Origin of the sequence: Microbacterium sp. UMB0228, from assembly GCF_002871415.1 — a bacterium.
Classification (GTDB): domain Bacteria; phylum Actinomycetota; class Actinomycetes; order Actinomycetales; family Microbacteriaceae; genus Microbacterium.
The window spans coordinates 120,063-175,421 of the sequence record NZ_PNFU01000005.1 but is presented as its reverse complement, the minus strand read 5'-3'; the positions used below and the strand labels follow the sequence as shown (position 1 = coordinate 175,421).

Annotated in this window: 56 protein-coding genes and 1 riboswitch (2 of these 57 running past the window's edge); of the genes, 29 read left to right on the top strand and 27 right to left on the bottom strand. The window is 71.0% G+C overall.

Going from position 1 to position 55,359, the window contains the following annotated elements; translation table 11 throughout:
• Positions 1-2,343, top strand: partial view of an ABC transporter transmembrane domain-containing protein gene (locus tag CJ226_RS13070; RefSeq protein ID WP_257996653.1) — the 3' portion only. 42 nt of this gene lie to the left of the window's left edge; the window shows 2,343 of its 2,385 coding nt (coding positions 43-2,385); its start codon lies off the left edge, out of view; it ends in the stop codon at positions 2,341-2,343.
• Between the two features lie 51 nt (positions 2,344-2,394).
• Here CJ226_RS13070 and CJ226_RS13065 read toward each other — a convergent pair whose 3' ends face one another.
• Positions 2,395-3,885 (bottom strand): D-alanyl-D-alanine carboxypeptidase family protein, encoded by a 1,491-nt coding sequence (locus CJ226_RS13065; RefSeq protein ID WP_102209438.1) that lies wholly within the window; start codon positions 3,883-3,885, stop codon positions 2,395-2,397.
• Between the two features lie 77 nt (positions 3,886-3,962).
• Positions 3,963-4,072, top strand: a riboswitch (TPP riboswitch).
• On the opposite strand from CJ226_RS13065, the gene CJ226_RS13060 reads away from it, so the two are divergent.
• From CJ226_RS13060 to CJ226_RS13040, 5 genes are all read left to right on the top strand, one after another.
• Positions 4,065-4,706 carry an ECF transporter S component gene (locus CJ226_RS13060; RefSeq protein WP_062637114.1) on the top strand — a complete coding sequence of 214 codons (642 nt, stop codon included), beginning with the start codon at positions 4,065-4,067 and terminating at the stop codon, positions 4,704-4,706. (Overlaps the previous riboswitch by 8 nt.)
• Complete coding sequence (locus tag CJ226_RS13055) at positions 4,706-6,160, top strand: ABC transporter ATP-binding protein (RefSeq protein WP_180964599.1); 1,455 nt, start codon at positions 4,706-4,708, stop codon at positions 6,158-6,160. The genes CJ226_RS13060 and CJ226_RS13055 overlap by 1 nt, the downstream gene beginning before the upstream one ends.
• Complete coding sequence (locus CJ226_RS13050) at positions 6,157-6,948, top strand: energy-coupling factor transporter transmembrane protein EcfT (RefSeq protein WP_102209437.1); 792 nt, start codon at positions 6,157-6,159, stop codon at positions 6,946-6,948. Before CJ226_RS13055 ends, CJ226_RS13050 begins: the two co-directional genes overlap by 4 nt.
• A gap of 100 nt (positions 6,949-7,048) precedes the next feature.
• A complete protein-coding gene (locus CJ226_RS13045; RefSeq protein WP_062637110.1) occupies positions 7,049-8,419 on the top strand; it encodes a glutamate decarboxylase in 1,371 nt (456 codons plus the stop codon).
• A gap of 9 nt (positions 8,420-8,428) precedes the next feature.
• Positions 8,429-9,901, top strand: a complete 1,473-nt coding sequence (locus CJ226_RS13040) for an amino acid permease (protein WP_082802978.1) — start codon at positions 8,429-8,431, stop codon at positions 9,899-9,901.
• A 7-nt stretch (positions 9,902-9,908) separates the two neighbouring features.
• Here CJ226_RS13040 and CJ226_RS13035 read toward each other — a convergent pair whose 3' ends face one another.
• Positions 9,909-10,634: an aminoglycoside 3'-phosphotransferase gene (locus CJ226_RS13035; protein ID WP_102209436.1), complete on the bottom strand. Its 726-nt coding sequence runs from the start codon at positions 10,632-10,634 to the stop codon at positions 9,909-9,911.
• 133 nt (positions 10,635-10,767) lie between these two features.
• On the opposite strand from CJ226_RS13035, the gene CJ226_RS13030 reads away from it, so the two are divergent.
• On the top strand, positions 10,768-11,526 hold the full coding sequence (locus tag CJ226_RS13030) for an SDR family NAD(P)-dependent oxidoreductase (RefSeq protein ID WP_102209435.1): 759 nt from the start codon (positions 10,768-10,770) through the stop codon (positions 11,524-11,526).
• A gap of 79 nt (positions 11,527-11,605) precedes the next feature.
• A complete protein-coding gene (locus CJ226_RS13025; RefSeq protein ID WP_025104853.1) occupies positions 11,606-12,439 on the top strand; it encodes an NAD(P)-dependent oxidoreductase in 834 nt (277 codons plus the stop codon).
• Between the two features lie 79 nt (positions 12,440-12,518).
• On the opposite strand, the gene CJ226_RS13020 is transcribed toward CJ226_RS13025, so the two are convergent.
• The 3 genes from CJ226_RS13020 to CJ226_RS13010 are packed head-to-tail and all read right to left on the bottom strand — an operon-like array spanning position 12,519 to position 14,642.
• Entirely contained in the window at positions 12,519-13,268 is a 750-nt protein-coding gene (locus CJ226_RS13020) for a sulfite exporter TauE/SafE family protein (RefSeq protein WP_102209434.1), read from the bottom strand.
• On the bottom strand, positions 13,265-13,966 hold the full coding sequence (locus CJ226_RS13015) for an ankyrin repeat domain-containing protein (protein WP_102209433.1): 702 nt from the start codon (positions 13,964-13,966) through the stop codon (positions 13,265-13,267). Before CJ226_RS13015 ends, CJ226_RS13020 begins: the two co-directional genes overlap by 4 nt.
• Before the next feature lie 37 nt (positions 13,967-14,003).
• On the bottom strand, positions 14,004-14,642 hold the full coding sequence (locus CJ226_RS13010) for a bifunctional 4-hydroxy-2-oxoglutarate aldolase/2-dehydro-3-deoxy-phosphogluconate aldolase (protein ID WP_102209432.1): 639 nt from the start codon (positions 14,640-14,642) through the stop codon (positions 14,004-14,006).
• Between the two features lie 131 nt (positions 14,643-14,773).
• Between CJ226_RS13010 and rlmN the strand changes: the two genes are divergently transcribed.
• Positions 14,774-16,063 carry a 23S rRNA (adenine(2503)-C(2))-methyltransferase RlmN gene (rlmN, locus tag CJ226_RS13005; protein WP_240743037.1) on the top strand — a complete coding sequence of 430 codons (1,290 nt, stop codon included), beginning with the start codon at positions 14,774-14,776 and terminating at the stop codon, positions 16,061-16,063.
• Between the two features lie 122 nt (positions 16,064-16,185).
• On the top strand, positions 16,186-17,676 hold the full coding sequence (locus CJ226_RS13000) for a DUF4407 domain-containing protein (RefSeq protein WP_102209431.1): 1,491 nt from the start codon (positions 16,186-16,188) through the stop codon (positions 17,674-17,676).
• Here the strand turns inward: CJ226_RS13000 and CJ226_RS12995 are convergent.
• Positions 17,664-17,978, bottom strand: coding sequence for a hypothetical protein (locus CJ226_RS12995; RefSeq protein ID WP_102209430.1), 315 nt, complete (start codon positions 17,976-17,978; stop codon positions 17,664-17,666). The two genes, CJ226_RS13000 and CJ226_RS12995, sit on opposite strands and share 13 nt — an antisense overlap.
• 19 nt (positions 17,979-17,997) lie before the next feature.
• On the opposite strand from CJ226_RS12995, the gene CJ226_RS12990 reads away from it, so the two are divergent.
• The 3 genes from CJ226_RS12990 to CJ226_RS12980 are packed head-to-tail and all read left to right on the top strand — an operon-like array spanning position 17,998 to position 21,064.
• A complete protein-coding gene (locus tag CJ226_RS12990) occupies positions 17,998-19,491 on the top strand; it encodes a PLP-dependent aminotransferase family protein (RefSeq protein WP_180964598.1) in 1,494 nt (497 codons plus the stop codon).
• Positions 19,492-19,500: 9 nt separating this feature from the next.
• Positions 19,501-19,998 (top strand): hypothetical protein, encoded by a 498-nt coding sequence (locus CJ226_RS12985; protein ID WP_102209429.1) that lies wholly within the window; start codon positions 19,501-19,503, stop codon positions 19,996-19,998.
• Between the two features lie 52 nt (positions 19,999-20,050).
• The gene (locus CJ226_RS12980; protein WP_102209428.1) at positions 20,051-21,064 is read left to right on the top strand and encodes an aldo/keto reductase family protein; all 1,014 of its coding nucleotides are present in this window, start codon (positions 20,051-20,053) and stop codon (positions 21,062-21,064) included.
• Positions 21,065-21,130: 66 nt separating this feature from the next.
• On the opposite strand, the gene CJ226_RS12975 is transcribed toward CJ226_RS12980, so the two are convergent.
• The 4 genes from CJ226_RS12975 to CJ226_RS12960 are packed head-to-tail and all read right to left on the bottom strand — an operon-like array spanning position 21,131 to position 25,608.
• The gene (locus CJ226_RS12975; RefSeq protein WP_219719923.1) at positions 21,131-22,051 is read right to left on the bottom strand and encodes a carbohydrate ABC transporter permease; all 921 of its coding nucleotides are present in this window, start codon (positions 22,049-22,051) and stop codon (positions 21,131-21,133) included.
• Positions 22,048-22,995: a carbohydrate ABC transporter permease gene (locus CJ226_RS12970; protein ID WP_025105358.1), complete on the bottom strand. Its 948-nt coding sequence runs from the start codon at positions 22,993-22,995 to the stop codon at positions 22,048-22,050. Before CJ226_RS12970 ends, CJ226_RS12975 begins: the two co-directional genes overlap by 4 nt.
• Positions 22,996-22,998: 3 nt before the next feature.
• Entirely contained in the window at positions 22,999-24,312 is a 1,314-nt protein-coding gene (locus CJ226_RS12965) for a sugar ABC transporter substrate-binding protein (protein WP_102209427.1), read from the bottom strand.
• A gap of 60 nt (positions 24,313-24,372) precedes the next feature.
• Positions 24,373-25,608 carry an aminotransferase class V-fold PLP-dependent enzyme gene (locus tag CJ226_RS12960; protein WP_102209426.1) on the bottom strand — a complete coding sequence of 412 codons (1,236 nt, stop codon included), beginning with the start codon at positions 25,606-25,608 and terminating at the stop codon, positions 24,373-24,375.
• Positions 25,609-25,774: 166 nt separating this feature from the next.
• Between CJ226_RS12960 and CJ226_RS12955 the strand changes: the two genes are divergently transcribed.
• On the top strand, positions 25,775-26,452 hold the full coding sequence (locus CJ226_RS12955) for a FadR/GntR family transcriptional regulator (RefSeq protein ID WP_102209425.1): 678 nt from the start codon (positions 25,775-25,777) through the stop codon (positions 26,450-26,452).
• A gap of 104 nt (positions 26,453-26,556) precedes the next feature.
• Here CJ226_RS12955 and CJ226_RS12950 read toward each other — a convergent pair whose 3' ends face one another.
• Genes CJ226_RS12950 through CJ226_RS12930 form a run of 5 tightly spaced genes read right to left on the bottom strand, consistent with a single transcriptional unit; the run spans position 26,557 to position 30,370 of the window.
• On the bottom strand, positions 26,557-27,072 hold the full coding sequence (locus CJ226_RS12950; RefSeq protein WP_102209424.1) for a glycine cleavage system protein R: 516 nt from the start codon (positions 27,070-27,072) through the stop codon (positions 26,557-26,559).
• Between the two features lie 21 nt (positions 27,073-27,093).
• Entirely contained in the window at positions 27,094-28,152 is a 1,059-nt protein-coding gene (locus CJ226_RS12945) for a PLP-dependent cysteine synthase family protein (protein ID WP_102209423.1), read from the bottom strand.
• A gap of 24 nt (positions 28,153-28,176) precedes the next feature.
• Positions 28,177-28,989, bottom strand: a complete 813-nt coding sequence (locus CJ226_RS12940; protein ID WP_102209422.1) for a GntR family transcriptional regulator — start codon at positions 28,987-28,989, stop codon at positions 28,177-28,179.
• Positions 28,989-29,393 (bottom strand): D-ribose pyranase, encoded by a 405-nt coding sequence (rbsD, locus tag CJ226_RS12935; RefSeq protein WP_102209421.1) that lies wholly within the window; start codon positions 29,391-29,393, stop codon positions 28,989-28,991. Before rbsD ends, CJ226_RS12940 begins: the two co-directional genes overlap by 1 nt.
• Positions 29,394-29,407: 14 nt before the next feature.
• Complete coding sequence (locus CJ226_RS12930; RefSeq protein ID WP_062637075.1) at positions 29,408-30,370, bottom strand: ribokinase; 963 nt, start codon at positions 30,368-30,370, stop codon at positions 29,408-29,410.
• Between the two features lie 118 nt (positions 30,371-30,488).
• Here CJ226_RS12930 and CJ226_RS12925 point away from each other — a divergent pair, with 118 nt between their 5' ends.
• Positions 30,489-31,151 carry a transaldolase family protein gene (locus tag CJ226_RS12925; protein WP_085605542.1) on the top strand — a complete coding sequence of 221 codons (663 nt, stop codon included), beginning with the start codon at positions 30,489-30,491 and terminating at the stop codon, positions 31,149-31,151.
• Between the two features lie 4 nt (positions 31,152-31,155).
• On the opposite strand, the gene CJ226_RS12920 is transcribed toward CJ226_RS12925, so the two are convergent.
• Positions 31,156-31,833: a FadR/GntR family transcriptional regulator gene (locus CJ226_RS12920; RefSeq protein WP_025105368.1), complete on the bottom strand. Its 678-nt coding sequence runs from the start codon at positions 31,831-31,833 to the stop codon at positions 31,156-31,158.
• Between the two features lie 47 nt (positions 31,834-31,880).
• On the opposite strand from CJ226_RS12920, the gene CJ226_RS12915 reads away from it, so the two are divergent.
• Entirely contained in the window at positions 31,881-32,780 is a 900-nt protein-coding gene (locus CJ226_RS12915; protein ID WP_082802977.1) for an amidohydrolase, read from the top strand.
• A gap of 424 nt (positions 32,781-33,204) precedes the next feature.
• Here CJ226_RS12915 and CJ226_RS12910 read toward each other — a convergent pair whose 3' ends face one another.
• Together CJ226_RS12910 and CJ226_RS12905 are read right to left on the bottom strand one after the other, a co-directional pair.
• Complete coding sequence (locus CJ226_RS12910; protein ID WP_219719921.1) at positions 33,205-33,933, bottom strand: SDR family NAD(P)-dependent oxidoreductase; 729 nt, start codon at positions 33,931-33,933, stop codon at positions 33,205-33,207.
• A 65-nt stretch (positions 33,934-33,998) separates the two neighbouring features.
• Positions 33,999-34,859, bottom strand: coding sequence for a fumarylacetoacetate hydrolase family protein (locus CJ226_RS12905; RefSeq protein WP_102209419.1), 861 nt, complete (start codon positions 34,857-34,859; stop codon positions 33,999-34,001).
• Between the two features lie 123 nt (positions 34,860-34,982).
• Here CJ226_RS12905 and CJ226_RS12900 point away from each other — a divergent pair, with 123 nt between their 5' ends.
• Genes CJ226_RS12900 through CJ226_RS12890 form a run of 3 tightly spaced genes read left to right on the top strand, consistent with a single transcriptional unit; the run spans position 34,983 to position 37,678 of the window.
• On the top strand, positions 34,983-36,278 hold the full coding sequence (locus tag CJ226_RS12900; RefSeq protein ID WP_102209517.1) for an L-fuconate dehydratase: 1,296 nt from the start codon (positions 34,983-34,985) through the stop codon (positions 36,276-36,278).
• The gene (locus CJ226_RS12895) at positions 36,265-37,233 is read left to right on the top strand and encodes an aldo/keto reductase (protein WP_102209418.1); all 969 of its coding nucleotides are present in this window, start codon (positions 36,265-36,267) and stop codon (positions 37,231-37,233) included. Before CJ226_RS12900 ends, CJ226_RS12895 begins: the two co-directional genes overlap by 14 nt.
• A gap of 25 nt (positions 37,234-37,258) precedes the next feature.
• Positions 37,259-37,678: an RbsD/FucU family protein gene (locus CJ226_RS12890; protein WP_102209417.1), complete on the top strand. Its 420-nt coding sequence runs from the start codon at positions 37,259-37,261 to the stop codon at positions 37,676-37,678.
• Positions 37,679-37,687: 9 nt separating this feature from the next.
• Here the strand turns inward: CJ226_RS12890 and CJ226_RS12885 are convergent, their stop codons facing one another.
• Positions 37,688-38,689, bottom strand: coding sequence for a LacI family DNA-binding transcriptional regulator (locus CJ226_RS12885; RefSeq protein WP_102209416.1), 1,002 nt, complete (start codon positions 38,687-38,689; stop codon positions 37,688-37,690).
• Between the two features lie 186 nt (positions 38,690-38,875).
• Between CJ226_RS12885 and CJ226_RS12880 the strand changes: the two genes are divergently transcribed.
• From CJ226_RS12880 to CJ226_RS18130, 9 genes are all read left to right on the top strand, one after another.
• Positions 38,876-39,745, top strand: coding sequence for a sugar phosphate isomerase/epimerase (locus CJ226_RS12880; protein WP_102209415.1), 870 nt, complete (start codon positions 38,876-38,878; stop codon positions 39,743-39,745).
• Between the two features lie 177 nt (positions 39,746-39,922).
• Positions 39,923-41,425, top strand: coding sequence for a sugar ABC transporter ATP-binding protein (locus CJ226_RS12875; RefSeq protein WP_102209414.1), 1,503 nt, complete (start codon positions 39,923-39,925; stop codon positions 41,423-41,425).
• Positions 41,425-42,459 (top strand): ABC transporter permease, encoded by a 1,035-nt coding sequence (locus CJ226_RS12870; protein ID WP_025105378.1) that lies wholly within the window; start codon positions 41,425-41,427, stop codon positions 42,457-42,459. The genes CJ226_RS12875 and CJ226_RS12870 overlap by 1 nt, the downstream gene beginning before the upstream one ends.
• A 134-nt stretch (positions 42,460-42,593) precedes the next feature.
• On the top strand, positions 42,594-43,595 hold the full coding sequence (locus CJ226_RS12865; RefSeq protein WP_025105379.1) for an ABC transporter substrate-binding protein: 1,002 nt from the start codon (positions 42,594-42,596) through the stop codon (positions 43,593-43,595).
• A 229-nt stretch (positions 43,596-43,824) separates the two neighbouring features.
• Positions 43,825-44,118, top strand: a complete 294-nt coding sequence (locus CJ226_RS12860; protein ID WP_102209413.1) for a type VII secretion target — start codon at positions 43,825-43,827, stop codon at positions 44,116-44,118.
• Positions 44,118-44,453, top strand: a complete 336-nt coding sequence (locus CJ226_RS18670) for a putative T7SS-secreted protein (protein WP_102209412.1) — start codon at positions 44,118-44,120, stop codon at positions 44,451-44,453. The genes CJ226_RS12860 and CJ226_RS18670 overlap by 1 nt, the downstream gene beginning before the upstream one ends.
• An 11-nt stretch (positions 44,454-44,464) precedes the next feature.
• A complete protein-coding gene (locus CJ226_RS18140) occupies positions 44,465-44,629 on the top strand; it encodes a hypothetical protein (protein WP_180964597.1) in 165 nt (54 codons plus the stop codon).
• On the top strand, positions 44,619-45,092 hold the full coding sequence (locus CJ226_RS18135; RefSeq protein ID WP_180964596.1) for a hypothetical protein: 474 nt from the start codon (positions 44,619-44,621) through the stop codon (positions 45,090-45,092). The genes CJ226_RS18140 and CJ226_RS18135 overlap by 11 nt, the downstream gene beginning before the upstream one ends.
• Positions 45,093-45,213: 121 nt before the next feature.
• Positions 45,214-45,498 carry a WXG100 family type VII secretion target gene (locus CJ226_RS18130; protein WP_180964595.1) on the top strand — a complete coding sequence of 95 codons (285 nt, stop codon included), beginning with the start codon at positions 45,214-45,216 and terminating at the stop codon, positions 45,496-45,498.
• A gap of 111 nt (positions 45,499-45,609) precedes the next feature.
• Here the strand turns inward: CJ226_RS18130 and CJ226_RS12840 are convergent, their stop codons facing one another.
• From CJ226_RS12840 to CJ226_RS12815, 6 genes are all read right to left on the bottom strand, one after another.
• Positions 45,610-46,578 carry a phosphotriesterase gene (locus CJ226_RS12840; RefSeq protein ID WP_102209409.1) on the bottom strand — a complete coding sequence of 323 codons (969 nt, stop codon included), beginning with the start codon at positions 46,576-46,578 and terminating at the stop codon, positions 45,610-45,612.
• Positions 46,578-47,528, bottom strand: coding sequence for a shikimate dehydrogenase (locus CJ226_RS12835; protein WP_102209408.1), 951 nt, complete (start codon positions 47,526-47,528; stop codon positions 46,578-46,580). Before CJ226_RS12835 ends, CJ226_RS12840 begins: the two co-directional genes overlap by 1 nt.
• Positions 47,525-48,496: a phosphoglycerate dehydrogenase gene (locus tag CJ226_RS12830; RefSeq protein ID WP_102209407.1), complete on the bottom strand. Its 972-nt coding sequence runs from the start codon at positions 48,494-48,496 to the stop codon at positions 47,525-47,527. The genes CJ226_RS12835 and CJ226_RS12830 overlap by 4 nt, the downstream gene beginning before the upstream one ends.
• A complete protein-coding gene (xylB, locus tag CJ226_RS12825; RefSeq protein WP_102209406.1) occupies positions 48,496-49,986 on the bottom strand; it encodes a xylulokinase in 1,491 nt (496 codons plus the stop codon). Before xylB ends, CJ226_RS12830 begins: the two co-directional genes overlap by 1 nt.
• 9 nt (positions 49,987-49,995) lie before the next feature.
• Complete coding sequence (locus CJ226_RS12820) at positions 49,996-50,571, bottom strand: glucose-6-phosphate isomerase family protein (protein WP_025105385.1); 576 nt, start codon at positions 50,569-50,571, stop codon at positions 49,996-49,998.
• Between the two features lie 123 nt (positions 50,572-50,694).
• Entirely contained in the window at positions 50,695-51,669 is a 975-nt protein-coding gene (locus CJ226_RS12815) for an acetylxylan esterase (protein ID WP_102209405.1), read from the bottom strand.
• A gap of 80 nt (positions 51,670-51,749) precedes the next feature.
• Here CJ226_RS12815 and CJ226_RS12810 point away from each other — a divergent pair, with 80 nt between their 5' ends.
• The gene (locus CJ226_RS12810; RefSeq protein ID WP_102209404.1) at positions 51,750-52,559 is read left to right on the top strand and encodes a DeoR/GlpR family DNA-binding transcription regulator; all 810 of its coding nucleotides are present in this window, start codon (positions 51,750-51,752) and stop codon (positions 52,557-52,559) included.
• Between the two features lie 11 nt (positions 52,560-52,570).
• On the opposite strand, the gene CJ226_RS12805 is transcribed toward CJ226_RS12810, so the two are convergent.
• Entirely contained in the window at positions 52,571-53,458 is an 888-nt protein-coding gene (locus tag CJ226_RS12805; protein ID WP_025105388.1) for a LacI family DNA-binding transcriptional regulator, read from the bottom strand.
• 68 nt (positions 53,459-53,526) lie between these two features.
• On the bottom strand, positions 53,527-55,359 hold the 3' portion of the coding sequence (locus tag CJ226_RS12800) for an FAD-dependent oxidoreductase (RefSeq protein ID WP_102209403.1). 429 nt of this gene lie beyond the right edge of the window; 1,833 of the gene's 2,262 nt are visible here — the last part of the coding sequence; the start codon falls outside the window, past its right edge; the stop codon is at positions 53,527-53,529.

Below are 55,359 nucleotides of genomic sequence, written 5' to 3'. Positions count from 1 at the left end.
CCTTCGACGGGCTCAGGGACCCAGGGCCCTTCGACACGCTCAGGGACCCAGGGCCCTTCGACGAGCTCAGGGACCCAGGGCCCTTCGACGAGCTCAGGGACCCAGGGTCGGCGCCGTCGCGGACGGGGCAAGGCGCCGGCGCCCACGGTCGAGCGGGAGCTCACCGCCGAGGAGCAGTACGAGGCGGAGCTCGCCGAGCAGGCGCGGCAGAACTCCGGCGACTGGGACAGCGTCGCGCCGGGCAAGGCCGACAACTTCGGCCCGAGTTTCGCGCGGATGATCGGGCTGCTCAAGCCCTCCGCAGTGTGGTTCGTCTTCGTGTCGATCCTCGGTGCGATCGGGGTCGTGCTGACCGTCGCCGCCCCGAAGGTGCTCGCCGAGGCGACGAACATCGTCTATCGCGGCTTCATCTCGATCCAGCTCGGTCAGCCCACCGGCGACTTCCCCGGGTTCCCGGCCGGGACCCCGCAGGACGTCGTCGTCGACGCGCTGCGGGACGCCGGGCAGAACGACTTCGCCAACCAGGTGGGCGCGCTCGGCGACTTCCGGGTCGGCGACGGCATCGACTTCGACGCGCTGCGCTGGGTGATCGCCGCTGTTCTCGCGATCTACGTCGTGGCCGCGTTCCTCAGCTGGCTGCAGGGATACGTCATCAACGTCATCATGGTGCGCACCATGTGGCGGCTGCGCGAGGCCGTCGAGGCGAAGATCAACCGGCTCCCGCTGGCGTACTTCGACAAGGTGCAGCGCGGCGAGCTGATCTCGCGGGTGACGAACGACATCGACAACATCACCCAGACCATGCAGCAGTCGCTGTCGGGAGCACTGACCGCCGTGCTGACGGTGATCGGCGTGCTCGTGATGATGTTCTCGATCTCGTGGCAGCTCGCCCTCGTCGCCCTCGTGGCGCTTCCGCTCATGGGCGTGATCTTCGGCGTCATCGGACCGCGGTCGCAGAAGGCCTTCGGCACGCAGTGGCGCAAGGTCGGCCGGCTCAACGCCCGGGTCGAGGAGGCCTTCTCCGGCCACGCGCTGGTCAAGGTGTTCGGCCGCGAGCAGGACGCGCTGGACAAGTTCAAGGCCGAGAACGAGGAGCTCTTCCAGGCGAGCTTCAAGGCGCAGTTCCTCTCGGGCATCATCATGCCCGCGATGACCTTCGTCGGCAGCCTCACCTACGTCGGCATCGCGGTGCTCGGCGGGCTCATGGTCGCGAGCGGGCAGCTGCGGCTCGGCGACGTGCAGGCGTTCATCCAGTACTCGCAGCAGTTCACGCAGCCGCTGTCCGAGCTGGGCGGCATGGCGGCGGTCGTGCAGTCCGGCACCGCCTCGGCGGAGCGGGTGTTCGACCTGCTCGACGCCGATGAGCAGGAGGCCGACGACCCTGACGCTCCTGCTCTCCGCGAAGGGGAGGGGGTGATCGAGTTCGAGAACGTGTCCTTCTCCTACTCGCCGGAGCGTCCGCTCATCACCGATCTGTCGTTCCGGGTCGAGCCGGGGCAGACCGTCGCGATCGTCGGGCCCACGGGTGCCGGCAAGACGACGCTCGTGAACCTCATCATGCGGTTCTACGAACTCAGCGGCGGACGGATCACGCTGGACGGTCAGGACATCTCGACCATCACGCGCGACGACCTCCGGTCCCGCACCGGCATGGTGCTCCAGGACCCCTGGCTGTTCGCCGGGAGCATCCGCGAGAACATCCGCTACGGACGCTCGACCGCGACGGACGAGGAGGTGCTGGCCGCCGCGCGGGCGACCTACGTCGACCGCTTCGTGCACGCGCTTCCGGACGGGTACGACACCGTGCTCGACGAGGACGCGTCGAACGTCTCGGCCGGTGAGCGGCAGCTCATCACGATCGCCCGGGCGTTCGTGGCGCAGCCGTCGATCCTCATCCTGGACGAGGCCACCTCGGCGGTCGACACCCGCACCGAGCTGCTGCTGCAGAACGCCATGGCCGCTCTCCGGCAGGGACGCACCTCGTTCGTCATCGCGCACCGGCTGTCGACCATCCGCGACGCGGACCTCATCCTCGTGATGGAGCACGGCGACATCGTCGAGAAGGGCACGCACGACGAGCTCATCGCCGCGCAGGGCGCGTACTGGCGGCTGTACCAGTCGCAGTTCGAGCAGGCGGCGACCGACCTCGACGCGGAAGCGGCCCTGACCGGGTCGTCTCCGGTCGTGGTGACGGGAGAGGCCGACGCCGAGGCTCGCGCAGAGGAGCAGGCGGCCGATGCCGTGGCGGGTGCCGCCGTCGGCGCCCAGCTTCCCGGGGCGGAGGCGGCCGCCGCGCAGGCGCTCCTCGACGACGGGGCGGACGGCGCGACGCCTCGTCCCTGACCGCAGAGCCACGACGCCCCCGCTCCGGACCTGGAGCGGGGGCGTCAGTCGTCAGGAGCGGTCCGCGTCGATGCCGAACAGCTCGAGGGGATGGGTGAGGCGCCACCACGGGCTCGGGCCGTCCACGTCTTCGGCGAGGACGAGTGCGGTCTCGGTGGTGTCGACGGGGCCGGCCGTGGTGAGGGTGCCGACGTCGCCGTCCGCCTCGCGCTGCTCGCCGAGATCGAACACAGCCGTCGCGGTCGCGCTCGCCCCGTTCCACAGCACCACATCCGCGTCCGCACCGGTCACGACGTCGACCTCCTCGCCCCAGGCGGTGCGGACACGTCCGACCACCGTCCCCGCCGGAACGGCCGGGCCCTGCGCCTGCAGCGCCGCCTCGGTCTGCGCGAACAGCGCGCGCGTGAGGGCGAGGCGCGCCTCGTCGTCCTCCTGGTTCAGTGCCGCGGCGTAGAGGCGGACCGTCGAATCCCCCACGGAGACGTCCTTGGCCGTCAGCAGGTTCCAGCCGACGAGCGTGCCGGTCTTGATGCCGACGACCCCGGGGTCCGCGAGCATGCCGTTCGTGTTCTCCACCGTTCCCGCCCCCGGCAGCTCGACCGACCGGGTGCCCACGATCTCCGCGAACACGGGGTTCTGCATCGCCAGCTCGCCGAGAGCCACGAGCGCCTCCGGGGTGGCGACGTTGCGCGCGTCGAATCCGGACGGCGTGACCACGGTGATGCCGGAGAGCCCGCGCTCACCGAGCCAGACCTCGGCGGCGGCCGCGAACTCGCGGTTGGATCCCCAGATCTCGGAGGCGAGTCGATCGATGTAGTTGTTGGCCGAGCCGAGCAGCGTGCCCTGCAGGAGCTGATACTCGGTGAGCACTCCGCCCACGGGCACATCCAGTGCGGACTGGTTGGAGATCCGGTAGTCCCAGTAGCGGATGCTGTCGGCGTAGGTGAAGGAGAACTCGGGGCCCTGCTCTCCGGGCGCGAGCGGCAGGCGGTCGAGCACCATGAGCGCGCTGACGACCTTGGTGATGCTCGCGATGCTGACCGGGGCGGTCGTGGACGCGGCCGTCGTCATCCCCGCGATGCCCACGGCGCCGTCGCCCACCTCCGGCCACGCGAGGGCAGCGGTGGGGGCGGCCACCGGGGTGACCTCCACGGCCTGGACGGTGGGGGCGACCTCGTGCAACGGCCAGAGCAGCGTGCTTCCGGCGTAGGAGGCGATGAGACCGGCGAGGACCCCGAGCGGGACGAGCAGCCCGGGGCCGGCGATCGCCGGACGCAGCGTCGCGTCGCGCAGCAGACCGGGGGCGGCCTCGGCGTCCGGGGTGGCGTCGAACTCCGGCGTCGAGGAGCCGGCCTCGACCACGCCCGTGTCGACCCAGGTCAGCGCGGTCGCCGGTGTCGAGGCGTCGGCCCACGCGACGGTCTCCGTCGTGTTCGCGGGCACCGGGTCGACGGTCTGCGAGGACGCGGGGGCGGAGTCTTCGGGCCGCGCGTCGACGCCGACGCCGCCGGACGCCTCTTCAGGGGGATCGGAAGCGGTCACTCGCTTACGGTACCGAATGCCGCCAGGAATCCGCCGTGCACGGCTCGGGACGCGCGGGCGGAAGACGCTAGGATCGACAGCACAACCACGGGAGTCCGGCGAGCCGGGCTGAGAGGGAGCGAATCGCGCTTCGACCGTCGAACCTGATCTGGGTCATGCCAGCGCAGGGAGGAGTTCACATGAGTACGTCCACGTCCGCATCCTCTTCCACGAAGACGACCGGCGCTCCGGCGCGCAGCTATCTGCGGTGGCGCATCGTCGACATCGTCGTCGCCAGCGTGCTCGGCGTCGCCGCCGGCCTGATCTTCCTGGCCTGGAACGTCGGGTACCTCGGCCCCAAGGCCCTGCTCGAGCCGCTGCTCCCCGGGCTCCAGGGGCTCCTGGACGGACCGTGGCTGTTCGCCGGAGTGCTCGGCGGCCTCATCATCCGCAAGGCCGGTGCGGCGATCTACGTCGAACTGCTGGCCGCCGTCGTCTCGGCGCTCATCGGCAACCAGTGGGGTGGCTTCCTCACGCTCGAAGCGGGCCTCGTGCAGGGTCTCGGCGCCGAGCTCGTCTTCCTGCTGTTCTTCTACCGTCGCTGGTCGCTGCCCGTCGCGATCCTCGCCGGTGCCGGCGCTGCGCTCGCGGGAGGCATCAACAACCTCATCCTCTGGTACGCCGGCTCCGGTCCCGCGTTCACCGTGATCTACCTCGTGAGCACCGTGCTCTCCGGCGCCGTCATCGCCGGTGCCCTGTCGTGGGTGCTCGCCCGCGGCATCGCCGCGACGGGAGCACTGGACCGCTTCGGGTCCGGGCGCGAGGCGCGCGTGCGCGTCTGATGGCGGCGCAGGTCGCTCCCGCGGTCGTCGAGGCGCGCGGCTGGGGCTGGCGGCATGCGAGCCGCCGGGCGTGGGCGCTGCGCGACATCTCGTTCCGCATCGAGCCCGGCGAGCGGGTTCTCGTGCTCGGGGCCTCCGGGGCGGGCAAGTCGACCCTGCTGCACGGCCTCGCGGGCGTGCTCGGCGGCGAGGAGGAGGGCGAGAGCGCGGGGGAGCTCCTCGTCGACGACGCTCCGGCGGTGGCGACTCGCGGGCGCGCCGGTCTCGTCCTCCAGGACCCCGATTCCCAGGTGATCCTCGCCCGCGCGGGCGACGACGTCGCGTTCGGGTGCGAGAACCTCGGCGTGCCGCGTGCGGAGATCTGGCCGCGTGTCGAGGCGGCGCTCGCTGCCGTCGGCCTCGACGTGCCGCTCGATCATCCCACCAAGGCGCTGTCGGGCGGCCAGAAGCAACGTCTCGCCCTCGCCGGCATGCTCGCGATGCGCCCCGGTCTCGTCCTCCTCGACGAGCCGACGGCGAACCTCGATCCGGACGGGGTGCGCGAGGTCAGGGAGGCGGTGGAGCGGATGCTCGCCGCGCACCCCGCCACCCTCGTGGTCGTGGAGCATCGGCTCGAGGTGTGGTTGCCGCTCCTCACCCGGGTCATCGTGCTCGGTGCCGGCGGGGTGGTCGCGGACGGCCCTCCCGCCGCGGTGCTCGGTGCGCAGGGGGAACGCCTGGCCGCGGACGGCGTCTGGGTGCCCGGCCATCCTCCCGTCGAGCCCCCGGCACCGCGGGCGGTGCCCGGCGAGGTGCTGCTGTCGGCCCGTGCACTCGCCGTGGCGAGGGTGAAGGGGCGTCCGGTGGCCCGCGGCATCGACCTCGACGTGCGGGCGGGCGAGGCCCTCGCGATCACCGGGCCGAACGGCGCGGGCAAGTCCACGCTGGGTCTGACCCTCGCGGGCCTGCTCCCGCCCGCGGAGGGGGCCGTGACCGCGGCGCCGATGCTCGCGCAGGGTGCCGATCCCGCGCCGATCCGCTGGGCGTCCCGCGACCTCCTGACCCGGATCGGCATGGTCTTCCAGGAGCCGGAGCACCAGCTCCTCGCCACCACCGTGCGGGACGAGCTCGCCATCGGCCCGCGCGCGCTGGGCGTCCCCGAGGACGAGGTCGAGGCGCGCGTCGACGAACTGCTCGCCCGCCTGCGCCTGTCCGCGCTGGGAGCCGCGAACCCGTACACGCTCTCGGGTGGGGAGAAGCGCCGTCTCACCGTCGCGGCCGCGATCGCGACGCGACCCCGGGTGCTGATCCTCGACGAGCCGACGTTCGGACAGGACGCCCGCACCTGGGCCGAGCTCGTCGCGATGCTCGCCACCCTGCGGGATGAGGGCTCCGCGATCGTCACCGTCACGCACGACCTCGACGTGGCGCGCGCCCTGCACGCCACCCGCTTCGCCCTGGGGGCGCCGGCATGACGGATCTCGCCGACACCCGCGCCCGCGCCGGCGTCGTGGCCCGGATCAACCCGGTCGCGAAGCTCGGCGTGAGCGCGCTCATCGCCGTGCCGTTGATCCTCACGCTGGATCCGGTGTCGGCGGGGATCGCCCTGGTGCTCGAAGGGGTGCTGTTCCTGTTCGCCGGCATCGGGTGGCGGGAGTTCTGGGTGCGCACCTGGCCGGTCTGGCTCGCGGCGCCGCTGACAGGGCTCACCATCGCCTTGTACGGCGAGACGAGCGGCACGGTCTACGTCGACTGGTTCGTGCTGCGCATCAGCGAGGGGTCGCTCGCGCTCGCCGTCGCCACGATGCTTCGGGTGCTCGCGATCGCCCTGCCCTCGGTGGTGCTCTTCATCACGGTCGATCCGACCGATCTCGCCGACGGCCTCGGGCAGATCCTGCGCCTGCCCGCCCGATTCGTGCTCGGCGCGCTCGCCGGACTGCGCATGGTGGGGCTGTTCCTCGATGACTGGCGGGCTCTGGAACTGGCGCGTCGAGCCCGCGGCGTGGCCGACCGCGGCCGCATCCGACGCTTCCTCGGCATGGCCTTCGCCCTGCTCGTCCTGTCGATCCGCCGCGGCGCGAAGCTCGCGACCGCGATGGAGGCGCGGGGCTTCGGCGCCCCGGGTCGTCGCACCTGGGCGCGCGAGTCCCGCTTCGGCGCCCCCGAGTGGGCCCTCCTCGCCGTCGGGGCCGCGATCTCCGGGATCGCGATCGCCGCGGCGGTCGCCACCGGCGCCTGGAACTTCATCCTCGGACCGTCCTGACCTCACCCCTTTCGGACGAGGGCCCGTAGAGGTGGCTCGGCGGCCGGTCTAGCGTCCGCAGGAGACAGTGCCAATCGACACCGACCGAAAGGGACGTCCCATGAGCATCTCCTCCGCCGACGACCAGCCGCTCTTCACGCGGCCGGGTGAGGCCACCGTCGCACCGCGACACGTCATCCCGGATTCCGAGTCGCTTCCCGCGACGGCGAAGCAGATCGTCGAGGACGAGACCATCCTCGACGGCAACGCGCGCCTCAACCTCGCCACCTTCGTCAGCACCTGGATGGACGACGAGGCGAAGCAGGTCTACATGGCCTCCTTCGACAAGAACATGATCGACAAGGACGAGTATCCGCAGACCGCCGCCATCGAGGACAACTGCTGGCACATGCTCGCGAACCTGTGGAAGGCGCCGGACGCCGCTCGCAGCATCGGCACGTCGACCATCGGCTCCTCCGAGGCGTGCATGCTCGGCGGTCTCGCGTTCAAGCGTCGCTGGCAGCAGGCCCGCCGTGCCGCCGGCAAGGACGCCTCCACGCCGAACCTCGTGATGTCGAGCGCGGTGCAGGTGTGCTGGGAGAAGTTCTGCAACTACTTCGACGTGGAACCGCGCTACGTGCCCATCAGTGAGGAACACAAGACGCTCGACGGCCACGACCTCGAGAAGTACGTGGACGAGAACACGATCGGGGTGGTCGCCATCATGGGCGTCACCTACACCGGCATGTACGAGCCGGTGGCCGAGATCGCCGCGGCGCTCGACGCGATCCAGGAGAAGACGGGTCTCGACATCCCGATCCACGTGGACGGCGCCTCGGGCGCGATGATCGCCCCGTTCCTCCAGCCCGACCTGGTCTGGGACTTCCGGCTGGAGCGCGTGCATTCCATCAGCACCTCGGGTCACAAGTACGGTCTCGTCTACCCGGGTCTCGGATGGGTGGTCTGGCGCGACGCGCAATGGCTGCCGGAGGACCTGGTGTTCAAGGTGAGCTATCTCGGCGGGGAGATGCCGACCTTCGCCCTGAACTTCTCCCGCCCTGGCGCTCAGGTGCTGCTGCAGTACTACCTGTTCCTCCGCCTCGGGTTCGAGGGCTACCGGGCCGTGCAGCAGGCCTCGCAGGACGTGGCGAAGTTCCTCTCCGCGGGCATCGCGAAGCTCGATGCGTTCGAGCTGTGGAACGACGGCAGCGACATCCCCGTCTTCGCCTGGCGCCTGAAGGACGGGCACACCGACAAGTGGACGCTGTACCACCTCCAGGACCGCCTCCGGATGCGCGGCTGGCTCGTGCCCGCCTATCCCATGCCCGCGGACCTCGAAGACCTCACGGTGCAGCGGATCGTCGTGCGCAACGGGCTCAGCATGGACCTGGCCGCCGAACTGCTCGACGCCATCACCGCCGAGGTGGCCCACCTCGACGCGCTCACGGCTCCCATGCCGTCCGACCACCCCGACTCGGCGTTCCACCACTAGGGGGCCGACATGTCCGCCTCGCAGTCCGGTGCCGCCGGCGCCGCCTCCACGCCGCGTGTCTCCCGTCCCGCCGTCGCCGTCCTCGGCGTCGGGCAGCTCGCCCTCCTCACCCTCGTGGTCGTGGCGAGCCTGCGCTCGCTGCCGGCGATGGCGATCTACGGCCTGGGCAGCGTCACGCTCTACATCATCCCGGCGATCCTCTTCCTCATCCCCACGGCTCTCGTCGCGGCCGAACTCGCGACGGGGTGGAAGGGCGGCGTGTACGTCTGGGTGCGCGAGGCCCTCGGCAACCGCTGGGGGTTCACCGCGGTGTGGCTGCAGTGGATCCAGAACGTGGTCTGGTTCCCGACGCAGCTCGCGTTCGTGGCCGGCGCCCTCGCCTTCGTCTTCCTCGACCCCTCGCTGTCCAGCTCCGGGTTCTTCACCGCGGTCGTCATCATCGTCTTCTACTGGGGGTCCACCCTGGTCACCCTCCGCGGCGGCGACCTCTTCGCGAAGCTCGGCTCGTGGGGCGGCATCATCGGCACGCTGTTCCCGGCGGTGCTGCTCATCGTGTTCGGTGCGGTGTGGGTGTTCAGCGGAGAGAAGAGCCAGGTGCCGCTGGATGCCTCGGCGATGATCCCGCCGTTCACGGGGCTGGCCTCCATCGTGCTGATCGTGTCGAACGTGCTCGCCTACGCCGGTATGGAGGTGAATGCGGTCCACGTGAACCAGATGAAGGATCCCGGCAAGGGCTACCCGCGCTCCGTGTTCCTCGCCGCCGGCCTCATCCTGCTCGTCTTCATCCTGCCCACCATCGCGATCGCGGTCGCGGTGCCGGAGAAGGAACTCGGGCTGACGAACGGCATCATGCTCGCGTTCGGGGAGTACTTCGACCACTGGGACATGGGGTGGGCGACGGCCGTCGTGTCCGCGCTCATCGCCGCCGGGGCCCTCGCCTCGGTCGTAACCTGGGTCGCCGGTCCGTCCAAGGGTGTGCTGGCGGCGGCGGAGACAGGGCTGCTCCCGCCGCTGCTGCAGAAGCGCAACAAGGCCGGGGTCCAGTCGGGCATCCTGATGCTCCAGGGCACGATCGTCACGATCCTCGCGGCGATCTTCATCATCGTGCCGAACGTCAGTGCAGCCTTCGTCGCCCTCATCGACATGGCCGCCGCGCTGTACCTCATCATGTACATGCTCATGTTCGCCTCGGCGATGGTGCTGCGGCGGAAGGCGCCCGACGTTCGCCGGGCCTATCGCGTGAAGGCCCTGCCGTTCGTCGCCGGGGTCGGTTTCGCCGCCTGCCTCGCCGCGTTCGTGCTCGCCTTCATCCCGCCTCAGGGGTTCACCGCCTTCCCGGCCGCCGCGTACCCGTGGATCGTCGGTCTGGTGATCGTCGTGCTCGGCGCGCCGCCGCTGCTGTTCTACGCGCTGCGCAAACCGTCGTGGGACCGGCGCCCGGCCGACGGGAGCCTCCTCAGCGACGCGCATCCCGAGGCGTGAGCGCGGCTCAGGTCTCGTTCCAGAGCCGTCGGTAGTACTCCAGTCTCGGGGGATCGGGGTCGACACCGTAGGCCGCGATGAGCGTGTCCTCCCACCCGGGACCGAAGTTCCACAGCGTGCTCATGGCGGCCACGGCGATGTCGGCCCACCGGTCGGCGACGCCGAGCGCGGCGAGGTCGACGTGGGCCACCGGACGGCCGTCGTCGTCGAGCAGGGTGTTGGGGAGGCACGCGTCGCCGTGGCAGACCACGAGCCGGTCGATCGACGGGGGCTCGTGCAGGTCCGTCGGCACCGTCGTGCCGCGGGCGGCGGCGTTCGCGATGCGCTCCGCCGGGCTCCACGTCCACGGGCACTCCGCGACGGGGAGGGCGTCGTGCAGCAGGCGCAGGCCGATCCCGACCGCGCGCACGGCGACCTCCGGAGAGGCGGCCCACCGCGGATCCACGGCACTGCTGCCGGACAGGGCCGCCGTCACGAGCCACTCGTGCGCCTCGTCCTCGCCCTGGGAGAGCACCTCCGGCACCGTGGTCCAGGTGCGGGCCCAGCGCATCCGCTCGGCCTCGTCGCGCATGTTCGCCTCGGGATCGTGGGGACCCCATTTGATGTAGCGGCCGTCGTCGGCGCGGAAGGTCAGGCCGCCGATCGCGTTGCGCCACGCGGGGGTCAGCGCGGCCCCGGCGGCGAGTTCGCGGACCCGGGCGGGGACCTCGACGGAGGCGGCGGGGATGCTCACCTCTCCATCCTGGCGGAACCTCGGTGTCGTAGGCTCGGGTCGACGCGGCGGGCCTGCGGTGACACCAAGAACCGCATAGGCTGGGACTGCGTTCCATGCATGTCGCACGACGACGTTCGAAGGAGAACATCAGATGCAGATCAGCGGACAGGGTGCCCTCGTCACCGGCGGCGCCTCCGGACTCGGGCTGGCCACCGCCCGTCGGCTCACGGCCGCAGGCGCGCACGTCACGATCATCGACCTCGCCTCGTCGAAGGGGGAGGGGATCGCCGCAGAGCTCGGCGGTCCCTTCGTGCCCGCCGATGTGACGAGCGTCGACGAGGTCAAGGCCGCCGTCGCCGCGGCACAGGCCGCCGCGCCGCTGCGGGTGGTCGTGAACTGCGCCGGCATCGCCCCGCCTGCCAAGGTGCTCGACCGGGACGGCACGCCCGCCGTCCTCGCCGACTTCGAGCGCATCGTGCGCATCAACCTCGTCGGCACGTTCAACGTGATCTCCCAGGCCGCCGCCGTCATCGCCGCGAACGAGCTGCACGACGAGGAACGGGGGGTCATCGTCAACACCGCGAGCGTCGCCGCGTTCGACGGACAGATCGGGCAGCCGGCGTACTCGGCGTCCAAGGGCGGCGTGCACGCCATGACCCTCCCGATCGCCCGCGAGCTCGCCCGTCACGCCATCCGCGTGTGCACGATCGCCCCCGGCATCATGGAGACCCCGATGCTCATGGGCCTGCCGCAGGAGGCGCAGGACTCGCTCGGACAGCAGGTGCCGTTCCCCGCTCGCCTCGGACGCCCCGACGAGTACGCCGCCCTCGTGCAGCAGATCGTCGAGAACGGCTACCTCAACGGCGAGACCATCCGCCTCGACGGCGCCATCCGCATGGCCCCGCGGTGACCCCTCCCCGGTTCGAATCGCCTGAATGACCCGATTCGACCCGGAAATCCAGCCAATCAAGCGATTCGAAACGAGAACCATGAGCACACTCGCCGGAAAGACCATCCTCATGTCGGGCGGTAGCCGCGGGATCGGCCTCGCAATCGCCCTGCGCGCGGCCGCGGACGGCGCGAACATCGCGATGCTCGCCAAGACCGACTCCCCACACCCGAAGCTCGAGGGCACCGTGCACAGCGCGGCCGAGCAGATCCGCGCCGCCGGCGGCCAGGCCCTGCCGATCGTGGGTGACGTGCGGGACGACGACCACATCACCGAAGCCGTCATGAAGACGCAGGGCGAGTTCGGCGGGATCGACATCGTCCTCAACAACGCCAGCGTCATCGACCTCTCCCGGTCGCTCGACCTCTCCGCGAAGAAGTACGACCTCATGCAGGACGTGAACGTCCGCGGCACCTTCATGCTCTCCCGGGCCGCGGTGCCCATCCTCAAGGACGCCGAGAACCCGCACATCCTCTCGCTCTCGCCGCCCCTGAACCCCACCCCGAAGTGGCTCGGTGCGCACACCGGGTACACGCTGGCGAAGTACGGGATGACGATGGTCACGCTCGGACTCGCGGCGGAGTTCGCGGCCGACGGCATCGCCGCCAACACGCTGTGGCCGCGCACGACGATCGCGACGGCCGCGGTGCAGAACCTCCTCGGCGGCGACAAGGTGATGGCCGCGAGTCGGACCGCCGACATCTACGCCGACGCCGCCTACGCCGTGCTCACCCAGCCGGCGCGCACCTACACGGGACAGTCGCTGATCGTGGAGGACGTGCTCGAGGCGAACGGCGTCACCGACTTCTCGGGCTACGCCGCGGTGCCGGGGACTCCGGACAGCGCGCTGTTCCCGGACATCTTCCTGGACTGACGCGCTTCGACAGGCTCAGCGACCCAGCTCTGTGGCCCTGAGCCTGTCGAAGCGTTGGGTCCCTGAGCCTGTCGAAGGGCTAGAGCAGCAGATACACGGCGCCGAGGACCGTCAGCACGATCACGATGCGGTCGAAGAGCCGCTGGTCCAGGCGCCGCGCCACCCGCAGCCCGAGCAGTGCACCGAGCACCACGAGCGGCGCGAGGATCGCATCGGTGAGCAGCACGGGCCCGGTGAACAGTCCGATCCCGGCGAGGAACGGCACCTTGATCACGTTGATGATCGCGAAGAACCAGGCGGAGGTGCCGAGAAAGACCTGGACGGGCGTCCGCGTGGCGAGGAAGTACATCGACATGACCGGCCCGCCCGCGTTCGCCACCATGGTCGTGAAACCGCCGAGCGTGCCGTAGACGCCGGCCAGCAGCGCGCCGCCCCGGGCCGCGGCCTCCTGCTCCGCCCGCGCCGGCCGCCACCGCCGCCACAGCGTCACGGCGATCATGAGCAGCAGGATCACGCCGATGGCGCGGCGGACGACCCCGTCTCCGGTCAGGGCGAGGAAGGCGAAGCCGAGGAGGAGTCCGGCCACGACCGCCGGTGCGAGGCGCAGCAGCGTCGGCCAATGCGCGTGCCGTCGGTAGGCGAGCAGTGCGAACACGTCGCCCACCATCAGCAGCAGGAGCGTCGCGGCCGTGGAGGTGCGTGCGGGGAGGACCGCGGCGAACAGGGCGATCGCGAGGATGCTGCCGCCCGGAAGAGCGGTCTTCGAGATCCCGATGACGACCGCGGCCACGCCCAGCGCGGCCCAGGCCCAGGGATCGAGCGCTGTCACCGCCGGATCTCGGCGGCGATGGCGTCGTACCCGCGGTCGGTCGCGAGGTCCAGCGGCAGCACGCCGTTGCCGTCGCGGATGGTCGCATCGGCGCCGCCGTCGAGGAGAGCGCGCACCACCTCGACGTAGCGGGCGGACCCGTCGCCGAGCACGATCGCCTCGTGCAGGGCGGTCCAGCCGAGGTTGTTGATGTGATCCGGATCGACCCCCGCCTCCAGCAGGATCTCGACCGTCGGCAGCAGGCCGCGCTCGGACGCGGGGATCAGCGCGGTGCCGCCGAAGCGGTTCGTGCTGCGGAGGTCGGCGCCGTGCGCCAGGGTCATCCGCAGGATCTCGTCATGCCCGCGGGCGCCGGCGTAGAGGTAGGCGGAGTCCTGGATGTCGTCCTTCGCGTTCACGTCGGCGCCGGCCTCGATCAGGAGCCGTGCCGCGTCGACGTGGTTCGCCTTGGTGGCCGCGATCAGGGGAGTCATGCCGCCGTCGCCACGGGCTTCGATGTCGGCGCCCGCGTCGAGCGCGCGGCGGACGGCGTCAGCGTCGCCCGCGGCGGCCGCGGCGAGCAGGTCGGACGTGGCGTCGGTCATGGGAGCCTCCGGAGTCGGTGCCGTGTGGGGCGACGAGGGTGCAGCCGTGCAGGCCGAGGCGAGGAGCAGCGCCCCCGCGAGCACGACGACCGCCTCACTCCGTCGCATCCGCATGCATCCGGTATACCAAATGCTCCCGAAGGGAGGCGGCTCAGCTCCGCGTGGCAGCGAGGGCGGCGGCGAAGCGCGCGGCCCGCTGCTCGATGTCCGCCCAGTCGGCATTCGCGATCGCGGCGCTGTTCGCGAGGTCGCCACCGGCCCCCACGGCGACCGCGCCCGCCGCGAACCAGTCGGCGAGGTTGTCGGGCTTCACGCCGCCCGTGGGCATCAGCGGGGCGTCCGGGAAGGGCCCGCGCAGCGCACCGAGGTAAGAGGGGCCGCCGAGGGAGGCGGGGAAGATCTTCACGACGTCGACGCCGAGCTCGAGGGCGCCCATGACCTCGGTCGGGGTCATCGCGCCGGTCATCACGACGCGGCCGGTGTCGAGCATGGCGCGCGTGAGGTCGGGGAGGGTGCCAGGGCTGACGAGGAACGCGGCACCCGCGTCGGCGGCCTGGGTCGCCTGTTCCGCCGTCGTGACGGTGCCGGCGCCGATGTACGCGGCGTCACCGTGACGGGTGATGAGCTCGCGGATCACGGCCGGCGCGTCGGGGGTCGAGAAGGTCACCTCGATGCCGGAGACCCCGCCGCGGATGATCGCCTCGGACGCCTCCAGGGCCAGCTCCGGCGACGGGGCGCGGAGGACGGCGAGGATACCGGTGGTGCGGGCACGGGTGAGGCGGTCGGACATGGCGCTCCTTGATCGAGGGGATGCGCCCATTCTCGCGTACGAGAAATTGTCATTACAAGCGGTGGGAGGGCCGCTCGACGGCAGCCCCCGCGCCCAGCCGCCTTCCACCCGCATCCCGGTACCCTGGAGGGATGGCCGAGAACCCCCGCACACCCGAGACGCGCCCCGCGACTGCGCCCGCGTCGTCCCGTTCGGGGGCGATCCGCGAGACCCGCGCCCCGCAGGTGCGCCCCGCGACCGAGGGGTGGACCCAGAAGAAGGACGCCGAGGGGCGCCCCCTGCTGCAGTTCGCGAGCCCGAAGCGCGGCAAGCCGCCGGTCCACCTCGCCGACCTCACCCCGGCCGAGCGCATCGAGAAGGTGAAGGAGCTCGGACTCCCCGGCTTCCGCGCCAAGCAGCTCGCCACGCACTACTTCCGCCACTACACGTCCGACCCCGCGGAGATGACGGACCTCCCCGCCGGCATCCGCGACGAGCTCGTCGCCGGCATGCTCCCGCCCCTCATGACCGAGGTGCGGCGGCTGGAGACCGACCGCGGTGACACCATCAAGTTCCTCTGGCGTCTGCACGACGGCGCGCTCGTCGAGTCGGTCCTCATGCGCTACCCCGGCCGCATCACGCTGTGCGTGTCGAGCCAGGCCGGCTGCGGCATGAACTGCCCATTCTGTGCCACGGGCCAGGCGGGGCTGACGCGCAACATGTCCACCGCCGAGATCATCGAGCAGATCGTCCGGGCCAACCGGGCCATCGCGAACGGCGAGCTGGGCGGCAAGAAGCGCGACGACCACAGCATGGAGCGCGTCTCCAACATCGTCTTCATGGGCATGGGGGAGCCGCTCGCGAACTACAAGCGCGTCATGGATGCGGTGCGCACCATGGTCGCCCCGCAGCCCGACGGTCTCGGCATGAGCGCCCGCGGCATCACCGTGTCGACCGTGGGGCTCGTGCCCGCGATCAGGAAGCTCGCCGACGAGAACATCCCCGTCACGTTCGCCCTGTCGCTGCACGCCCCCGACGACCACCTGCGCGACGAGCTCATCCCCGTGAACTCGCGGTGGAAGGTCGACGAGGCGCTCGACGCGGCCTACGACTACTACGCCAAGACCGGGCGCCGCGTGTCCATCGAGTACGCCCTCATCAAGGACATGAACGACCACGCCTGGCGGGCCGACCTGCTGGCGGAGAAGCTCAACCAACGCGGTCGCGGGTGGGTGCACGTGAACCCGATCCCGCTGAATCCGACGCCGGGCTCGATCTGGACCTCGTCGGAGAAGGACGTCACGGACGAGTTCGTGCGACGGCTGAACGACGCCGGCATCCCGACGACCCTCCGCGACACTCGCGGCAAGGAGATCGACGGCGCCTGCGGACAGCTCGTCGCGACGACCGAGGATGAGGCTGCCGCCGCCGCGATGGCCTGACCCCGGTTCGAATCGCTCACCTGGCTCCACATCCGGCCCGGATGCCGCCATTCGCGCGACTCGAAGGCCCGTCCAAGGGATCTTCCACGGTATGCACAGGCGGAGTTTCGTAGATTATCGGGATGCCCTATTCCGCCCACCGCCCGGGTCGTTTCGACTCGCAGGGTCGGATCATCCTCGACGGCGACCCGAACGCCGAGACGGATGACCTCGACTTCCTCCGCGAGTACGAGCCGACCGGCGACACGTCCGCGCAGTCCGACGTCGCGTCCGACGACCCGACGCCCGAGCCGGTGACGGCGCCCGACGCCCCGGTCGACGCGGAGCCCGTCCCCGACCGGAAGGCGCGTCCGCCGCGCGTCCGGAAGTCGCGTCGTCGTCGCACCGCCGCCGAGCGCCTCCGTGCTCTCGCGATTCTTGGCGGGGCGGAGGGCGAGATCCTCGACCGCGTCCCCGGCGAGACCCCGCGTTTCGTGCAGATGTTCTTCGTGCTCGCCGGCACCGCCCTCGTCAGCGCGATCTCCATGCTCTTCGCTCTCACGACGGGAGTGCGCGCGGCGGTCTGGCTCGCCATCCCGCTCGCGATCGTGTGGGCGCTCATCATCTTCAACCTCGACCGCTTCCTCACCTCGACCATGACGTCGACCCGCAACGTCTGGAAGCTCATCGGCCTCGCGATCCCCCGCGTCATCATGGCCGCGATCATTGGTTTCGTCGTCGCGGAGCCGCTCGTTCTGCAGATCTTCCACAACGACATCTCGCGCGAGGTCGCCGCGACCAACATCGTCCAGGCCCAGGCCGACCAGGAGGCGCTCGAGACCGGCCCGGAGAAGAAGGCGCTGGATGCGGCATCCGAGCGTGTCGCGGCGCTCGAGAACCAGGCGGCGACGGGCATCGTCGCCGGGACCGAGTCGTCGTCGGCGACCGAGTCCGCCGCCCAGTCCACGGTCGACGACCTGACGGACAAGCTCACGGAGCAGCAGGCCGTGATCGACCAGGCGCGGATTCTGTACCAGTGCGAGCTCACGGGCGAGGGTGCGGGAACCGTCCCCGGCTGCACTGGCGTGAACGGCGAGGGCGCGAGCTCTCAGGCCGCCCAGGCCCAGCTCGCCGAGGCCCAGCAGACCTACGACGCGCTCGCGGCCCAGCTCCGGACCGCGAACGAGGAGCTCGCCGCTGCCGGAAGCGCCGCCAAGGAGAACACCACGGCCTCGGAGTCGCAGAACCGTCAGCAGGCGAAGGACGAACTCCCCGCCGCGCGCGACACGTACGAGCAGGCGCTCGCGGCCTACAACGCCCGCGCGGACTCCGTGGCGCAGGGCAACGCCGGGGCGGTGGGGCTGCTGAGCCAGATCAGCGGCCTCAACCGCCTGAGCGAGAAGGAGCCCGCGATCCTCTGGGCGCACATCCTCATCGCGGCGCTGTTCTTCATGATCGAGCTGCTGCCGGTGCTGGTGAAGGTGCTCACGAGCTACGGCGACCCGAGCCTCTATGAGAAGGCGCTGGCCATCCGCAAGCAGGTCGCCCTGGACAGGGTCACGGCGGAGGGCTTCCGTGACCGCGCCGACATCGTCACCACTCCCGTCTCCGGCGCCGGGGCTCAGGCCACCTGACTCGTTTCGAATCGCTCACTGTGCTCCATCTCGGCCGGATTCGGGACAAAGTGGGCGATTCGAAGGCGGGAGAGATTCCCGGCCCGAGACGCCAGCGCGAGAGAACGGATCAAGGCGACCGTGGACGGGGAGCTCGGCCACGGGGTGCCGGTCACGGCGGCCTCGATGCGGGAGAGCGGCTCACGGAGGGCCGGGTCGTGCGTGCGGGCGTCGTCCTGGAGCCATGCGAGAAGCTCGCCGATGGTCCAATCCCGCTGAATTGGACCGAGATCGAGCCCGAAGCTGGTCGTGAGAACTGTCATTGGTCCAGAATCGGCTCTCATGGACACCCTCGACAGGGCCAATGCGACGCCGGTGGCCCACGGATCGGCCCCCGGCCCCCTCGTGCAGGGCGGTGAGGTCGCCGCGGGCGCTCTCGCCGCACGCCTCGGCCGCTGGGCCCACGGCGACGGCACCCTCTCCACCCGCCTCGCCGCGGCGATCGCCGCCCTGATCAGCGGTGGTGAGCTGCGTCCCGCGGACCGCCTGCCTGCCGAACGCGCCCTCTCCGCGGCGGTCGCGGTCTCGCGGGGCACGGTCGTGTCGGCCTATGCGTCCCTCGCCGAGCAGGGCCTCGTCGAGCGCCGGCAGGGGAGCGGGACCACAGTCGCGGGGGCGAGGACGACCCCCGCGGCGGACCGCCGTCCCGGCCGCGGCGAGGCCCTGTTCTCGGCTCTCCCCAACGCGATCGATCTGCTCCGCACGGTGCCGCAGATCCCGGACCTCGGTGTGCAGCTCATCCGCGACCACCAGCCGCGGCTCGACCTCGCCCTGCTCCCGGAGACCGACCCCGCGGGGCTCCCCGCGCTCCGCGAACTCATCGCCGGCATGTACCGCGCCGAGGGGACGCCGACCACGCCCGAGCAGATCCTCGTGACCCACGGCGCGCAGCAGGCCATCAGCCTCGTCGTCAACGCGCTCGTGGAACCCGGCGACGTCGTGCTCGCGGAGGAGATCACCTGGCCGGGCGTGACCGACTCCGTGGGGCTGCGCGGCGGCACCGTGCACGGCGTGCCGATGGGCGCGGACGGCCTCGACGTCGACGCGCTGGAGCAGGCGATGGCCCGGCTGCGTCCCGTGCTCGTCGCGCTCAACCCGCACCACCAGAACCCGACGGGGACGCGACTGCCCGCGGCGGCGCGCCACCGGGTGGCCGAGCTCGCCGCGCAGTACGGGGTCCCCGTGATCGAGGACCGCGTCGTCGCCGGCATCTCGTTCGACGGGGTCGTGCCGCCCACGCTCGCCTCGGAGCGGCCGGATGCCCCGGTGCTCGTCGTCGAATCCGTGTCGAAGTGGGCCTGGGCCGGGCTGCGGATCGGGTGGCTGCGGGCCGACCCGGTGCTGGTCCGGCGGCTCCGCGGCGCCCGGCAGCTCGCCGACCAGTCCACGAGCGTGCCCGGCCAGCTCCTCGCACTCGACCTCATCGCGCACGCGACGGCGCTCCGCCGCGCCACCAGCCGCGTGCACCAGCAGCGGCTCCTCCTGCTGCAGGAGCTGATGGCCGCGCACCTCCCCGACTGGACCTCCGACGCCCCTCGGGGCGGACTCGCGCTGTGGGCGGCGCTGCCTCAGGGCTCCGCATCGGCTCTCGCGCGCGTCGCCGCGGCGCATGGCGTCTCGATCGCGGGCACCGGGGCCTTCGCGGTCTCAGCCGCCGCGCCGGACGACCACGTGCGCCTGCCGTTCACCGCGCCGGACGACGTGCTCACCGAAGGGGTGCGACGGCTGGGCGACGCCTGGCGTGAGTACCGGGAGACTCTCAGCAGCCCTGCCTAGGGTGACCGCATGACACCGATGCCGCGTCCCACCCTCTGGATCTGCGTCGCGGGCGTGCTCGCCGTCACCGCGTACGCCGCCCTCGCCGCGGTGCAGATCCTCGTGCTGAACCCGCTCGCCGCGGCTCCGGGCGACCTCTCGCTCGACGAGGTCCGGGCCGCGATGTCGAACGCCGGGGAGAGCCTCATGGCGCCGACCGTCCTCGGGATCCTCGGTGCGGGTGTGTGCCTGGGAATCGGGACGGCCGTCGTCTGCCTCCTCACGCGGGCTCCGGCGGTGGTGGCCGGCATGACCTTCCTCGCGCTGCTCATGGGCGGGGCTCCGGCCTACTTCATCGCGTCGTTCGGCCCGGGCATGGGGCTTGCCGACACCTTCGGCATCAGCGGCGCCGATGCCTCCCCGTGGGCCCTGCCCCTATACGCGGTCAGTGCGCTCGCCGCGGTCGGGGTGCTGGTCGGGGCGGCGCTCACGTCCCGCCGCCGCGGACCGGCGCCCGCCACGGCCTGACGATCACCGTCGATCCGGCCCGCCGGTCCGCCGGCGGGACTAGCGTTGGTCCATGGTCAACTATCGCTATCTCGGCAACAGCGGTCTCAAGGTCTCGGAGATCACGTACGGCAACTGGGTCACGCATGCCTCGCAGGTCGAGGACGACGCCGCGGTCAAGACCGTGCACGCCGCCCTGGACGCCGGCATCACCACGTTCGACACCGCGGACACGTACGCCAATACGGCCGCGGAGGTCGTGCTCGGCAAGGCGCTGGAGGGCCAGCGTCGCGAGAGCCTCGAGATCTTCACCAAGGTCTACTTCCCGACCGGCCCCAAGGGTCCGAACGACACCGGCCTGAGCCGGAAGCACATCATGGAGTCGATCAACGGCTCGCTGCACCGCCTCGGCACCGACTACGTCGATCTCTACCAGGCGCACCGCTTCGACTACGAGACCCCGCTCGAGGAGACGTTCCAGGCCTTCGCCGACATCGTCCGGCAGGGCAAGGCGCTCTACATCGGCGTCTCGGAGTGGACCGCGGAGCAGCTCCGCGAAGGGCACGCCCTGGCGAAGCAGCTCGGCATCCAGCTCATCTCCAACCAGCCGCAGTACTCCATGCTGTGGCGGGTCATCGAGGGCAAGGTGGTCCCGGCGTCGGAGGAGCTCGGCATCTCGCAGATCGTCTGGTCGCCGATGGCGCAGGGCGTGCTGAGCGGCAAGTACCTCCCTGGCCAGCCGGTGCCGGAGGGGTCGCGGGCCACGGATCAGAACTCGGGCGCAGGCTTCATCAAGAGCTTCCTGCAGGACGACATCCTCACCGCGGTGCAGCGCCTCAAGCCGATCGCGGAGCAGGCGGGGCTGTCGATGCCGCAGCTCGCGATCGCGTGGGTGCTGCAGAACCCGAACGTCGCGGCGGCCCTCGTCGGCGCCTCCCGTCCGGAGCAGCTCGCCGACACGGTCAAGGCCTCCGGCGTGACGCTCGACGCCGACACCATGACCGCGATCGACGAGGCTCTCGGCGACACGGTCAACCGCGACGCCGAGCACACGTACTCGGTGTCGCCGAAGTCCCGGCTCGTCTAGCCCTTCGAATCGCGCAAATGGTCCCATTCCGTCAAGGAATGGGACCATTTGCGCGATTCGGGCGGGTTACTCCTTGACGGCCCCGGCGGTGAGGCCCTGGACGATCCAGCGGCTGGCGAGGGCGAACATCACCATCGTCGGGAGGATCGTCAGCACGGCCGCGGCGCTCATGGAGCCCCAGTCGATGTTGAACGTGGAGATGAAGCCGTTCAGCGCCGAGGGCACGGTGCGGTTCGCATCGGTGTTCATCAGCACGACCGACAGGAACAGCTCGTTCCAGCAGTTCACGAAGTTGAAGATGAACGCGGCGATGATGCCAGGGGTCATCACCGGCACGAGCACCCGGAACAGGGCGCCCAGGCGGGAGCAGCCGTCGATCATCGCCGCCTCCTCCAGCGCGTCGGGGACGTTCTCGAAGAAGCCCCGCAGCATGACCGTGGAGAACGGGATGCAGATCGCGATGTAGACGAGGATGAGGCCGGGCTTGGTGTCGACGAGTCCCAGGTCGGTCATCATCGAGTACAGCGGTCCGAGGGCGATGAACGCCGGGATCATCTGCGTCAACAGGAACGCGATGAGCACCGTGCCCTTGCCGCGGAACTCGAACCGTGCCAGCACGTAGGCGCTGAGCAGGGCGATGAGCGTCGCCACCGCGCCCGCCGACACCGCCACGATGGCCGAGTTCGCCAGGAACGTCCCGAACGAGCTCTTCTCGAACAGGCTCGTGAAGTTGTCCAGCGAGGGCTCGCTCGGCCAGTACTCGATCGGGAAGCGGTTGATGGTCCCCGGCGACTTGAACGCGGTGAGCGTGATCCAGTACAGCGGGAACAGCGTGATGAGCAGCCACAGCCCCAGGCCGACGATACGCACCACGCCGCCCACCGTGACGCGGGGCCTGGGACGCGGGGCGGCCTTCGGGTCGGGCACCGTGATGCGACGGGTCTCCGTGACCGAGGACCCGGTCCGGACGGATGAGGTGATGGTCATCGCTGCACTCTCCGCATCGCCATCAGGTAGAACGCGCAGAACACCATGAGGAACGCCACGACGATGAGCCCGATGGCGCTCGCGATGCCGTAGTTGCCCTGCTGCGTGTAGTTGATCATCCACGTCGTGATGATGTGGGTCTGGTTGGCTGGGCCGCCGTTCGTCATCGCGTAGATGATGTCGGGGAAGTTGAAGATCCAGATCACGCGCAGCAGGATCGTGAGCAGCAGCGTCATCGAGATGTACGGGATGATGATCGAGAACAGCTGCCGCACCTTGCCGGCGCCGTCGAGGCTCGCCGCCTCCAGCATCTCGTCCGGCACCGACTGGAGTGCCGCGAGGATCATGATCGCGAAGAAGGTCACGCCGTACCAGATGTTCGCCACGATCACGGCGAACATCGCGAGCTTCGGGTCGGCCAGCCACGGCAGCGGGGCGTCGATCAGTCCCGCCTTCATGAGCAGGTCGTTGACGACGCCGAACTCGGCGTTGAACATCCAGCGGAACAGCATGCCGATGAGGAAGCCGGACACCGCCCACGGGAAGAACACCAGCGCCTGGTAGAGGCCGCGGAAGCGGAACCGCTTGCGCAGGGCGAGCGCGATGAGGAACCCGATCACGAGCTGCGGCACGAGCGAGCCGACCACCCAGAGCACCGAGTTCCAGGCCACGGTCGGGAACGCCGGGTCGCGGAAGACGGCGAGGAAGTTGTCGAAGCCCACGAACGGCGTCGACGTGAGATCCCACAGGTTCCAGTCGTGGAAGGCCATGCGTGCGCCCTGCAGCATCGGCCAGTAGGTGAACCAGCAGACGAAGACGATCGCGGGCGCGAGGAAGGCCAGCAGCGTGAGGGCGGTGCGGCCCCGGAAGGGGCGACGACGCGATGCCGGGGAGGCCCCGCCGGCGGTGCCGACGGAGCCCCCTTCACGGATGGTGCGGGCCACGGATCAACCCTTCTCCGCGGCGTACTTCTCGGTCCAGAAAGCGTCCCACGAGGCGAGGAGGTCCTTGGTGGACATGTCGCCGAGCAGCACGCTCTGCACGTCCTGGTCGGACTTCTGGATCCACTCGGTCCACCAGCTCACCCCGCGCGGCTGACGCACGTTGACGTAGGTCTCCGGGTCCTCGGTCATGGTGACGTAGCTGGTCCACGGGCCGGTGGAGTAGAACTCGTCGTCCGCGGCGGCCGCGATGATCGGGACGAGGCTGTTCGCCTGCGCGAACTCGGTGGCGGGCTCGGCGGACGACAGGAACTCAACGAGCTTCACCGCCGCCTCCTTGTGCTCGCTGTTCTCCGCAACACCCCAGCCGGCGACGGCGAGGGGCTGTGCGGCCTTGCCGGACGGGCCGACGAGCAGCGGCGCGGTGTCCCACTGGTCCTCGGTCAGCGAGGAGTCCTGCACCGTCGCGATGACCTCCGGGTCCTGCAGGAGGAAGGCCGTGGTGCCGTTGGTGAACCCGGCGACCATCTCGGGGTAGCCCCACGAGACGGCGGACGGCGGCGAGGCCTCGGTGAACAGGTCGAAGTAGTCGTCGACGGCCTCCTGTGCTTCGGGGGCGGCGAAGATCGTCGAGCCGTCCTCCATGAGGAACGCGTCCTCCGTGTCGAGGCCATCGATCGTGTAGGCCTCGATCGCCGCGACGACGTTGCTGTTCGCGTTCTGACCGCCACGGAACGCGTACCCATAGATGTTGTTCGACGGGTCCTGGATCGCCGACGCCTGCTCCAGCAGGTCCTTCCAGCTGTGCGGCGGGCCGTCGAAGCCGGCCTGCTCGACGAGGTCGGTGCGGTAGAACAGCGACAGGCCGTAGAAGCCGTAGGGGACGAAGTAGCTCTTGCCGTCCTCCGCGACCGAGGCCGACTGCGCGTTCTCGGTGAGGGCGTCCCAGCCGTCCCACTTCTTCAGATCGGCGCCGAGGTCGTAGAGCCAGCCGTTGTTCGCGAACGGCCCGACGGTGATGTCGCGCACCTCGAGCACGTCGACGCCCTTACCGGACTGCAGCATCTGCTGGATCTTCTGGTCGGCCTGCTCGGTGGGCGGGGAGACCAGGGTGACGGTGATGTCGGGGTTGTCCTTCTCGAACTCGTCGAGCAGTCCGCGGAGCAGCTCGGTGCGCGCCGGGTTCGTCAGGCTCTCGACCATCTGGAGGGTGACGCTGCCGTCGCCGCCGGACGAGCCGGAGCCTCCGGAGCAGCCGGTGAGTGCGAGGACGGCGACGGTGCCGACTCCGGCTGCGGTCGTCAAGATCTTGTTCTTCACGATGTGCCTCTCGGTGGGGGTGGGTGGTGTTCGGGTGGGTCGTGCGGGAGGTGGTGCGGGTCAGGGGAGGATGAGGGCGTCAGCGGGGCGGATGCCGGCGCGGCGCAGGATCGCGGGGACGCAGCGCTCGACGAACGCCTCGATGTCGGACGCCTCCGTGTACAGGTGCGCGGACAGGCGGAAGTAGCCGACGCCCCGGAAGCTCGTGAACGCGGTCTCCACGCCGACCTCGTCGAGGAGGTCCATGCGCAGCGCGTCGGCCTCCTCGCGGGTGGCGCCGAGGCCGAGCGGCAGCCGGATGAGCCGCATGGACGGCACCGGGGAGGGGAGGGGGGTCAGCGGATCCTCGTCGCTGAAGGGGCGCAGGGCTTCGGCGATGAGCTCGGCACCGGCGTCGGCACGCGCGGCCATGGCGTCGCGGGCGGCCGCCCATCCGAACTCGGCCTCGATGAACTCGATCGCGGTGGGGGTGGCGAGGTAGGTCGTCGCGTCGATTGTGCCCTGCGTGTCGAAGCGCTCGGGGTACGGCTCGCGCGCGGCCCAGGAGTCGATCAGCGGCCAGAGCTCGTCGCGGTCGGGGGCGGTGGTGACGAGGAGGGCGGAGCCGCGCGGGGCGCAGGGCCACTTGTGCAGATTCCCGAACCACCAGTCGCCGCCGGCGACGGCCGCCGCGTCCGGGATGAGGCCGGGAGCGTGGGCGCCGTCGACGAGCGTGCGCACACCGCGTGCGGCCGCGAGGTCGGCGATGCGACGGGTGGGCAGCAGGCGGGCCGTGGGCGAGGTGATCTGGTCGACGACGAGCAGCCGCGTGCGCGGGGAGAGGGCGTCGGCGAAGAGCTGCACGATCTCGTCGTCATCCGCGAGCAGGGGAAGCGCGACCGTGCGGACGGAGGCGCCGAAGCGTCGGGCGAGGCGCTCGGCGCCCATGGTGATGGCGCCGTAGCCCTGGTCGGTCACGAGGATCTCGTCGCCCCTGTCGAGCTGGAGGGCGTTGTAGACGACCGTGGCCGCGGCGGAGGCGTTGGGCACGAACACGCTGTCCTCCGGGCGGGCGCCGACGAACGGAGCCGTCCGCTGCCTCGCCTCCTGTACGCGCTCCGCGATGCGAGGGAACCACTCCACGGGGCTCAGGTCGGCACGGCGGCGCAGGGCGTCCTGATGGGCGACCACGACCGACGGCACCGCCCCGAAGGATCCGTGGTTGAGGTGGATCACCGTCGGGTCGAGGGGCCAGGCATCGCGCGCTCGCAGGCCGGAGTTCAGCGTGAGCGGAGCGGGGAACTGCGGAGCGGGCATCGGACCTCATCGGTGAGTGGGGGCGAGTTGTTGCACAACTGTGCCACACGCCTTCGATTTTGGCTACGAAACCGCGAAGATGAAACATAGTTGTCATACGAGTTTGCGACGCCGGGGGCGTCCGACAGACTTCACGAGGGGTGGGGGAGTGGCAGAGAGGATGACGATGAGCGCACTCGACACGGCGCTGCACGGCCTGCGGGCTCTCATCGCCGACGGCGCCCTGCGCCCCGGTGACCGGCTGCCGAGCGAGGGGGAGCTGTGCGAACGGCTCGGTGTCTCGCGCGGGTCGCTCCGCGAAGCCATCCGGACCCTCGCCGCACTGGGCGTGTTGGAGACGCGGCACGGTTCCGGCAGCTACGTCAGCGAGCTCCGCGCGGCCGACCTCATCGGCAGTCTCTCTCTCACGGTCGGATTGCTGCCGATGGCCGGGGTGCTGGAGCTGACGGAGCTCCGACGGGTGCTCGAGCCCCATGCGGCGGCGCTCGCCGCGGCCCGGATCGACGAGGACACGGTCGCTGCGCTCGACGCGGTGCTCACGGAGATCGAGTCGACGACGGATTTCGAGGCGCAGTCCCGCCTCGACCACGAGTTCCACATGGCCATCTCGTCGGTCGCGGGCAACGAGGCCCTGACGAGCCTGATCGACGTGCTGCGTTCCCGCTCCCGTGCCTACCGGATCTCCGACCCGGAGGATGCCGCGGAGCTCAAGATCCACTCCGACGCCGGCCACCGCGCGATCCTCCGCGGCCTCGCCGCCGCGGATCCGGTCGCTGCCTCGGCCGCCGCGTCCGCTCACGTCGCCTACACCGAGTACTGGGTGCGGCGGTACTCCGGCCTCTGACTCCTGGTTTCCCGGCCGAGCCACCCTCTTTCGTGCGCCCCGGCCCTATTCGGCCGTCCGGAAGGGGGTGGGCGGCACCGAAGGGGGCGGGATGGCGAACGGGGTCAGCCGAGGTTGATGTCGACCTGGATCTCCGACGCGAGGCGCTCGAGGTCGGCGCGCAGGGCGTCGAGGTCGACCGTCGGCGGGACCCTCGCGATCACCGAGGCCTCGAACAGCCGCCCGCCGGCCATCGCGGCCTCCCGGGTCTCGGTCGTGAGCTCCTCGATGCTCAGGGCATGCGCGTTCAGCACCGCCGAGACCTCGCGCACGATGCCGGGGCGGTCGTTGCCGAGCACCTGCATCACGAGCAGCTGCTCCTCATCCTCGGACGGCCCTGGCGTGCCGGTGAGCACCGAGAGCGTGAGCAGCCCCTGCCCCTGGATCCCCCGGAGCGCGGTCTCGAGCTCCCCCGTGCGCTCGGTCGGCACGGACACCTCGATGACACCCGCGAACGTGCCGGCGAGCTCGGCGAGGGAGCTGTTCTCCCAGTTGCCGCCATGGGCATCGACGACATCGGCGACGGCGGCCACGAGGCCCGGACGATCGGCACCCGCGACAGTGAGGATGAGTGTGGTCATGGGGTCAGCGTAACCCGAGGATCAGTCCGCCCAGACCCCGGTCTCCAGGAACCGCTCCAATCGCGCACGGTGCGGGGCGAGGTCCCACCCCTGCTGCGCGACCCACTCGTCCGAGTAGTACGTGCCGGCGTACCGCACACCGCTGTCGCAGATCAGGGTCACGACGCTGCCGGTCTCGCCCGCGGCACGCATCCGGGCGATGAGCTGGAACGCGCCGTAGAGGTTCGTGCCGGTGGAGCCGCCCGCCCAGTGCAGGGTGCGCTCGCGGAGGAGCCGGATCGCGGCGATGGAGCCCGCGTCCGGGACCTGGATCATCTCGTCGATCACGGACGGCACGAACGAGGCCTCCACCCGCGGCCGCCCGATGCCCTCGATGCGACTCGGGCGTCCGGCCGGCGGGTCGACCGTCCCCGCCCAGCCGTCGTAGAAGGCCGAGCCCTCGGGGTCAACGACCGCGATCCGGGTGTCATGGCGGCGGTACTTCACGTACCGGCCGAACGTGGCGCTGGTGCCGCCGGTGCCGGCGCCCGTGACGATCCAGCGCGGGATCGGATGCCGCTCCTGGGCGAGCTGGCCGAACACGCTGTCGGCGATGTTGTTGTTGCCGCGCCAGTCGGTTGCACGCTCCGCGTAGGTGAACTGGTCGAGGTAGTGCCCGGTGCAGTCCGCCGCCAGGCGCTGCGCCTCGGGTGACATGTCCTCCGCGCGATCCACGAAATGGCAGGTGCCGCCGTAGAACTCGATGAGGTCGATCTTCTCCTGCACCGTCGATCGGGGCACGACGGTGATGAACTTCAGCCCCAGCATCCGGGCGAAGTAGGCCTCCGACACCGCGGTCGACCCGCTCGACGACTCCACGAGGGTCGTGTCCTCGCGGATGCGACCGTTGACGAGTCCGTACAGGAGGAGGGAGCGCGCGAGGCGGTGCTTGAGGGAGCCGGTCGGATGCACCGACTCGTCCTTGAGGTAGAGGTCGATGCCCCACTCCGGCGGCAGCGGGAACAGGTGCAGGTGCGTGTCGGCGCTGCGGTTAGCATCGGCTTCCAGCAGGGCGATCGCGGTGCTGGTCCAGTCGCTCATGCCCTCGAGCGTACCGGCCCGACGTCAGCCCACCGTGCCCGCGGGGGAGGCGTCGCCCGATCCGTCCACGTGCATCAGCGACGCCTGGGACTGCTCCTGCTGGAGCTGGAACTCGAAGCGCGAGCGGTCGCCCCGGTGGTACGCGATGAAGTACTCGATCGGCAGCCCGTCCTCGCTGCGGCTGATGCTGCGCAGGCGGAGGAGGGCGGAGCCGGCGCTCACACCGAGATGCTGAGCCTGCTCGTGCGTGGCGACCGTCGCCTCGGCGGAGCGGACACCGTGCGTGGCGATGATGCCGTGGTCGGCGAGCAGCCGGTACAGCGACGCCTCGGTGAGGTCGGCGCCGAGCGTCACCGCTCCCACCGCCTCCGGCATCCACGTGGTTGAGAGCGACCAGGGGTCGCCGTCGACGTGCCGCAGTCGCTCCAGCACGATCACCGGCGATCCGACCGGCACCTCCAGGGCCAGGGCGACCTCCTCGTCGGCGACGGTCTGCTCGTGCCGGAGGACGTCGCTGTGCACGTGGCCGCCGCGCCGCTCGACGTCGTCGTACAGCCCGACGAGCGTGTGTACGAGACTCTCGCTCGTGCGCGGGCGGGAGACGAAGGTGCCCTTGCCCTTCACACGCTCGACGAGTCCCTCGTGCTCGAGCTGGGCGAGCGCCTGGCGCACGACCGTGCGGGAGATGCCGTAGCGCTCGCACAGCCGGTGCTCGCCGGGGAGGGGATCGCCCGGCTGCAGACCGTCGCGGGCGATGCCGTCGATGATGAGCTGCCGGAGCTGGTCGTACATCGGCGCCGCGCTGTGGCGGTCGATCGCATCCTCGATGAGAGACATCAGTACGCCACCCCCGCGTGCAGAATCACGTTCGCGTACGGGGTGAACTCCCCCGAGCGCACGAAGGCACGGGCGGCGTGCGTGCGCTGCTTGAACTCGACGTGCGGGACGAGCTCGATCTCGAACCCTGCGTCGGCGAAGCGCTCGCGCAGGGCGTCGAGCACCTCCGGGCTCTTCTCGGCGACCTCGGCCGACACCGTCGCCCCCTCGACCACGAGCTCCGCGAGCACCGTGTCGAGCACGTCGAGGAACGCGGGAGCGCCGGGACGGTAGGCGAGGTCGATGCGCTCGGATCCCGGCGGGATCGGCAGCCCGGCGTCGGTCACGACGATCAGATCGGTGTGCCCGGTCTCGCTGATGACGCGGGAGAGCGCCGGGTTGATCGTGGTCGAGGTCTTGCGCATCGTGTGCTCCTGGTTCAGTTCGCGACGGGGGCCGCGGTGCGCGCGGCGAGGAAGGCCTCGACGTCGGCGCGGTGGGGGAGGCTCGGTGAGGCCCCCTGCTTCGTGACGGTGAGGGCGCCCGCGGCGGTCGCCAGCCGCACCGCATCGGTGAGGGCGGCTCCGCTCGCGAGCGCCGCACCGAGGTAGCCGGCGTAGGCGTCGCCCGCGGCGGTGGTATCGACGGCCTCCACGGGGAACGGCGGGACGACGGTGGCGCCCTCGGCGGTGACGACGCACGACCCCTGCCCGGCCAGGGTGATGACCGCGGCGCCCACGCCCTGCTCCAGGAACCAGTGCCCGGCGCGTTCGGCGGAGACGGCGTCGGTCACCTCGATGCCGCTGATGAGCGACGCCTCGGTCTCGTTCGGGGTGACGATGTCGATGCTCCGCCAGATCTCCGGCGCCAGCTCCGCCGCCGGCGCCGGATCGAGGATCACGGTCATCCCGTGCTCGCGACCGCGCGCGGTGATGTGAGCGGTCAGGGCGGACGGGGTCTCGAGCTGGGTGAGCAGGACGGAGGTCGTCGGGGCGAGAGCCGCGAGGGCTTCGTCGATCTGCGCCGTGCTGAGGGCGGCGTTGGCGAGCGGCACCATGACGATGTCGTTCTGCGCGGAGGCGTCGACGCGGATGTGCGCGATGCCGGTCGGGCCCGGCACGGTGCGCAGGTGCGCGAGGTCGACGCCGGCCGCGGTGAGCCCTTCCACCACGAGGTCGTGGAACAGGTCGTCGCCGACGCACCCGACGAAGCTCGTGCGGGCTCCGGAGCGTCCGGCCGCGACGGCCTGGTTCGCGCCCTTGCCGCCGAGCATCAGCGTGAACTCGTCGCCGAGGATGGTCTCGCCGCGGGCGGGGAGCCGCTGGGAGAAGGTCGTGACGTCGGCCGTCACGCTGCCGACGATGACGACGCCGGAGCGGTCGCCGGGGTGTGCGGGTGTCATCTCGCTCCTGATCCTCCTCGACAGCGCGGGGCTCCCGGTCTTTGACAAGGTTCGGGAGCTGTCATTACATTAGCCGAAGCCCCACCTGTAACGACAGGTTGCCCGCGAGGAGACCCCGATGACCGCGATCGCGCCCCGCCTGTACGTCGACAGCGCCGACACCGACCGCGTCTCGCGGCTGCTCTCCGCCGGGGTGGTGCAGGGCGTCACGACGAACCCCACGATCCTCGAGCGCGGCGGGCGGACGGCGGCGGAGATCCCCGACCTCTATGCCCGCTGGGTGGACGAGGGCGCACGGGAGGTCTTCTTCCAGACGTGGGGCGGCGACACGGACTCCTTCCTCCGGAACGCGGAGGGCATCCGCGCGCTCGGCGACCGGGTGGCGGTCAAGGTGCCCGCGACTGCAGCGGGTTTCGCGGCGGCCTCGGCCCTCGTCCGCGACGGGGCCACGGTCCTCGTCACGGCGGTGTACTCCGTCGCGCAGGCGCTCGCGTGCGCCTCGATCGGCGCCCAGTACATCGCGCCCTACCTCGGACGCATGCGCGACGCGGGCATGGACGGCGACGCGCTCATCGCCCGGATGCAGGAGATGTGCGCGGGCAGCGGCTCCAACGTCCTCGCCGCGTCCCTGCGCTCGGCCGACGACATCACGGGGCTGCGCGCGGCCGGGGTGCCCTACTTCACCGCTGCGCCCGACGTGCTCGACCAGCTGCTGTTCCACGAGGTGAGCGACAGCTCGGCGGCGGAGTTCGACGCCGCGATGCAGCGCCTCGGGGCCTGACGGCTCAGGCCGACGCGGCCTGCCGCAGCCACCGCTCGACACCGGCGATGTGGGCCGTGGCGAGGGAGGTCGCCAGCGCCGAGTCGCGCTGGGCGATGGCATCGGCGATGGCGCGGTGCTCCGACAGAGTGCGCTCCACGGCGCCGCCCTCCGTGAGACCCCGCCACACGCGCGCCCGGACCGTCTGGCTGCTCAGGTGCTCGATGAGGCTCGCGAGGTAGGCGTTGCCCGCCATGCCCACGATCTCGCGGTGGAAGCGGATGTCGTGGTCGACGAGCTCCTCGATCCCGACGGACGCGTCGACGGCCTCCACCTCCTCCTGCAGGGCCGCGATCGCCTCGTCCGTGCCGAGGGTCGCCGCGAGACCGGTGGCCTGCGATTCGAGCATCCGGCGGACGGCGAACATCTCCAGCATCGAGTCGTCGTCGTGCATGTCCACGACGAAGGCGATCGCCTCCAGCAGCAGGTGCGGCTCCAGGCTCGTGACGTAGGTGCCGTCGCCGCGGCGTACGTCGAGCACGCGGATGACCTCCAGTGCCTTGACCGCCTCGCGCATGGAGTTGCGGGAGAGGCCGAGGCGCTCGGACAGCTCCTTCTCCGGGGGCAGGCGATCGCCGGGGGCCAGTTCGCCCGACACGATCATCGCCTTGATCTTCTCGATCGCCTCGTCCGTCACTGCCATGGCGCTCATCCTCGCACAACATCCGATGTCTGCGGCAGGATGGGGACATGCGCATCCTCGACTCGCACCTGCACCTGTGGGACCCGGAGGCTCTCGAGTACACGTGGCTGGAGGGTCCGCTCGCGGGGCGCTTCGGCGCTCTCGAGCTCGACCGTGCGCGGGGGGACCGGGCCACGGACGAGCGGGCAGTGTTCGTGCAGGCCGAGACCGCCGAGGACGACTTCCTCGCGGAGGTGCGGTGGGTGGCCGGGCAGGCGGAGCGCCTCGGGGTGGTCGGCATCGTGGCCGGCGCCCGTCTCGACCGCGGGACCGATACCACGGTGCACCTGGAGAGCCTCACCGCCGAGCCCCTGGTGGTCGGGGTGCGTCACCTCCTGCAGGGGGAGCCGGACGGCCTGATGCTCTCGTCGGCGTTCATCACCGGAGCCCGGGAGGTCGCGGCGCACGGGTGGACCTTCGACGCGTGCGTGCGTGCCGCGCAACTCCCGGACCTCGCACGACTGTCCGGCGCGATCCCCGAGCTGCGGATCGTGCTCGACCACCTGGGTAAGCCGGAGGTCGGGACGGCTTCGGCTCCGCGCACGCCCTCTGTGGAGTGGGAGCGGGACCTCGCCGAACTCGCGCGACACCCCGGGGTGTTCTGCAAGGTGTCCGGACTGCCCGCGGAAGCCGGAGGGGACTGGAGCCTCGCGCAGCTCGAACCCTTCCTCGACACCGCGGCCGACGTCTTCGGTCCCGAGCGCCTGATGTGGGGGAGCGACTGGCCCGTGTCGGCGGTCGGCTCCGCGGAGCATGACGGCACGCACGCTCCCGCCGACGGTGCACCGGTGTATCAGCCGTCCGCCCGCAGCCGCTGGGCGGACGCCGTGGCGACGTGGGCCTCCTCCCGCGGCATCGATCACGACGCCCTCTTCCACGCCACCGCCACCTCCGTCTACTCCCTCTAACCCCCACCCCCTTTCGCGGAGGAGTGCGATATGCCACCTCCGGAGCCCCGTCCGCGCCCGTTTCTGATCCCGGCCGGATGGGTGCCGTGCCGCTCACGGTCGTCCCTCCGGGGCGCCTCGGGGCGTGCGAGATGAGAACGCTCCGCGGCCGCCGCATCGAGGAGCGATTCTGATCCCGCCCGCGCGGCGAGGCAGTGTGCGGGACGCGAAAGGAGCCTGCGGGGCGGGGTGGAGGAGCGATTCTGATCCCGAAGGGTGGGGCGGGCGGGAAGCGTGGGGCGTGCGGGATGAGAAAGGGGCGTGCGGGGCGGGGCGGGGGAGCGGAATTGATCCCGGCTGGGGACGGAACGGGGCGGAACGGCGGGACGGGACGGGGACGGCCCGGGGTCTCGCGGGGAGACACCGGGCCGTCGGGAAGATCGGGTTACTCGGGGCGGAGGCGGAGCTGCGCCATCCCGCCGTCGACCTCGATGAAGGTGCCCGTGGTGGAGCCCGCGGCGGGACTCACGAGGTAGGCCACCGCGGCGGCGACCTCGTCGGGGCTCACCAGGCGTCCGTGGGGCTGTCGTGCCTCCAACGCGGCCCGCTCGGCGGCGGGGTCGGCCGCGGAGTCGAGCAGTCGTCCGACCCACGGCGTGTCTGCCGTGCCGGGGTTGACCGCATTGACGCGGATGCCCTCGCGCAGGTGGTCGGCGGCCATCGCGCGGGTCAGAGCCGACACGGCGCCCTTCGACGCGGAGTACAGCGCCCGCTGCGGGAGCCCGGTGGTCGAGGCGATCGAGGCCGTGTTGCACACCGCGGCGGCCGGGGACTTCCGCAGCCAGGGCAGTGCCGCCGACGTCACCCGCGCGATGCCGGTGACGTTGATGGAGAGGACGCGCGCCCACTCGTCGTCGTCGTTCGCGGCGATGTCGCCCTGTGCGCCGATGCCGGCGTTGTTGACGACGATGTCGATGCGGCCGAAGCGCTCGGCGACGGCGGCCACGGCGGCGTCCACGCTCGCGCGGTCGGAGACGTCGGCGGTGAACGCGGCGAAGCGCTCGTCGGCGTGGGTGGTGTCGCGGTCGAGGACCGCGACGGTGACCCCGTCCGCGTGCAGACGGTCGGCGATCGCCGCGCCGATGCCGGAGGCGCCACCGGTGACGATGGCCACGAGGCCTTCCGTGCCGGCGTCGGGTCCCTGAGCCTGTCGAAGGGGTCCCTGAGCCTGTCGAAGGGTCACTTCTCTGCCTCCCATGCGATGAAGTCCTGGCGCTGGCGGCCGAGGCCGTCGATCTCGATCTCGACCACGTCGCCCGCGCTGAGGTAGGGGTATTTGCCGGACAGGGCCACGCCCTGCGGGGTGCCGGTGAGGATCAGATCACCGGGCTCGAGCGTCACATACTGCGACAGGTGGTGCACGATCTGCTCGACCGTGAAGATCATGTCGCTCGTGTTCGAGTCCTGCCGCGGCTCGCCGTTCACGAAGCTGCGGAGGCCGAGCGCCTGGTGGTCGACCTCGTCCGGCGTGACCAGCCACGGACCCGTGGGGTTGAAGCCGAAGGCGATCTTGCCCTTCGACCACTGCCCGCCCGAGACCGCCATCTGGAAGTCGCGCTCCGACACGTCGTTCGCGGCGACGAAGCCGGCGACGTGCGCCATCGACTCCTCCGGGGAGTCGAGGTACGCGGTGCGGGTGCCGATGACGATGCCGAGCTCGACCTCCCAGTCCGTCTTCTCGCTCCCGCGCGGGATCGTCACGGTGTCGTTCGGGCCGACGACGGTGTTGGGGGTTTTGAGGAAGATGATGGGGATGGTCGGCGGCTCCGACCCCGACTCCGCGGCGTGGGCGGCGTAGTTCATCCCGATGCAGATCACCGCGCTCGGGCGGGCGATCGGGGCGCCGATGCGCATCGTCGCGGCGTCCGGCAGCTCGGAGAGCTCCCCGGCGTCGCGGGCGGCGGCGACGCGGGCGACGAAGTCCCCCGCAAGGAAGTCGCCGTTGACATCGGATGTCACCGGGCGGAGGTCGAGGTAGCGGTCACCCTCCAGGAGGACGGGGATCTCCGCCCCCGGGGTGCCGAGCCGCGCGAACTTCATGATTCTCCTGATCGTTCGGGAGGCCGCTGCTCAGCGGCCGGTCTCGTTGACAGTATAGACATCGGATGTTTACACTCCAAGAGATCCGCGCGGAAGAACGACCCGCGCATGGAGAGGAACCCCGTGAGCCGTATCGTCGCCCTCGACACCACCGACATCCGCTTCCCCACGTCGCTGAGCCTGGACGGCTCCGACGCGATGAACCCGGACCCCGACTACTCCGCCGCGTACGTCGTCGTCCGCACGGACGCCGGCGACGGCATCGAGGGGCACGCCTTCGTCTTCACGATCGGCCGCGGCAACGATGTGCAGGTCGCCGCCATCGACGCGCTCGCCGGACACCTCGTCGGACGTGAGATCGAGCCGCTGCTCGACGACATGGGCGGCACGTTCCGCGAGATCATCGGCGACTCGCAGCTCCGCTGGCTGGGCCCGGAGAAGGGCGTCATGCACATGGCCATCGGCGCGGTCGTGAACGCGCTGTGGGACATCAAGGCCAAGCGCGCGGGCCTGCCGCTGTGGCAGCTGCTCGCCCGGATGACGCCGGAGGAGCTCGTCGACCTCGTCGACTTCCGCTACCTCACCAACGCCCTCACCCGCGAGGAGGCGCTGGAGATCCTGCGCGCGGCGGAGCCCGGCCGGGCCGAGCGCGAGCAGCAGCTCCTCGCCACCGGCTACCCCGGCTACACGACGAGCCCCGGCTGGCTCGGCTACTCCGACGAGAAGCTCGAGCGCCTCGCCCGCGAGGCCATGGCCGACGGGTTCACGCAGATCAAGCTCAAGGTGGGCGCCGACCTCGACGACGACATCCGCCGCTTCCGCAAGGCGCGCGAGGTGTGCGGCCCGGACTTCCCCATCGCGATTGACGCCAACCAGCGCTGGGAGGTGTCCGAGGCGATCGAGTGGGTGAACGCGCTCGCCGAGTTCCACCCCGCCTGGATCGAGGAGCCCACGAGCCCGGACGACATCCTCGGACACGCCGAGATCGCCCGCGGCGTCGCGCCCATCCGTGTCGCCACCGGTGAGCACGCGCAGAACCGGATGATCTTCAAGCAGCTGCTCCAGGCCGACGCGATCTCGGTCATGCAGATCGACGCCGTCCGCGTCGCGGGGGTCAACGAGAACATCGCCAACCTGCTGCTCGCGGCGAAGTTCGACGTGCCGGTGTGCCCGCATGCCGGCGGCGTCGGGCTGTGCGAGGCCGTGCAGCACCTGTCGATGTTCGACTTCGTCGCCGTCTCCGGCACCCGCGAGGGCCGCCTGATCGAGTTCGTCGACCACCTGCACGAGCACTTCGTCGTGCCGACCGACATCCAGGGCGGCTCCTACATGGCTCCCACCGCTCCGGGCACGGGCATGGAGATGAAGGCCGACAGCATCGCGGAGTACACCTGGACGGGTGCGCATGTCCACGCCTGACCGCCTGACCGTCCCGACCCTCGGCTACGGTGCCGCGAACGTCGGCAACCTCTTCCGTGAGCTGTCCGACGACGACGCGTGGGCGGTGCTGGACGCGGCGTGGGAGAGCGGCATCCGCTTCTACGACACCGCTCCGCACTACGGCCTCGGGCTGTCCGAGCGCCGGCTCGGAGCCTTCCTGCAGACCAAGCCGCGGGGCGACTACGTGCTCTCGACCAAGGTCGGCCGTCTGCTCCGCCCGAATCCCGATCACGCCGGCGGCCTCGACACCGCGAACGACTTCCACGTGCCGGACGACCTCCAGCGCGTGTGGGACTTCTCGGCGGACGGCATCCGGACGAGCTTGGACGAGTCCCGCGAGCGGCTCGGCATCGAGCGCATCGACCTCCTGTACCTGCACGACCCGGAGCGGCACGACCTCGACCTCGCGCTCGCCGAGGCCCTTCCCGCCCTCGAGCAGCTGCGCGCGGACGGCGAGGTGACCGCGATCGGCATCGGGTCGATGGTGTCGGAGGCTCTGGCGGCATCCGTGCGCTCCGCCGACCTCGACCTCGTGATGGTGGCCGGCCGGTACACGCTGCTGGAGCAGCCCGCCGCCGTCGACGTGCTGCCCGCGTGCCGCGAGACCGGGACGGGGATCGTCGCGGCGTCGGTGTTCAACTCCGGGCTCCTCGCGGCGAACGAGCCGCGTCGGGACGGCCGCTACGAGTACGGACAGCTCCCCGACGAGCTGTGGGACCGCCTCGTGCGCATCGCCGCAGTGTGCGCCGATCACGACGTGCCCCTGCCGGCCGCGGCGATCCGGTTCCCGCTCCAGTCCGACGTGGTGCGCTCCGTGGTGGTCGGTGGCAGTCGCCCGGCGCAGCTCCGGCAGAACGCGGAGTACGCTGCCCGGGAGATCCCGTCGGCCCTGTGGGAGAACCTCGCGGCCGAGGGCCTGATCCCCGCCTCCTGACCTCCATCCACCGAGAGGAGCCGCCGTGCTCGAAGGAATCCACCCGCTGCTGACCGGGGAGCTGCTGCTGCATCTCGACCGGATGGGGCACTCCGACGCCGTGGTCGTCGCCGACGCGCACTTCCCGGCCTGGGGTCTCGGGGCGCGCGTGGTCGATCTTCCCGGCACCACCACGCCCGAGGTCGTCGCGGCCATCCGCAGCGTGCTGCCGCTCGACGACGCGCCGGGCATCGATCTGATGACCTCGGCCGACGGCGAGGTGCTGGACGTGCAGCGCGAACTCATGGCCGCCGCCGGCACGGAGCTCGACACCACGCGCTTCGTCGAGCGCTTCGCGTACTACGAGGTCGCGAACGAGGCGTACCTGATGGTGCGCACGGGAGAGACGCGCAAGTACGGCAATGCACTCCTCCGGAAGGGTGTGGTCGGCCACCCCTCGGCCTGACCCGGGGGTTCAGCGCCCGACGGTCGACTCCCGCACGATGAGCTCGGCGGGGAACGGCGTGGGCGCCGGAGGCGCGGCGGTCGGATCGGCGAGGAGCTGCAGCAGCGCGGCCCCGGCGGCGCGACCGATCTCGTAGCCGGGCTGCCGGATGCTCGTCAGCGGCACCACGCCCTGGTGTGCGGCGGCCACGTCGTCGAACCCGACGAGGGCGATCTCCTCCGGCACCCGGATGCCGTGGCGGAGCAGCTGTGTCAGCACGCCGAGGGCCACCCCGTCGTTCGCGGCGAAGACCGCGTCGGGACGCTCTTCCGCCGGGAGGTCCGTCAGGTGCGCCCCGGCCCGGAGGCCGTCTTCCGTCGTGAGATGCTCGACGTCGAGGACGGAGACGCGGGCGTCGGTCCCCGCCACCGCGTCGCGCAGCCCGGCGAGACGATCGTTCGACTGGCTCACCGTCGGGGCTCCGAGGAACAGGATGCGGCGACGGCCGAGGGAGAGCAGGTGCTCGCCGGCCAGCCGTCCGCCGCCGCGGTCGTCGAAGGTGACCGCGGCGACGGAGGGCGAATCCCGGATGGGGCCGACGACCACGGAGCGGATCCCGTGGGTCGCGAGCTGTTCCAGCCGTGGCACGACATCGCCGCGCGGGTAGATGACGATGCCCTGCACCCGGTGGGCCTCGAACATGTCGATGTTCTGCTCCTCGCGGGCGGCATCCCGCGCGCTGTCGCTGAAGAAGAGCGACCAGCCGCCCTCGCGGGCCACGTCGTCGACGCCGCGGGAGAGGTCGTTGAAGTACGGCAGCCAGGCGTCGAGGAGGATGAGGGCGAGGGCTTTGCTCGACCCGGCGCGGAGCTGACGAGCCGATTCGTTCGGCACGAAGCCGAGCTCGGCGATCGCGGCGCGCACGCGCTCGCGGCTGGCGGCGCCGAGGACGTGCGGGTGATTGAGGTAGTTCGACACGGTCGACGCCGAGACCCCCGCGAGAGCCGCGACATCCTTCACGCTCGCGGGCATGGTCCTCCTTCGGCGATGGGACCGCAGGCGCGGCCGGACGAGGCCCAGGCTAGCGGAGGACTTGTAACGTGCCAAGAAAGTTCTTGACACCCCGGCGGAGGGCGACGTAGCGTGACTCGCACATCGGACTTGTAACGTGCCAAGTCCACGCGGCGACGGTGCCGGACACCCGCCGGAGGAGCGCTCATGAACATCGGCTGCCACGGACTCGTCTGGACGGGGACCTTCGACGCGGACGGCATCCGGCTCGCGGTCGAGAAGACGAAGCAGGCGGGCTTCGACCTCATCGAGTTCCCGCTTATGGACCCGTTCTCGTTCGACGTTGCCGCCGCCCAGGCCGCCCTCGCGGAGCACGGACTCGCGGTCAGCGCCTCGCTCGGGCTCTCCGACGAGACCGACATCACGAGCAGTGACCCCACCGTGGTCGCCGCGGGCGAGGCGCTCCTGCTCCGCGCGGTCGACGTGCTCGCCGAGCTCGGCGGTACGCACTTCTGCGGGGTGATCTACAGCGCGATGAAGAAGTACATGGATCCGGTGACGCCCGAGGGTCTGGCATTGAGCCGTCGCACGATCGCCCGGGTGGCGGACCACGCCGCCGCGCGCGGGGTCTCCGTCTCGCTCGAGGTCGTCAACCGCTACGAGACCAACGTGCTGAACACCGCACGGCAGGCGCTGGCGTACCTCGGCGAGGTCGACCGCCCCAACCTCGGAATCCACCTGGACACGTACCACATGAACATCGAGGAGTCGGATATGTTCGCGCCGGTGCTCGATGCGGCTCCCGCTCTGCGGTACGTGCACATCGGCGAGAGCCACCGCGGCTATCTCGGCACCGGGACGGTCGACTTCGACACGTTCTTCAAGGCGCTCGGGCGCATCGGCTACGACGGCCCCATCGTGTTCGAGTCGTTCTCCTCGGCGGTGGTCGCGCCCGACCTCAGCCGCATGCTCGGCATCTGGCGCAACCTCTGGACCGACAACGACGAGCTGGGTGCGCACGCGAACGCCTACATCCGCGACAAGCTCGTCGCCGTCGACTCGATCTGCCTGCACTGACGCCGGCGGCGGTTCGAGATCAAGATGTTATTACAGGTCTTCCCCCGCCGCCGATCGTTAGATACATTTAGATACAACTTGCACTGACCCGGGTGCAGGTCGCAGAATTGATCCGATGTTTACGGCGGAACGGTCCGCCGCAATCGCGACAGAACCTTCAAGGAAGCAGGTGAGCGCATGAGTGGACCCATCCTGAGGGTCGAGGGGATCAGCAAGGGATTCCCCGGTGTCCAGGCGCTGAAGGACGTGCATCTCGAGGTGCGCGCCGGCGAGGTGCTCGTGCTCGTGGGTGAGAACGGTGCCGGCAAGTCCACCCTGATGAAGATCCTCTCCGGGATCTACACCAAGGACGAGGGCACGATCACGTTCGAGGGGCAGGAGGTCGAGCTCACCGGCCCGCTGCAGGCGCAGGAGCTGGGGATCACGATCATCCACCAGGAGCTCAACCTGATGCCCGACCTCACGGTCGCGCAGAACATCTACGTCGGCCGCGAGCCCACGACGGGCCCGTTCCTGTCGGAGCGGAAGCTCAACCGGCAGACGGCCGAGCTGCTGCAGCGCCTCGACATCCACCTCGACCCGCGCCAGCGCGTGGGCGAGCTGACGGTGGCCGAGCAGCAGATGGTCGAGATCGCCAAGGCGCTGTCCTTCAACGCCAAGGTCCTCATCATGGACGAGCCGACGTCGGCCCTCACCGACAGCGAGGTCGAGACCCTCTTCGTCCTCATCGAGCAGCTCAAGGCGCGCGGCACCGGCATCGTGTACATCTCGCACCGCATGGACGAGCTGCGCCGCCTGGCGGACCGGGTGACCGTGCTCCGCGACGGCACATACATCGGATCACTCGACAAGTCCGAGATCACGATTCCGACGATCATCGAGATGATGGTCGGCCGCGTGATCGACGAGGGCACCCGCCCGCAGGCGCGGGAGCACCTCAACGACCCGATCGTGCTCGACGTGCAGGGGCTCTCCACGCGGAAGCTCCTCAAGGACGTGTCGTTCCAGCTGCACAAGGGCGAGATCCTCGGATTCGCCGGCCTCATGGGCGCCGGCCGCACCGAGACCGCCCGTGCCGTCATCGGCGCGGACCACCGTGACGGCGGCACGATCACGATCGGCGGGCGTACCGTCCGCATCGCGCAGCCCGCCGACGCGGTCAAGCACGGCGTCGGCTACCTCTCCGAGGACCGCAAGCTGCTCGGCCTCATGCTCGAGCAGGACGTCACCTTCAACACCGTGCTCGCGTCGCTCGGCTCCTACGCCAACGGCATCGGGTGGATGGGCGACAGCAAGGCCAAGAACCGCACCAAGGAGTACGTCCAGCAGCTGCGGGTGAAGACCCCCTCGGTCAACCAGGTCGTCAAGCTCCTCTCCGGAGGGAACCAGCAGAAGGTCGTCATCGCCCGGTGGCTGATGCGCGACTGCGACATCCTCATCTTCGACGAGCCGACGCGAGGCATCGACGTCGGCGCGAAGGAGGAGATCTACCGCCTCATGCAGCAGCTCGCCGACGCGGGCAAGTCCATCATCGTCATCTCGTCGGAGCTCCCCGAGATCCTCCGGGTCGCGAACCGCATCGCCGTGTTCGCGAACGGTCGCATCACCGGGACGCTCCGAAACGAGGAAGCCAGCCAGGAGAAGATCATGCAACTCGCAGCCCACGGGGAGGAAGACTGATGAGCACCCCACAGCAGTCCGGATCGTCGACGACGACGATCATCCAGACGGCCGTCAACGAGGACACCGACAAGCGCGACGTCGCCGGGTTCCTCAAGCGGCAGTTCCAGCAGTCGCTCGCGTTCGGCACCCTGATCGTCCTGGTCATCTTCTTCTCGATCGCCAGCCCGAACTTCTTCACCTTCAGCAACATCGCCACCGTGCTGCTGTCGACCGCGGTCATCGGCATCCTTGCCCTCGGCACGACGTTCGTCATCATCACGGGCGGCATCGACCTGTCGATCGGCACCGGCATGGCGCTCTGCGCCGTGATGACCGGCGTCCTCATCACCAACCTCGGCCTGCCGGTGTGGGTGGGCGTGCTCGGCGGCATCGCGACCGGTGTGCTCATGGGGCTGGTGAACGGCGTCAACATCACGTTCCTGCGACTGCCTCCGTTCATCGCGACGCTGGCCATGATGATGATCGCCGGCGGCCTCGCCCTCGTGATCTCGAACGTTGCGCCGATCTACTTCTCGACCTCGGCTCCCGACTTCAAGAAGATCGCGCTCGGCGTGCTCATCCCCGGCATCCCGAACGCGGTGCTCATCACCGCGGCCCTCGCGATCGTCGCCTGGCTCGTGCTCTCGAAGACGCTGCTCGGCCGGTACACCTTCGCGATCGGATCGAACGAGGAGGCCACGCGCCTCTCCGGCGTCAACACCCGCCGCTGGACGATCCTCATCTACATGTTCGCCGGCGCCTTCACCGGCATCGCGGGCATCGTGATCGCCGCCCGCCTCGACTCGGCCCAGCCGCAGATCGGCACCGGCTACGAGCTGCAGGCCATCGCGGCCGTGATCATCGGCGGCACCTCGCTGCTCGGCGGCCGCGGCTCGATCCTCGGCACCGTGATCGGTGCGCTCATCATGAGCGTCCTCGTCAACGGCCTCCGGATCATGTCGATCCAGCCCGAGTGGCAGAACATCGTCGTCGGCGTCGTCGTCCTGCTGGCCGTCTTCCTCGACTCGCTGCGCAACCGCCAGCGGACCTGAGACACGGCGGCGGCGAAACCCGTGCCCGCCGCCGTCCCCGGCTCCGGCCGGACCCCGCGGAACCCTCCGCACAGGCACCACGAATGTCCACCCGCCGGTCCTGGCCGGCACCCACACAGAACAACGGAGTTTCCATGAAATTCGGCAAGAAGACCGCATTCGCGGCACTCGTGGCCGCATCCGCGCTCGTGTTCGCCGGCTGTGCCGGCGGCGGCGACGTGATCGAAGAGGGCTCGGGCGGCGACACCGGCAGCGGCGACGGCGAGATGTACATCGCCATGGTCTCGAAGGGCTTCCAGCACCAGTTCTGGCAGGCCGTCAAGAAGGGCGCGGAGGAGAAGGCCCAGGAGCTGGGCGTCAAGATCACCTTCGAGGGCCCGGCCGCCGAGACCGAGATCGCGCAGCAGCTCGAGATGCTGACCGCCGCGATCGACAAGAACCCGGACGCCATCGCCTACGCCGCCCTCGACCCCGAGGCGTGCGTCGCCCCGCTCGAGCAGGCGAAGTCCAAGGACATCCCCGTCGTCTACTTCGACGCTCCCTGCAACGGCGACGTCGGACTCAGCCTCTCCGCGACGGACAGCAAGGTCGCCGGCGCGCTGGCGGCCGAGCACATGGCCGAGCTGATCGGCGGCGAGGGCGAGGTCGCCATCGTCGGCCACTCGCAGATCAACTCGACCGGTGTCGAGCGTCGCGACGGCTTCGTCGAGAAGATCGAGGCGGACTACCCCGACATCGAGATCGTCGACATCCAGTACGGTGACGGCGACCACCTGAAGTCGGCCGACATCGCCAAGACGCTCATCGCGGCCCACCCCGACCTCAAGGGCATCTACGGCACCAACGAGGGTTCGGCCATCGGCGTCGTGAACGCCGTGAACGAGCTCGGCCTCGAGAAGGGCAAGATCACCATCGTCGGCTTCGACTCCGGTGCGGCCCAGATCAACGCCATCAAGGACGGCACCATGGCCGGCGCCATCACGCAGGACCCGATCGGCATCGGCGCCCAGGTCGTGCAGGCGGCCTACGACGCGGCCAACGGGGACGACGTCGAGGAGTTCTACGACACCGGTTCCTACTGGTACGACAAGAACAACATCGAGGACGACAAGATCGCCGCGGTCCTCTACGAGTGACCCGCACGACGGAGCCCCTCGCCTTCGGGCGGGGGGCTTCGTCGTGTCCGGGGGGACTCCGGCTCCGGGTCCGTGGGTCCGTGGGTCCGTGCTCCATGGTCCGGTTGCACGATTCGGTGACGGATGCACGACCGGAGTGAGGGGCCGGTCGTGCGCCCGTGGCGAGGTAGTGCGGATGGGGCGGGGTGCACGCACTCGCGACCGTCCGCGTCGCAGGTAACATTTTAGAATGAGACATTTCGGGGTGTCGGGGGACGGTTTACGAGCAGCGGCGGCGAAGGTCGATGCGATCGCGGACAGAGCCGCGGAGTCGCCGCGATTCACGGTTGGCGCCGGTCTCGGGCATACGGCACTGTCGTCGTCCGTGTCGTCCTTTGCTGGCGTGTTGGCTGAGCGCTGGGCGGAGTTCGCCCGTATGACGGAGGGTGTCGCCAGGAATCTGCGGGGTACGGCGTCGATCTACGAACGTGCGGACGGTGAGGGTGCCGCCGGTCTTCAGGTGGGGCCGGGCGGCGAGTTCTGATGGCGGAGTTGGGGGAGTCGACGGATCCGCGTGTGTTGGTGCCGGGTGATGCGGCGGGTATCGATGAGGCTGTGACGCGATGGCGTCGGCAGGCGTCGATGGCGGAGGAGGTTTCGGGGCGGCTGGTGTCGTTGGGTGTTCCGGAGGGGTGGACGGGTCGTGCAGCTGAGGCTTTCGAGTCGCGGGTGACGTCGACGGCTGCCCGTTGGGCGCGTGTCCGTGAGGCTTTGGTCGCGGCGGCATCCGCGCTCGAAGGGTACGCCTCGACGCTGCTGTGGGCGCGTGCTCAGGCGGAGTCGGCGGTGGATCTGTGGGAGCGGGCGGCGCGGCTGTGAAAGACCACGCCGTGCTCACCGCGGAGGGCGATGGCTACCTCGACCGTGGTACAGAGTCCCTGTATAACGTCGCGTTGGCGACGACGGGGCAGGGCGAACGGGTCTCGGCGTATGTGCCGCCCGAGGCGACGCCCTTCCAGGAAGCGATGATGAACGGAGCAGCGCATGGGTATTGAGACGGCACGCAGGAGGACCCTGGGGGTGCTTGCTGTGCTGGTGGTGGTGGGTGTGGTGTCGGGGTGTGTGGGGGCGGAGGATGTGATGTCGCCGGAGGAGTCGCGGGATGTGTTGGTGGAGACGATTGCGGAGACGGCGGCGTTGATCGAGGGTCCGGGGTGGGTGGAGGACGGGGAGCCGTCGCCGCAGCCGTGTGCGGTGGGGGGTGCGCGGGGGACGAAGTATGCGCACGGGATGTGGGCGCCGCCGCAGCCGGATCGGGATTGGTTGGCGGATGTGGAGAAGGTGGCCGAGTATTGGGAGTCGCTCGGCATGGACGTTCGTATCGTCCGGAGCGGACCGGCCGTGTTCGGTTCGGGGGGGCCGGTGCAGAACATCAGTTTCTCGACCGATCCCGGTAACTACAGCATTTCGGGAACGGCGTTGTGTGGGCCGGGGGGCGTCTTCAAGGACAGGACCTGACGTGCGACACCGGGATGCGCGGGCGGTGCATCGAGTCCTCGCGGAACCGGGTAGCTCGCCGGTCGGCGCGTCATCGTCTGCACGAGGAGCGCGCATAGGGGCGGGGGGAGAGGAATGGAGAATGAGCATAGAGCTGGATCCCGAACGGCATCGTGAGTTCGTCGCGGCTTTGCGGGAGGCGACCGAAACGATCTCGACGGAGCTGGACGCGCTCGATCGGGCGACGCGCGACCTGCGCTCGCGATGGTCCGGATCGGCGCAGTCGGCCTATGACCACGCACAGGCGCGATGGGTGGAGTCCCTGGAGCGCCTCCGCATGGTGCTGGCCGATGCGACCGCCGCCGCTGCGGATGCCGCCGCCACTCTGGTGCGTGCCGACCGCGAGGCCGAGGCGATGTGGAAGTAGACCCCGCACGACCGGAGGCCGGATGCACGACGGGAGGCGCGAGATGATCGTGCGGGCGTAGCGGGGTCGTGCAGGTGACGGCGGAGAGGGTGCCGGAGGAGTAAGCCGGGGTCAGGAGGGGAGCGCCAGGAAGCGCGCGGGGGTCATCACGAGCATCCGGTGCACGGCGTCGTCGCCCACGGCCTCGCGGAGCCGGGGAAGGTAGCGATCGCCGAGGTAGGCGAGTCCCGGCATGCCGCCGTAGGCGATGTACCGGGTGCGCCGGGCGACGTCGCCCCCGAGCAGGATCCGGTCACCGGCCCCTCGCTCCACCACGGCGACCGTGAGGGCCAGCAGCTCGGCGTCGGAGCGGGTGCGCGGGCGGGCGAAGCCGTCATACCCGAGGTGTGCGCCGCGCTCGGCCAACGCGACGTGCAGACCGGGATCGGGATCGCGGTCGGCGTGGGCCAGCACGATGCGATCCGCCGGCACCCCCTCGGCCTCAAGCAGGTCGAGGACCTCGTGGGCGGCGGTGCCGAACTCCAGATGCACCATGACGGGGGCTCCGGTCTCCCGGTGCGCCTGAGCGACGGCGACGAGGGTCGTGCGCTCGAACGGACTGAGGCGCCAGTAGTCGGCCCCGCCCTTGAGCATGCCGGCGCGGACGGGCTGCCCGTCAGGCCCCGCCGCGAGAGGCACGTCGGGCGTCTCGAACACCGCGGCGTCGTCCGCCGGCATCCCCCGCGTGAGGTCGGACACGAACAGAGCGGCCAGGCGGTCGGCGCCCCACACCTGCATCGGATGATCGGGGCCGTAGTGGGCCTCGCGGTGCCGTCCCGTCGTGGCGATCACGTGCAGGCCGGTCGCGGCGCTGATGCGGGCGACGGCGGCGGGATCCCTGGCCAGGCCGAACGGCGTCGCGTCGACCATCGACTCGAAGCCGCTCATCCGCAGGAGACCGGCCTCCTCGCCGGACGCGGCCTCGTCGTCGAGCTCGTCTCCGACCAGCAGCGGCGACACCTGGAAGAGGTGCTCGTGGTAGTCCACGCGCCCGAGCTGCGACGAGTCGATGTCGCCGAGCACGGTCCGGACGACGGGCATCAGCGCACCGACTCCGCGGCGTCCGCCAGGCGCTCCACGGTCTCGGGCGTGAGGTCGAGGTCGAACACGTCCGCCACGACCTGCGACCAGCCGTGGATGAAGTAGCGCCACCCGTCGACGACGTGCAGACCGCGGTCGTCCTCTTGCACCTCGGCCTGGTGCAGGAACTCCAGCGATCCGCGGTAGTTGAACTCCCACACGTACGCGCCCTCGGGGAACACGACGGCGTCGGTCAGCGGGGAGCCCGGGCGGTCCTTGCCGAGCCCGGTGGCGTTCGCGATGACCGATCCCGCGGGGGCGGCGGCGACCAGCGCGTCGGCCTCCTCCGGCGTCTCGGTGACGACGTAGCGGAGCAGCCCCTCGGGGGTGCCGTGCTGGCGGTGCACCTCGCGCAGGTGGTCGAGCTTGTCCTGCGTGCGCGCGGTCACGGTGATGAGGGACGGGGCATCCTCCCGCTCGGCGAGGGCCCAGCTCAGCGCGGTGCCGGAGCCGCCCGCACCCAGGATCACGACCTCGGCCCCGGTGCGCGCGAAGTGGTCGGCGGGGAGGAAGTCGCGCAGCGCCAGGTCGACCGTGATCGGGTCCTTCGCGCGGCCGGACAGCGTGGACCCGCGCTTGGCGATGCTGGAGATCTCGGCGCAGGACACCGCGAACGGGTCGAGCTCGTCGAACAGGTCGGACGCCGCCGCGTACACGTTGATCTTGTGGGTGGTGACGAGCGCGCCGCGGTGGTGCGGGTCGTCGCGGATCTGCTCGACCAGGGCGCGGTATTGGGCGGGGTCGGCATCCATCGGCAGGTCGTGGCCGACGAGGGTCCGCGTGGGGAGTCCGAGGATGTCGGCCCACAGCGGGAACACCTTCATGATCGACGACGAGGCGGTGGTGACACCCACGAACCCCATGTAGTCGGCGGTGGTGGACGGTGCGGAGGACGTCGCGGCGGTGGTCATCGGGTCTCCTCGGGAGCGGACACGGGGACGGGGTGCGCGGGCTCGGCGCCACGCAGGATGGCGAGCACGTCGTCGAGGGACAGCGCCCCCATGTTGTCGACGGCCTGGGTGGTCTGGGCGCCGAGGTGCGGTGTGACGATCACGCGGTCGGCGAGGTCTGCGGCGAGCAGAGGGCTGTCGTGCGCGGCGGTGTCCCCGTCGAGGGTGTCGGCCGCGTAACCCGCGAGGGTGCCGTCGTGGAGCGCGTCGGCGACGGCCTGCTCGTCCACGAGGTCACCGCGGGCGGTGTTGACGAGCACCGTGCCCGGCCGCATACCGGCGAGGCGATCGGCGTCGACGAGGCGCTGACCACCGGGGGCGTGCAGCGTGATGACGTCGGCGGTGCGGAATAGGGCGTCGAGGTCGACGGGCTCGGCGCCGCGGTCCCGCACGAGGTCGGCGGGGAGGAAAGGGTCGGTGGCGAGCAGCCGCGGACCGAAACCGCCGAGCCGCCGCGCGACCCCCTGGCCGATCCGCCCGAAACCGACGATGCCGACGGTCGCCGCCCCGAGTTCGCGTCCGCGGCGCACGCTCCAGTCTCCGGCCCGCACGCGGCGATCGCCGTCCGGGATGGTGCGCAGCGCGGCGAGCATGAGGCCGACCGCGTGATCGGCGACCGCATCGGCGTTCGCGCCGGGGGTGTTCGTCACCGGGATGCCGCGCTCCCGCGCCGCCGCCAGGTCCACCGCTTCGGTACCGACCCCGTAGCGCGCCACGACCTTGAGCTTCGGGCCGGCGGCGAGGTGCGCGTCGGTGACGGGTCCGGTCCCGGCGATCCAGGCGTCGGCACCGTGCAGCAGCACGCGCAGCTCGTCGAGGTCGTGATGGGCGGGGCCGCGGAGGATCCGGTGCCCGGCCTGGGCGGCTCGCGCGACCAGGTCGAGGTCGCCGTCCGAGAAGGAGCGGCTCGTGACGAGGATGACGCCCATCAGTGCCGCCTTCCGGCGAACCACGGCGCGAGAGCCGTATAGGCGTCGGTGAAGCGCGCGTGGCGTTCGGCGTAGACCGCGTGACGGGAGGGGTCCGGCGCGAACTCCGCCGTGACCTCGCTGAGCGCCCGAGCGGCGGAGAAGTCGGTGAGGCCGAGGCCGACGGCCCCCGTGACCGCGGCGCCGAGGCTGTTCGCCTCCTCCACGATGGTGCGACGCCGCACGGGCACGCCCCAGACGTCGGCGAGGACGGCGAGGTAGACGTCGCTCTGCGCCCCGCCCCCGACGGCGTCGATGCGGTCGATCGTCGCGCCGGCCTCCCGGAACGCCTGGATGCAGGTGAGGAGGTTGAACGCCGTCCCCTCCAGCACGGCGCGCATCAGGTGGGCCCGTCCGTGGTGCCTGGCGAGGCCGACGAACGCGCCGCGGGCGTCGGGATCCCACAGGGGGGAGCGCTCGCCGAGAAGGTAGGGGAGGAAGTAGAGGTCGTCGGTGTCGATGTCGCTCGCGGCCTCGGCGACGAGGCGCCCCGTCTCCGGGTGCGCGGGATCGACGGAGAGGGCTTCGGCGATCCACTGCACCGAGGCGCCGCCGGCCTGCATGGTCGCGGTCGGCACGAACGACGCGGGCACGACGTTGTCGAACGTGAAGGTGCGCATCGCGGGGTCGTGCAGCGGGGCGTCGGCCGCGAAGGAGATCCACGAGGAGGTGCCGAGGCACACGTAGGCGCCGTCCTCCGGGGCCACGACGCCGGAGCCGACCGCGGCGAGCGGTCCGTCGCCCCCGCCCATCACGACCTGGACGCCGGTGTGCAGCCCGAGCGCCTCGGCCGCGGCGGGCGTGAGCGGGCCCGCGATCTGCGTCGACTCCAGGATCTCGGGGAAGAGGGCGGGATCGAGCCGCGCGGCCGCGAGGATCTCCGGCGACCACGTGCCCGCGACCTGGTCGTAGGCGTTGGTGCCCGAGGCGTCCGAGCGGTCCGTGGCGAGGCGCCCGGTCAGCCGCAGCACGATGAAGTCCTTGGCGACGCACACCCGGCGCACGCGCTGCCACACCGCGGGTTCGTTGTCGCGCACCCACATGATCTTCTCGAGGGAGTAGGTGGGGTTCAGACGGTGGCCGAGGATCCCGTAGGCGCGCTCGGCGCCGACCGCCGCCTCGAGCTCGCGCTGCTGGGCGCCGGCGCGGGTGTCGGCCCAGATGATCGCGGGCCGCGCGGGCTCGCCGTCGGCGTTGAGCAGCACGGCGCCCATCATCTGTCCGCTGACCACGAGGCCGGCGACCTCGGCGGCGGCGGTGCCGGTGCGCGCGAGCAGGTCGCGGGTCGCCGTGACGACCGCGTGCCACCAGTCCGCCGGGTCCTGCTCGGCGACGCCGCCGGCCGCGAAGTGGGCCGGGTACGGCACGGTGACCGCGGCGATCAGACGGCCGTCGTCGTGGTGCAGGGACGCCTTGTTCCCGGTGGTGCCGAGGTCGTGGGCGATGATCATGGCCGGAGCCTATTCCGCGTAGGGGCGCAGGTCGACGCCGGACTCCGCGCGGAACGCCCGCGAGCCCATGCCGTGCTCCAGCACCCAGCCGTAGTCGTGGCCGGCGCCTCCCGGGTACACCGCGAGGAAGGAGTACGGCTCGTCCCCCGTGTTCACGGAGCGGTGCGCCCAGCCCGGCGGGATGTAGCCGATGGTGCCGGGGAGCATGTCGAGCCACTCGGTGCGCTCGCCGTCGAACATGAGCAGTCCGCCGCGGCCGTGCAGCGCGAGGTAGATCTCGCCCTGGTGGTCGGGGTGCTGGTGGCCCTTCGTCATCCAGAGCTCGCCGCCCGTGTCGCCGGGCATGATCGTGGTGATCGACTGCGGCAGCTCCCGCTCGATCTCGGGGACCGGGGAGCTGACGACCGTGTAGACGATCGGGTCCTCGCCCGCGGCGGCGGCCGCCCAGGCGTCGTGGTCGCGGAACAGGCCCTCGAGGTCGGACATCCGCCGGGTCAGGGTGGGGCCTTCGGGGGAGAGGGTGAGCTTCTCGGCGTCGAAGGCGATCGCCATCGGGGAGATCGGCGGGGTCTGGTACTCGGGCATCCATGCTCCTCGAAACGGGGGCTGCGTCGTCGCGCAACCTGTAATGACAAGCTCACTGTACCTGTTATGACAGGTTGCGTCCAGTGCTCTCCTGCGCGGAGGAGGATGCGCGCGCGACGGTCGTCAGCCGGCGAGCACCCGTCCCAGGTGCTCGCGCCCGCCGCGGATGGCGGACGCCGTCACCTCCGCCGACCCCGGGTACTCGGCGTGACCGGCCGGAAGGACGGCCAGGTCGAGGGCGCGGGCCCCGGCGGCGACCGCGAACTGCCCCTGCGGCGGCACGTACTGGTCCCACAGGGCCGCCTCCACCCGGACCGGCACCGCTGAGAAGCCGATCGCGGTGGAGGAGTCGAACCAGCGCAGCACCTCGCGGGCCTCGGGGTGCCGCCGGACGTGCTGACGCACGGTCTCCCCGCTCCCCAGGCATGGCACCGCCAGCCGTTCGTCGTACTGGCCGAAGCTCGGCACGATGAGGGTGGCACCCACGAACCGGTCGTCCCACGGCAGGGCGAGAGCGCCGATGCCGCCGCCGAAGCTCTCCCCGACGTAGTAGAGAGGAAGCGCGCCGACGACCGAGACGAGGACGTCGGCCGCCAGCCACAGGTCACGGGCGCAGAGGCCGAGCACGTAGCGCTCCGGATCGTCGATGCCCGCGAGCACGTGCTCCGGGGTCGGCTCGGGCGCTCCGATCCCCGCGTTCAGCACGCCGAGCCCGCGGGCCACGGGATAGATCGCCGCGACGTCGTCCGGCACCCGGGCGAGATCGACCGCGTCGCGACCACCGTAGCCGTGGCCGTGCACGACGCCCGCGCGGGGAGGGCCGTCGAGGGGCTCGACCACCCAGGCCCGCAGCCGCACACCGTCGACGCCGGCATGCTCGACGACGGACACCCGACGGCCCTGCTCCTCGGAGGTGGAGAGGACCACGGGGGCCGCGTCCACCGCGGCGGCCTCGCGCCGCCAGCGCCGCCAGCGGTCGGCGAAACCGGGGGGCGCGGGCACGGGGCGGACCGCGCGGAGGTCGGCTTCGGTGCGGCCGTAGCTGCCGTCGAACGCGGCATCGGGGAACCAGGTGGCGTAGGGCTCGGGGAAGGTCATGCGGGCTGAGGGATCCTGTTCCGGGAGTGGGGCGGGCGGGGGTGCATGGCAGACTGGAGGCTCCATCGGAAGGAGACCGCGTGCTGGTCACGGAACGACGCGAGCGCATCCTCGCCCTGACCCGCGATCGCGGTACCGCGTCCATCGGCGAGCTCGCGGCCACGCTGCAGGTGAGCGAGATGACGGTGCGGCGCGACATCGATCAGCTGGCCGAGGAGGGCGCGGTCGAGCGCATCCGTGGCGGCGTCCGGGCGCGGGGCCTCCAGCGTCTGGTTCCGGCTCCGGCGGCGTCGGCCGAACGGCGCGCGATCGTCGCGGCGGCCGCGGATCTCGCGGAGCCCGGCATGGCGGTCGGCATCTCCGGTGGTCCCACGGCCCTGGCGCTCGCGCGGGAGCTCGTGCGCGTCCCCGAGCTCACGATCGTCACGAACGCCCTGCCGGTCTCCGACCTGTTCTCGCCGCCGGATCGCGCCGACGCCCCGTACACGCAGACGGTCGTGCTCACCGGCGGCGTGCGCACGCCCTCGCAGGCGCTCGTCGGGCCGGTCGCCGTCCGTGCCCTCGAGCACCTGCACTGCGACCTCGTGTTCCTCGACGCCCACGGCCTCGACGAGCAGGCCGGCATCACGACCATGAACCTGCTGGAGGCCGAGACCAACCGGGCGCTCATGGCTGCGGGGCGGGAGGTCGTCGTCCTCGCCGAGCACACCCGCTGGGGCGTGGTCGGACTCACGACCGTGGCCGACCTCAGCGACATCGACCGCCTCGTCACCGACGACGGCCTCGACGACGGCGCACGGGAGCTGCTCGCGGCCCACGTCGGCACCCTGCACGTCGCGGCGCGCGACGGCGGCGACGAGCGTGCGCTCGCGACGGCCCTCGCGGACTGAGTCCGCCGCCGTCATCGGGCCGTGCTCGCCCGCGGGATCAGCCGGGCGCCGACCGTCACGTGCCGCACCGGGAGATCGGCTCCCGGCGGCGCGGCGATCTGCCGTTCGAGCTCCGTGAACGCCGCGTCCACCAGGCGGGCGTGGTCGGGGGCGATGGTGCTGAGGGCGGGCACGGCGAAGCGCGCGGCCCGGATGTCGTCGATGCCGACGACGGCGACGTCTCCCGGAACGCTCCGCCCCTGGGCCTGGAGAGCGGCCAGTGCACCGAGGGCGACCGAGTCGTTCGAGCAGACGATGCCGTCGAGATCGGGGATCGCGGCGGCCATGGCGCCCGCCACGCGCTCGCCCTCCTCGGCCGTGAAGGCGTCGACCTGCGCGGTGAGGGCGGGGTCGGCGGGGATCCCGGCGGCCGCCAGGGCCTCCAGGTACCCGGCGTGCCGACGGTCGGCGGCGTCCGAGGGACGGGCGTCGCGGCGTCCGACGAAGCCGATGCGGCGGCAGCCGACCGCGAGCAGGTGCTCGGTGGCGGTGTAGGCGGCGGCGCGGTTGTCGATCGTGACGTGCGTGAACGGGCTCACCTGGATGTGTTCGCCCAGCAGCACGAGCGGCCCGGGGGAGGTGCGGCGCGTGAGGTCGGCGACCGTGAGCGAGCGCGGGATGTGGATGAGCCCGTCGATGGGCGGCAGGCCGACGCCGTTGGCGACGTCGATCTCGCGGCTGTGGTCGCCCTCGGTCTGCACGATGAGCACCGCCAGGCCCCGGTCGTCGGCGCCGCGGACGATGCGCGAGCCGAGCTCCGCGAAGTACGGCTCCTCCAGATGCGGCACCGCGAGCGCGATGAGTCCCGTGCGGGTGGCCCGCGCGACGGGGAGCACGCGGCCGCCGGGCGAGGTGGTCACCTGCGGCCTCCTGGAGGGACGACGGTCTCCGCCGGGACGACGGATGCCCTTCACGTTAGCGCTCTCCGTCACGATTGCACTCGGAACGCGATCACGCGTGCCTCCGCGACGCCGTTCGTCCGCTCCACCACGAGGCGGGCGGCCGTGAGGGCGCCGAGGTCCTCCGGCAGCGGATGCACCCGCAGGCGATGGCGGTTGTCGCGCTCCTCCGCCACGGTGCGCCACTCCTCGGAACCCGCCTGCTGCACCTCGACCCGGTAGTCGCGCACGAGCTGGGGCAGCACCTCGTCGGGGCTGCGGTGGTGGTGCAGGGTGTTGAGCTCGAGGTCCACGTCGTCGTCGAACACCAGGCGGATCTCGGAGGCCGTGACGGGCTGCTCCCAGTCCAGGCGCAGCCACTGCGGGCCTTCGGCCTCCGGGGCGGACGCCCACAGGTGCGGACCGCCGAACGGGCGGTTGTACCCGGAGACGGCGCGCTCCGGCGCGACGGCCTCGGAGCGCGGGCTCGTGCGGAACGCGGGCACCCGTCCGCGCAGCGGCTTGGTCGGCCACTGCACGAGGAGACCGTCGCGGTCGACCTGCACGTTCCGGTCGTCGTTGTCGACCCGGTGCACGAGGGTGAGCACCCCTGGTGGGAGCTCGTCGGCGAGCTGCACCTGCACCTGCGGGTTCGCGCGGAGCACGATGATCGCGTTCTGCGGGTCCTCCGGGGCGAAAGGCGTCTCCGCCCGCACCCAGGACGGACCACCGGCGGGGACGTCGATCACGGTGCGGTGCTCGAGCACCGCGGGCACGATGTTCTGCGGGCGGCCCGTGGACCAGACCTCCACCGTGACCTGCGTGTCGGCCTCGGCGCCGAGCAGCAGCTCGGTCGTGTCGAGGCGCGGGTGCACGGGGACGACGATGCCGAGGTCGTCCGTCAGGGTGTGCGGGGTCGCCGCGGCCACGGTGCTCTCCGGTGTGCCGATCGTGCGCAGGGTGCTGGACGCGGTGACGGCGGCGGTGCGGGCCAGGTCGGAGGGATCCTCGTTCGCGACTCCGATGAGGGAGGCGTCGGCGCGGAGCAGCGTCTGCCGGAGCTCCGCACGATGGTGCTCGTACAGCTCCCGGGGCGTGGCGTCGTGCGCGTAGCAGAGGGCGGCGGCGGTGCCCGCGGCCTCGCCCATCGCCGCGCACGTGGCCATCACTCGGGCGGCACCGAAGGCGATATGCGTGGCCGAGATGTCGCGGCCCGCCATGAGCAGGTTGTCGACGTTGACGGAGTAGAGCGAGCGGAACGGGATCTCGAAGACGCCGTCCGAGAAGCGCTGCACCGCGCCCGCCCCCGTCGCGTACATCCCCTCGGCGGGGTGGAGGTCGATGGACCAGCCGCCGAACGCGACGCCGTCGTCGAACGACGTCTGCTCGAGGATGTCCTGCTGGCGCAGCGTGTAGTCGCCGATGAAGCGGCGGTACTCGCGCTTGCCGGGGATGTTGCCGATCCACTCCAGGGTCAGGTTGTCGGCGTCGAACTCGCCGGAGTTCTTGATGTGATCCCAGATGCCGAGGATCACCGACCGCAGCTCGTCGCGGATCGCCTCGTTGTCGTCGACGATGTCGAGCGTGCCGCCCCACTCGATCCACCAGTAATGCGCGCCGCTGTCGCCGCTGCGGATGATGCGCGACGAGGGGATCGGGGTGGTCGAGATGTCCTTCGCGCTCTCCGGCGCGACGTACTTCACCGGGTGCCCGAGATCCTTCGTATAGAAGAGGAGCGTCGAGCCGAGGAACTCGCGCACGGGCTGCTCGGGCGCCCAGTCCTCGCCGAACTCGCTGCGGCTCTCCTTGCCCAGTCGGTGCCGGGCGCCGGCGAGTCGCCCGACCAGGCCGTCTCCGGTGCAGTCGAGGAAGAGCGGCCCGCG

Coding starts and splice junctions, on each gene's coding strand:
- CJ226_RS12885 (WP_102209416.1), bottom strand. CDS start 38,689: ATGCCCGCGAGCGTGAAGGATGTCGCGGCTCTCGCGGGGGTCTCGGCG.
- CJ226_RS12820 (WP_025105385.1), bottom strand. CDS start 50,571: ATGCCCGAGTACCAGACCCCGCCGATCTCCCCGATGGCGATCGCCTTC.
- CJ226_RS12990 (WP_180964598.1), top strand. CDS start 17,998: ATGGACACCCTCGACAGGGCCAATGCGACGCCGGTGGCCCACGGATCG.
- CJ226_RS18135 (WP_180964596.1), top strand. CDS start 44,619: ATGGGTATTGAGACGGCACGCAGGAGGACCCTGGGGGTGCTTGCTGTG.
- CJ226_RS12905 (WP_102209419.1), bottom strand. CDS start 34,859: ATGAAGTTCGCGCGGCTCGGCACCCCGGGGGCGGAGATCCCCGTCCTC.
- CJ226_RS12960 (WP_102209426.1), bottom strand. CDS start 25,608: ATGCCCGCTCCGCAGTTCCCCGCTCCGCTCACGCTGAACTCCGGCCTG.
- CJ226_RS12840 (WP_102209409.1), bottom strand. CDS start 46,578: ATGCCCGTCGTCCGGACCGTGCTCGGCGACATCGACTCGTCGCAGCTC.
- CJ226_RS12870 (WP_025105378.1), top strand. CDS start 41,425: ATGAGCACCCCACAGCAGTCCGGATCGTCGACGACGACGATCATCCAG.
- CJ226_RS13030 (WP_102209435.1), top strand. CDS start 10,768: ATGCAGATCAGCGGACAGGGTGCCCTCGTCACCGGCGGCGCCTCCGGA.
- CJ226_RS18130 (WP_180964595.1), top strand. CDS start 45,214: ATGAGCATAGAGCTGGATCCCGAACGGCATCGTGAGTTCGTCGCGGCT.
- CJ226_RS13040 (WP_082802978.1), top strand. CDS start 8,429: ATGTCCGCCTCGCAGTCCGGTGCCGCCGGCGCCGCCTCCACGCCGCGT.
- CJ226_RS12830 (WP_102209407.1), bottom strand. CDS start 48,496: ATGGGCGTCATCCTCGTCACGAGCCGCTCCTTCTCGGACGGCGACCTC.
- CJ226_RS12945 (WP_102209423.1), bottom strand. CDS start 28,152: ATGAGCGACTGGACCAGCACCGCGATCGCCCTGCTGGAAGCCGATGCT.
- CJ226_RS12895 (WP_102209418.1), top strand. CDS start 36,265: ATGTCCACGCCTGACCGCCTGACCGTCCCGACCCTCGGCTACGGTGCC.
- rbsD (WP_102209421.1), bottom strand. CDS start 29,393: ATGCGCAAGACCTCGACCACGATCAACCCGGCGCTCTCCCGCGTCATC.
- CJ226_RS12950 (WP_102209424.1), bottom strand. CDS start 27,072: ATGACCACACTCATCCTCACTGTCGCGGGTGCCGATCGTCCGGGCCTC.
- CJ226_RS12860 (WP_102209413.1), top strand. CDS start 43,825: ATGAGACATTTCGGGGTGTCGGGGGACGGTTTACGAGCAGCGGCGGCG.
- CJ226_RS13055 (WP_180964599.1), top strand. CDS start 4,706: ATGGCGGCGCAGGTCGCTCCCGCGGTCGTCGAGGCGCGCGGCTGGGGC.
- CJ226_RS12995 (WP_102209430.1), bottom strand. CDS start 17,978: ATGACAGTTCTCACGACCAGCTTCGGGCTCGATCTCGGTCCAATTCAG.
- CJ226_RS12955 (WP_102209425.1), top strand. CDS start 25,775: ATGAGCGCACTCGACACGGCGCTGCACGGCCTGCGGGCTCTCATCGCC.
- CJ226_RS12920 (WP_025105368.1), bottom strand. CDS start 31,833: ATGGCAGTGACGGACGAGGCGATCGAGAAGATCAAGGCGATGATCGTG.
- CJ226_RS12930 (WP_062637075.1), bottom strand. CDS start 30,370: ATGACACCCGCACACCCCGGCGACCGCTCCGGCGTCGTCATCGTCGGC.
- CJ226_RS13060 (WP_062637114.1), top strand. CDS start 4,065: ATGAGTACGTCCACGTCCGCATCCTCTTCCACGAAGACGACCGGCGCT.
- CJ226_RS12835 (WP_102209408.1), bottom strand. CDS start 47,528: ATGACCACCGCCGCGACGTCCTCCGCACCGTCCACCACCGCCGACTAC.
- CJ226_RS12925 (WP_085605542.1), top strand. CDS start 30,489: ATGACCGCGATCGCGCCCCGCCTGTACGTCGACAGCGCCGACACCGAC.
- CJ226_RS12975 (WP_219719923.1), bottom strand. CDS start 22,051: ATGACCATCACCTCATCCGTCCGGACCGGGTCCTCGGTCACGGAGACC.
- CJ226_RS12985 (WP_102209429.1), top strand. CDS start 19,501: ATGACACCGATGCCGCGTCCCACCCTCTGGATCTGCGTCGCGGGCGTG.
- CJ226_RS18670 (WP_102209412.1), top strand. CDS start 44,118: ATGGCGGAGTTGGGGGAGTCGACGGATCCGCGTGTGTTGGTGCCGGGT.
- xylB (WP_102209406.1), bottom strand. CDS start 49,986: ATGATCATCGCCCACGACCTCGGCACCACCGGGAACAAGGCGTCCCTG.
- CJ226_RS13015 (WP_102209433.1), bottom strand. CDS start 13,966: ATGCGGATGCGACGGAGTGAGGCGGTCGTCGTGCTCGCGGGGGCGCTG.
- CJ226_RS13025 (WP_025104853.1), top strand. CDS start 11,606: ATGAGCACACTCGCCGGAAAGACCATCCTCATGTCGGGCGGTAGCCGC.
- CJ226_RS12940 (WP_102209422.1), bottom strand. CDS start 28,989: ATGTCTCTCATCGAGGATGCGATCGACCGCCACAGCGCGGCGCCGATG.
- CJ226_RS12915 (WP_082802977.1), top strand. CDS start 31,881: ATGCGCATCCTCGACTCGCACCTGCACCTGTGGGACCCGGAGGCTCTC.
- CJ226_RS13000 (WP_102209431.1), top strand. CDS start 16,186: ATGCCCTATTCCGCCCACCGCCCGGGTCGTTTCGACTCGCAGGGTCGG.
- CJ226_RS13045 (WP_062637110.1), top strand. CDS start 7,049: ATGAGCATCTCCTCCGCCGACGACCAGCCGCTCTTCACGCGGCCGGGT.
- CJ226_RS12980 (WP_102209428.1), top strand. CDS start 20,051: ATGGTCAACTATCGCTATCTCGGCAACAGCGGTCTCAAGGTCTCGGAG.
- CJ226_RS12865 (WP_025105379.1), top strand. CDS start 42,594: ATGAAATTCGGCAAGAAGACCGCATTCGCGGCACTCGTGGCCGCATCC.
- CJ226_RS12875 (WP_102209414.1), top strand. CDS start 39,923: ATGAGTGGACCCATCCTGAGGGTCGAGGGGATCAGCAAGGGATTCCCC.
- CJ226_RS12880 (WP_102209415.1), top strand. CDS start 38,876: ATGAACATCGGCTGCCACGGACTCGTCTGGACGGGGACCTTCGACGCG.
- CJ226_RS13050 (WP_102209437.1), top strand. CDS start 6,157: ATGACGGATCTCGCCGACACCCGCGCCCGCGCCGGCGTCGTGGCCCGG.
- rlmN (WP_240743037.1), top strand. CDS start 14,774: ATGGCCGAGAACCCCCGCACACCCGAGACGCGCCCCGCGACTGCGCCC.
- CJ226_RS13010 (WP_102209432.1), bottom strand. CDS start 14,642: ATGTCCGACCGCCTCACCCGTGCCCGCACCACCGGTATCCTCGCCGTC.
- CJ226_RS12815 (WP_102209405.1), bottom strand. CDS start 51,669: ATGACCTTCCCCGAGCCCTACGCCACCTGGTTCCCCGATGCCGCGTTC.